The sequence below is a fragment of the Peribacillus sp. NPDC006672 genome (genome assembly GCF_050274955.1).
Lineage (GTDB): Bacteria > Bacillota > Bacilli > Bacillales > DSM-1321 > Peribacillus.
In genome coordinates this window covers 1-57671 of record NZ_JBNNOR010000015.1, presented here as the reverse complement: position 1 = coordinate 57671, position 57671 = coordinate 1, and the positions used below count along the sequence as shown (strand labels likewise).

Sequence of the window (57671 nt, the reverse complement as noted above, 5' to 3'; positions counted from 1 at the left end):
ACAGCGACCATATTAAAGGTCTGGGCGTGGTTGCCAGAAAACATAAACTCCCGATATATGCGAATGCAAAGACATGGAATGCCATGGAACGATCAATCGGAGAAATTGCAACCGAACAAAAATTCACATTTGAAATGGAACAGGTCAAAACGTTCGGCAGTCTTAATATAGAATCTTTTGGTGTTTCTCATGATGCGGCAGAGCCGATGTTTTACGTCTTTCATCATGAAGACAAGAAACTAGTGGTCATCACTGATACAGGGTACGTAAGTGATCGGATGAAAGGAATCATCTCGAATGCCGATGCATATGTATTCGAAAGTAACCATGATGTGTCCATGCTGAGGATGGGAAAATATCCATGGAGCATTAAGCGCCGGATTTTAAGTGATGTTGGTCATGTTTGTAATGAAGATGCCGCCCTTGCAATGAGTGAAGTGGCTGGTGATAAGACCAAGCGGATTTATTTGGCTCACTTAAGCCTTGATAACAATATGAAGGATCTAGCAAGAATGTCGGTAGAACAGACCTTAAAAACAAAGGGGATCATCGTTGGTGATCAATTCTCCTTATATGATACTGATCCGAAAAGACCAACGGAACTTGTTACGTTATAAATAAAAGGAATGGATGAGGGATACCTTGTTCATTCCTTTTTATTTTTAAAATTTCGATTCATAAGTTACTATGCGGGTTAAAAGGGGTATCGTTTGGTTAGAACTGTATAGGAAAAAGAAAATGGCTGAATTTTAAATTTCCCCTTAAATAAAAGCATACATTTTTTTAGAAAATTTTCGGTAAATGAGTATAATTGAGGGAGGATACCAAACAATAGAATTGCTATAATTCATTCCTAAAATGAGAGGATGGAACGGTCTTGGGTTATTATGATCAGAATGATGAGAACCAAAATAAACGGAAAAAGAGCAATACGAGCTATTTTCTAGCTGGCTTGGGAGGCGCCATCATTGGGGCTTTACTTATTTTATTAGTTTTTCCGGGAAGTGGACTGTTAAATAACGAAAGTACAACGGAAAAATCAACGGGAAGTGAGTCCACTAAGCAGTCCCAGCAAAACCTTACTGTAGATGTAACAAGTGCCGTCACCAATGCTGTAGATAAGGCCAGCGACGCAGTGGTCGGCATCACTAACATTCAGAAAACGAACTTCTGGGGTCAAGGAATCAATGTCGAGGACAGTTCAGCCGAAGCTGGCACTGGTTCTGGTGTCGTCTATAAAAAAGATGGGGGCAAGGCCTATATTGTCACGAATAACCACGTAATTGAAGGCGCTAATGAACTGGAAGTTACATTAAGCGATGGCACTAAATTGCCAGCTGAACTACAAGGTAGTGACCCATGGACCGATTTAGCGGTCATTGTCGTGAAAGGTGATAAAGTCAAAACCATTGCTGAATTCGGAAAATCAGGCAAATTGAAACCAGGTGAGCCCGTGATTGCCATTGGTAACCCATTAGGCCTCCAATTCTCTGGATCAATCACACAAGGGATCATCTCCGGTTTGGAGCGTACGATAGAGGTGGATATCAATGAGGACGGACAAGTCGATTGGAATGCAGAGGTCATCCAGACCGATGCGGCGATTAACCCAGGTAACAGCGGGGGAGCACTCGTTAATATGTCAGGGCAGGTCATCGGAATAAACTCCATGAAGATAGCAGAAAATGCGGTGGAAGGAATCGGTCTTTCCATTCCAATTGATTCGGTTATTCCAATTATTAATGATATTGAGGAATTTGGTGAAGTGAAACGTGCATTCTTGGGTGTGAACTTAGCATCCGTAGAGGAAATTTCCCAATATCATCAGCAAAATACATTAAAGTTGCCAAGGAAAGTTACTGCGGGCGTTGCAATAACAGGCGTTCAAAGCAACTCTCCTGCATCTAGAGCAGGATTGAAGGAATTTGACGTCATTGTGGGAATGGATAATGAAAAAATCCATGACGTCGTGGAATTAAGAAAATACCTTTACATTGATAAGAAAATCGGTGATAAAGTTAAAATCATTTATTACCGTGACGGAAAGAAAGAGACTACGGAAGTCACTCTTTCAAGCAGCGAAATCTAAAACGAAAAAGGACAGGGGGCAGTCATTGCTTCCTGTCCTTTATATTTCCTTGCGATTTTCGTATTTTTTGTTACGATTACCTGTGGATATATACTGAAATTAGAGATTTCACGTAACTTGTGGATAATTGTGAAGAAGTACTTGGAGTAATGAGTGAGAAAGGAGGAATGAAAGGTGAAATTATATTGTTGTCAGGAACACGTGGACATGGCGCTGGATGAAGTGGTATACGAATGTGAAACATATCCTGTATTAACACTGGTTTCTGAAGAAAAACAGTTATCAACAACCTGTGAATATTGTCGAAACGTGGCAATATATCTAGTAGGGAACTAATATTCCCATACAAGATGTGGATAGAATTTGTGGATATGTGGATAACTATTGTGGATAACATGTTTGTAACCTGTTCTTAACATTTTCCGAAGCTGAACTGGAGGGTGAATTATTGTGTAGATATAAGCATTTATTTTATACACAATAATGGTCATTTATGAAAGTTAATCCTTGGAGAACTAATCCTCTATTGAAGCTGAACATAGGACCAGCCAAATTTTCACGATGAACATTAAAGAGGAATAAAGGTTACCGTTGCCGCTTTCAGGGGCAGCGGTTTTTACTTTAAGGGCTATGGGATCCCTTCATTAAAAAATTGGAAAGGATATGCTTGTTTTGCTTATAGGGTACTCTAAGGTATGATATAAGATAGGCAAAATCCAACAACTGAAAGTAAAAACATAATGAAAGTTAGAGGATATATATGAAAATAACGATTATTACTGTTGGCAAGCTAAAGGAAAAATACTTAAAGCAAGGAATTGCTGAATATACAAAAAGGTTAAGTGCCTATGCTAATATAGAACTTGTTGAAGTACCGGATGAAAAAGCTCCGGAGAACCTGAGTGCTGCGGACATGGACATCGTAAAGCAAAAGGAAGGTGAACGTATCCTGGCCAAAGTCAGCCCGGACACCTACGTAATAACGCTTGAAATCACTGGAAAACAGCTTACTTCGGAGCAGCTGGCCACTCAAATCGATCAGCTCGCCACTTATGGAAAGAGTAAAATTGCCTTTATTATTGGCGGGTCTCTTGGGCTTAGCACTGAGGTGGTTTCAAGAAGTGATTTTGCCCTTTCCTTCTCTAAAATGACCTTTCCGCATCAATTAATGAAACTAGTTCTATTGGAGCAAATATATCGGGCTTTTCGGATAAATAGAAATGAACCATATCATAAATGAAAGAGCTAATTCCGAGGAATTAAAAAATTAAAACTTAATGTAATGAAAAGAGGGTAACGAATGAATAAAGAGTCCATTTATGGTTTAACATTCGAACAATTGACAGCATGGCTTTTGGATCATGGCCATAAAAAATTCAGGGCTTCACAAGTCTGGGAATGGCTTTATAGGACACGTGTGACGAGTTTCTCTGAAATGACGGATGTTAATAAAGAGTGCCTGCAATTACTCGAAGATCACTTTTTCATCCAGACTTTGACTGAGCACGTTAAGCAAGAGTCGGCTGATGGTACGATTAAGTTCTTGTTTAAATTACAGGATGGAAACCTTATCGAAACGGTTATGATGAGACATAAATACGGAATTTCGGTTTGTGTCACCACCCAAGTGGGCTGCAATATTGGCTGCAGTTTCTGTGCAAGTGGTTTATTGGCCAAAAGCCGTGATTTATCTAGCGGGGAGATAGTGGAACAAATCATGAACGTTCAACTGCATCTAGATAAATTGGAACAAGGAGATGCTGTAAGCCATGTTGTTGTAATGGGGATTGGCGAGCCGTTCGATAACTTTGAAAATATGATAGACTTTTTGAAGGTGATTATGGACCATAAGGGTCTTGCTATCGCTGCAAGGCGTATTACTGTTTCGACGAGCGGACTTGCCAATAAAATTTATGAGTTCACCGATACTAAATTACAGGTGAATCTGGCAATCTCATTACATGCACCGAATAATGAGCTCAGGACACGAATCATGAAAATAAACCGTGCTATTCCAATAGAAAAATTAATGAAATCACTCGATTATTATTTAGAGAAAACGAATAGGAGAATTACGATTGAATATATCCTATTGAAGGATGTCAATGATCATCAAGAAGAAGCCGAGCAACTTGCCAATCTTCTTGACGACAAAAAACATCGGCTATATGTCAACCTGATTCCATATAATCCTGTAGATGAGCATAGTCAATACCAAAGAAGTGAAAAAGAGTCCGTTCTCTCGTTCTATGATACGTTGAAAAAGAGAGGCGTAAATTGTAAAATCCGCCAAGAACATGGAACGGATATTGATGCAGCTTGCGGACAGCTAAGAAGCAAACAAATCAAGAAAGCTGAAGCCCAATAATTTACCAAGAGGGACCAAGCCATAAACCCCATTAAAAAGAGGCCGCATATTTCGCAGCCTCTTTTGGTGTGCTTTTATTATTTAGCTATTTCTTTTACCGAGGCGACTTCATACGTAGTTAGCTCGCTGCCTAGAATTGGAGATTCTTTTTTAGCTTCACCGGAACTTGGTTCAGGCCGTTTATGTGCAGCTTTGAATGCATCGCTATTTCTCCAAGCAGTAAAGTTATCAAGGTTTTCCCAGTACATGTTAACGCTTAGTTCATCGTGATCCGATAAGTTCTGCGTTAATAATACTTCAACTTTTACGAAGCCTTCCGTAGTATCAAGTGGACCTGGAGCAGTAAATCCTGGGGCCATGACTGCCCCCATACCTTTTTTGACTCTGATTTTATTCGTTACGATTATCATAAATCAGCACTCCTTTTGGATATCGGCTTTTAATCTACACCCTGTTTCCGGTTTAATATCATACATATTTTAGCATATAGAAAGAAGCAGGGTCCATTTTGATTAATCGAGATCAGTATATCCGGAATGACCAACCTTTTTAATGATGATGAAGTTTCATTATATTGAAATAAGTCAATTGAATTTGGTTATTACAAGGTTTATCGTTTCATATCGCGTATAATAGAAGCTTGTATAAGGAAATTACGATTATGGAAACAATAAGGTAAGATACTAAATAACAAAAGAGGCTGTTATATGAATGAATTAAATTTTACTGATTATACATTAAGTGATGAAATTGTAAGGGCATTAGAAAGTTTGGGTTACCAACGTCCAACCGAAGTACAGCGCGAAGTGATTCCAGTGGCATTGAAAAGGCAGGATCTTGTCGTAAAATCCCAAACAGGCAGTGGCAAGACCGCTGCATTCGGCATACCGATATGCGAAATGGTCGATTGGGAGGAGAATAAGCCTCAGGCACTTATTTTAACACCGACACGCGAGCTTGCTGTACAGGTAAAAGAGGATATTACGAATATAGGTAGATTTAAACGAATTAAAGCAACAGCGGTTTATGGGAAATCTCCATTTGCTCTACAAAAAGCGGAACTTAAACAAAAAAGTCATGTAGTTGTGGGAACGCCAGGACGTGTACTCGATCATATTGAAAAAGGTACGTTTGCTTTGGAGCGTTTAACACATTTGGTTATTGACGAAGCGGATGAAATGTTAAATATGGGGTTCATCGAACAAGTGGAAGCCATTATTAAAGAGCTTCCAAAAAACCGAGTGACCATGTTGTTTTCTGCTACTTTACCAGAGAGCATAAAGAAACTTTGTCAAAAATATATGAACAATCCTTTAGATATTGAGATTAAGGCAACGGGCATAACGACTGAGAAAATTGAACATGCCCTTATCGAAGTGAAGGAAGATGATAAGTTTTCCCTGCTTAAAGACGTTACAATCACTGAGAATCCTGATAGCTGCATCATTTTCTGTCGGACGAAAGACCGGGTGGACGAAGTATGTGAAAAGTTAATGGATTTAGATTATCCTTGCGATATGATTCATGGAGGTATGCTTCAAGAAGATCGTCTTGCTGTGATGAACGAGTACAGAAGAGGCGAATTCCGCTATTTAGTTGCTACAGATGTAGCAGCAAGGGGAATTGACATTGATAATATTACTCATGTTATTAATTATGATCTTCCTCTAGAAAAAGAAAGCTATGTACATCGAACAGGAAGAACGGGGCGCGCGGGTAAAAAAGGGAAAGCGATTACTTTCGTGACACCGTATGAAGACAAGTTCCTTACAGAGATTCAAAGCTATATCGGATTTGACATCCCTAAAATCTCCGCTCCATCAGAAGAAGATGTCTCGAATAAGATGAATGATTTTGAAGCGAAACTAGAGGCTCGTCCCAAAATAAAAAAAGATAAAAGTGAACAATTGAATAAACAAATCATGAAGCTATATTTTAATGGCGGTAAGAAAAAGAAAATCAGGGCCGTTGATTTCGTGGGTACAATTGCTAAGATTGATGGTGTTAAAGCCGAAGATATCGGAATTATCACCATTCAGGACAATGTTTCCTATGTGGAAATATTGAATGAAAAGGGACCGCTTGTCTTGAAAGTGATGAAAAATACGAAAGTCAAAGGCAAGCTTTTAAAGGTTTCAGAGGCCTTTAAGAACTAAGGGAAGCCATTTATACAAAGAAGCGGCAGAGACGTTCATTGTCTTTGCCGCTTCTTTGTAATGGTTATCAGTGGAAATTCTTATTTTAATATATAAAAATTTTTTCTTTTCATAAATAAGTATTTTAAGAAAGGATATTCATCCGTAATAGTACATTTGATTGGGTTTTTATATACTGTATAACTATATGACTATAAATGAATCCGCCAAAATAGGTATAATACAGGTGGTTTTTTAGGCTTAATTTGGATAAATTAGAGGTAATGATACATAAGTGGAAGAAGAATCCAATATATATTAGGTCTAAAATACCGCATTAAAATAGTGCGAATTTTTTTGGTATTCTTTTTCCCATAAAAAAAGGACTTAGCTGAGGAACATCATCAGGTAATCTTTTTACTTAGGGGGAGGAAATTTTATCGTGTCTAAATTGAAGGGTTTATCGTTATTATTTGTATGTATGCTGGTGTTATCCGCATGCAGTAGTTCTACTGGTACATCTGCAAAAAAAAGTAAAAGTAAGGATCTGGAAGTATCCATAAAGGATGCTACCTTTGTGTTGCTTGGGGAAGATGATGGAGTGGCTGAAGGAGCTGACGAAACAAATAATGGCGTATTGGCTGTGAATTTTAAGTTAATGAACAAATCTAAGGACACCATTCGACTTTCAGTAAGGAATGGGATGAAGTTATATGATGGCGATGAACAATCAAATGCCATTTCAGATGCCTATAATACCGATATAGGTTTAGAAGCATACAGCGATAGTGATTTAGGCGCAGGAAAAACGAAAACCGTCACAGGCTTTTTTGAAGTGGAAAAAGACAAAGAGTATGAAATAGGAATCAATGCAGAGTCAGATGACTATAAGAAGGAAATTGAAGAAGTGATTGTTAAGTTGGACACATCTGATTATGCCAAAAGTTTTGATACCCTTCAGGATCCTGCCAAGGCATTAACAGCATATATAGATACAATTTATTTGGATAAGGACAATACTGATTATGAAAAACTAGTGTCTGCAGACAAAGCTGCTTTGCAGGAAGAAGCAAAGAAAACCTTTAAAAACAAGATAAAGAGCTATTTTAGCGGGAAGTTGACTGATGGAGAAGTAGATAAATTATATGCTAGTTATAAATCAGTTCAGTCACAAAAAGCAGAGTTCACTGCGATTACTTCTGCAATGGCAAATGGGAAGGCCGCAGTGTTACTTGAGTTTTCAAATGTTTCGTTAGGAGATATCTACGAGGATATTTCAGATTATCAAAGTGAATATAGAGAAAAAACGAATAGTTATGATAAAGATGATACTAAAAAGTATCTCATTTCAAAGTTTGATAAAATCATAAATTCCCAGGAAGTTGAGGAAGGCGAAGAATTGAAAATCCTTTTGGTCGAAGAGGATGGGAAATGGAAAATTGATACATCAAAAGCTTATGGGGAAAGTTTAGTCAACGTATTTGCTGCAGGATCACAATATTAAGGGAGCAGTGAGACATGTCAAAAAAAATATGGATCATAAGTGGAATCTCTGCTTTTACAATCATTATCTTGATTGCCGCTGTGCTTCTCATTCAGCAAAATAATAAACCGAAAAAGGTGGTTGAATCCTTTACGGAGGCGGTTAAAAAGAAGGATTCAAGTCAACTTAAGGATCTAATCCAGCCAGATAAAAAAGGTGCGATTGTGAATAATGCATCTATTAAGGCGTTTGCCAGCTACTTGAATAGTAATAATTCTAGTTTTGAAGCAATCAAAGATGGATTAAAGGAACAGATCGAAGATAAAAGCTTTTCAGCGACCAATCAGCAGGTTAGTCTAGTGGAGTCTGGGAAGAAGTGGGGAATTTTTAAGGAGTACAGGTTGAAGGTAAAAACGGGATTCATTAAAGTAACAGGACATAATGATGATGATGATATATCCATTACTATAGACGAATTGAAGGAGTCAGTAAGGGAGAGCAAGAAGGATACGTATGGCCCATTATTGCCGGGAACTTATGAGATTGTGACCACGGTACAAAACAAGCTTGGAACGTTTATGAAAAAGGATAAATTGGATGTGTGGGGCGGATCTAAGGAAATTACTTTAGTGGTGGATCCTAATGTACTTGTTCGAGGTGATAAAGATGTACAAAAAGCGGTCATGTCCGCTGTCGACATTTTTAATTATGACTTAACTGTCTTTGAAACAAGCGGTTTTGATACCGATAAGTTCACGAATGTTACGGATGCCATTAAAAATGATACGTCTATTGCGAAAGATAACTTTGCGACGATTGAAGATTTTGTGGATGAAATTCATTCACAATATCTAGGAGCGGTCATTAATTTGGACGAATTGGATATCAGCTATTTTGATAATCAGTGGATAGCAGAGGCTGAAGCATTAGTTTCATATAAAAATAAGATGAGGATAAAAAATCAAAAGAAATTAGAAGATTTTTCGTATAAATCGATGCGCGTTTATTCTCTAATTTATAATGCTGACAAGAAAAAGTGGCTAATTGATGATATTAAGGAAACCGACGCAGATGGAGCGGAACAAGAAAATTGGGATAATAAGCAAGAAATGAAAATTAAAAATCCAAAACTGCTTACGTGGAATCGTAAAGACAGTGGTGAGAAGTTTTAATAATTGAGTTCTTGTTTACTAGAAAAAAGTTTTTTCAAAGAAGGGGGTGTCCGTCATTTCGGGGACCTCTCTTTTTCATGTAAATATATTGATACGCTGATTTATCTTCCTGATCTAGTAGAAACGTCAATTGAAGAATTTGATGTCCTGCTCCTTCCTTCCCAACTACATATGGGTCTTCTCATGAAGTCCATGGATAAAATATATGAATTCGCTAATAGGGGTGGGATTATTGTGTCCTTTGGTCCACAGCTGAATGAATGGATTCCGGGACATAATTGGGAGTTCAGGGAAACGAATTTTTGGTGGTGGCTTGAAAAGGATCCCAAAAGGGGTTTAGTCCTCCAAAAGCCTGACCATGATTTATTCAGCCGCTATCTAACACTTGCTGATTCGACATGGCATCAGCATGGCATATACTGGCCGCCTGAAGGTTCAGATATCCTTTTGTTTCCACTGAGGACGGTGAAGCCGTTCTTTATATTGATAAGGTCAGTACAAAAGGTACTTGGGTAGTTATGACTCTTGACCCTGATCACCATTATGGCTCTTATTTTATGCCAGCAACGGAAAGGTTTCTGGAAGGATTCTTTCCGTGGCTTGCTGAAGGCGATGTATAATGATTTAAAAATCTTACAAAAGGTAACGGAGATCAATATGTCCTCCGTTACCTTTTCTTATTTGGGAAAGTCCGATGGAATCCTATTCAGGAAAGAGCGTGTTTCTATAGTTTGATACCAAGAAGTAGGAAATCTACAAGAAATGTACTGAACTCCGATTGTGCAGCAAGTACTGCGCTTGCAACTATAAAGTTTCCCCGCATCATTTTGTTCCAATAATTCATAGTAATCATCCAGTATTTTTTGTTATTTAAAGAATGAAGAATCTATTTTTGTCTGGCCAGTTGAAAAATATAATCAAATTTTCTTTTTCGGGATCTGTTTAGCTGTCAAAATCAGGTGGTATATGAGGAATGATAGAACTTATTCGAAAAATAAAAGAAGTGAGAAACCTGGATACAGAAAACTCATACATCATGAATTTGACTGTATTGAATTTCTAAGACATGGAGGGGACTGAAAAGGATGAAAAAAGAAAATGAAAATGGAAGAATCAATGAACAAAGTAAGCAACGGCAGTTGGAACAATATCGAGTGGACGATAACGGCAAAAAGATGACGACTAACCAAGGTTTGCGCATTTCAGAGGATGAACATTCTTTGAAAGCGGGAACCCGTGGTCCAACTTTGATGGAGGACTTTCATTTCCGTGAAAAAATGACTCACTTTGACCATGAGCGTATTCCTGAACGGATTGTGCATGCGCGCGGTTCTGGAGCACATGGATATTTTCAGGTATATGAGCCGATGGGCGAATATACAAAGGCAAAGTTCCTTCAAGACCCTTCAGTCAAGACACCAGTATTTGTTCGTTACTCCACGGTAGCAGGTTCACGTGGATCGGCAGACTCGGTTCGCGATGTCAGGGGATTCTCTACAAAGTTTTATACCGAGGAAGGAAACTATGATCTGGTCGGGAATAATATTCCGGTATTTTTTATCCAGGATGCCATTAAGTTCCCGGATTTAATTCATGCGGTTAAACCGGAGCCTCATAATGAAATACCTCAGGCCGCTTCTGCCCATGATACCTTTTGGGACTTCGTCGCCAACAATGAAGAAACGGCACATATGATCATGTGGCATCTTTCTGATAGGGCCATACCAAGAAGTTTCCGGATGATGGAAGGGTTTGGTGTCCACACTTTCCGTTTTGTGAATGAAGAAGGTGTGGCCCATTTCGTTAAATTCCATTGGAAGCCTGTATTGGGAGTTAAATCCCTTGTCTGGGATGAGGCGCAGAAAATTGCAGGGAAAAATCCTGATTTTCACCGTCAAGATCTGTGGGAAGCAATAGATACTGGAAATTATCCTGAATTTGAATTTGGCGTGCAAATGATTAAGGAAGAAGATGAATTCAAATTCGACTTTGATATCCTTGATCCTACTAAACTATGGCCGGAAGAACAAATCCCGGTGAAAATAATCGGGAAAATGGTTTTGAATCAAAATACAGATAACTTTTTTGCAGAGACGGAACAGATAGCTTTCCATCCGGGGCATGTTGTACCGGGTATTGATTTTTCAAATGATCCGCTGCTTCAGGGACGTTTGTTCTCATACACAGATACCCAGCTATCCCGATTAGGAGGCCCAAACTTCCATGAGCTTCCGATTAATAGGACGGTTGCCCCCGTTCATAATAATCAACGCGATGGCATGCACCGAATGTCAATAAACCCCGGACCGGTCAGCTACCATAAAAATTCCCTTGCTGGTAACTCTCCAGAACCTGCTTCAGAAGAGGAAGGCGGCTATGCACATTATCAGGAAAAAGTCGATGGCAGGAAGGTCCGTCAACGCAGTGAAAGCTTCAAGGACCATTACAGCCAAGCTAAACTGTTCTGGAATAGCATGACGGAAGTGGAGAAGGAGCATATTATTCAGGCTTTCCACTTTGAAGTGGGAAAAGTTAAAAGTAAGGACGTTCAGCAGCAAATTGTCGAGATGTTCAGCAATGTTGATGTCGAACTGGCAAAAACGATCGCTATTGGAGTGGGCGTGAATCCTCCGGCTAACAAAAGTGAGGTCAAAATGGATTTGGCTTCTCCAGCTTTAAGCCAGGAGCAAATGAAAGTGAACACGGCCGTATCAAGAAAAGTGGCAATCTTGGCTGCAGATGGCTTCAACGGGTCAGAGGTTAATCAAGTTTTGGAATCATTTAAATCGGCAGGGATAACGGCTGAAATCATCAGTAATAATCGTGGAGTGATTACAAGTTCCGACGGACAGCAAGTTGAGGTGGATCAGACATTCCTGACAGCGGATTCGGTACTTTTCGATGCTGTATATGTAGCAGGAGGCCAGGAGAGTATTGATGCGCTAAAGCCATCCAAGGAACCAATTTACTTTGTTGAAGAAGCTTACAATCATTTCAAAGCGATTGGTGCAGGAAAAGAAGGAGCCGAGATCTTAACGAAGGCAGGCATAGGCTCCATTGAGCCAGCCGCAGGCATTGTAGCTGTTTCGGATAAAAATGGCGGTTCTGCCTTTATCGAGGCAATTGCCAAGCATCGTCACTGGACACGCGCTTAAATTTGGATGAAAACACCCCAGACTTGTAGTCTGGGGTGTTTTCAATAAAGGCAGTTGGTATCAAGCTACTTCGCTTTTTCTTCAAGGAGCGAGGCAATGCCAACAATCACCTTTGTGGCCAGTATCATATTGTCGACGGAAATAAATTCATACTTGCCATGAAAGTTCTCGCCGCCCGTAAAGATGTTAGGTGTCGGCAATCCCATATATGATAATTGAGATCCATCAGTCCCACCGCGTATAGGCGAGATGATTGGTTTTATACCGAGTTTCTCCATTGCTTCATGGGCAATATCCACGATTTCCTTCACGGGTTCAATTTTTTCCTTCATGTTGAAGTATTGGTCGTTTAATTCAAGCTGGATGCGGTTTTGCCCATATTTTTCTTTTAAATCTTCAATTACTTTTGTTATATATTCCTTGCGTTCATTAAATTTTTGGCGGTCGAAATCCCTGATGATATAGGAAAGCTTGGTCTCTTCCACATCGCCGTGAAATGAAATCAGATGATAAAATCCTTCATAACCCTCCGTATATTCCGGTGCTTCTGCCACTGGGAGGAAATCATGAAATTCCATGGCGATTTTAGCCGAGTTCACCATTTTTCCTTTAGCGGTACCAGGGTGAATATTCGTACCTTTGATCAGGATTTTGGCCGATGCTGCATTGAAGCTCTCATATTCAAGTTCCCCAAGCGGACCACCGTCCACGGTATAGGCAAATTGGGCATTAAACGCATTTACATCAAACTTATGGGGTCCCCTGCCGATTTCCTCATCGGGAGTAAAGGCAACACGGATTTTTCCATGCTTGATTTCCGGATGCTGGATCAAATAATCCATGGCAGTCATGATTTCGGCAATTCCAGCCTTATTATCTGCTCCCAACAGGGTTGTCCCATCCGTCGTTATCAAGGTATGCCCTATATAGTTCTTAAGCGAAGGAAAATCATCAGGTGAAAGAATGACATCCAATTTTTCATGTAAAGTAAGATCTTTGCCATCATAGTTGTCAATGACTTGCGGTTTTACATCTTTTCCAGTGAAATCTGTTGCTGTATCGACATGGGCCAAGAAACCGATTGTCGGGACATCCTTGTTTGAATTGGCTGGCAATGTTGCCATGACATATCCGTTCGGATCAATTGTCACTTCCTTCATCCCAATGGATTGAAGTTCCTTGACCAATTTATTTGCCAAGGTCAACTGTCCGGGTGTAGAGGGGCATGAGGGATTCGCTTCATTCGATTGGGTATCCACTTTAACATAAGAAGTGAATCTTTCAATGATTTCATTTTTCACGTTCCTTCAACTCCTTTTTCCCTTATATTACCATGATTTCTTCAAATGGAAAAATTATTTTTTCGTGGGTAACGATACAAATACATTGTGAAGGAATGATACTCCTGGATTTTCAAGGGCGATGTCATCAGTAAAGAACAGCATATCTGCAAACGACATGCTGTTCCTTGCTATCTCACTTTTAGAGTGGTGTCGTTTTAAGTGGTACATCATTCAATGCCCATACCGATACGCTTTTCCCATGAACGGGAAAGGTCGCGAAACCATCTGCTTCAATGGTAATTTGGTCATCCCTATGATAGGTTAAATCACTCCAGGTTTCACCAGCTCGATGTTCACCGACGAACATCCTTTTTTCACTGTTGTGATCTCCATTTGAGATAATGACGGCACATCCCGAGCCTTCTAGCTCTTCAACCCCGAGCCGGACCCAGCCTATCGTATTTTGATCGTCAAAATAGTCCGTCTGTTCTCCGTAAGCTTTTTCATACCTAGCATATAAGAGACGATCTAGAATATCCTTTTTTCCAGGTACCGGAGAGGGCCCGCTGATTCCATAATAGTCCCCGTAAAAGACACAGGGATAACCGCAAAGTCTAAGCAAGATAAGTGCATATGCCGATGGTTTAAACCAGTCCTTTACCCAAGACTCCAGTGATTCATGAGGTTGGGAGTCGTGGTTGTCGACAAAAGTGACGGCCTGTGCCGGATTGGTTTGGACGAGGGTATCATCAAAGATGGTTGAGAGGTCGAAGTCAGTCCCTGCTTTTGAAGCCTCGTGAAATTTATAATGAAGGGAAACATCGAACAAGTTGAGGTCATGATTGGTTTGATCTAAGTAAGTTTGACAAGCTTTAACATCCGCCTTCCAAAATTCGCCGACCATGAAGAAATGTTCCTTTGTATAAGGAATGAGTTCCTGTAGAAATCCGTTGATGAATTCATAATCAATATGTTTAACGGCGTCCAAACGAAAACCATCACACTTTAGCGTATCAACCATCCATTTTCCCCAGCTAATCATTTCCTGACGAACTTCTGGCAGACTGTAATCGATGTTGGCAAACATTAAATAATCATAGTTGCCGAATTCATCGATGACATGCTCATTCCAATGCTTATTTTCCCCTGTAATCCGATAAACACCCATCTTGTCGTTTTTGGCATCATAGTCCGTACCATTAAAATGAGTATGGTTCCACTTAAAATCAGAGTATTGATTTTTACGGCCTGGAAAATCGAATGTTGTCCAGCCTTCAATTTCAAATGGTTCTGAGATATCTTCCATGCGGTTGTCCGGATTGACTTCAATGACTTCAAATTTTTCGGTTCCATCAGCTCCTGCTTTGTGGTTCATGACTAAATCGATATAAACGCAAAGTCCGTAGTTATGACAGGTGGCTATCGCTTGAAGCAATTCATCTTTGGTCCCGTATTTGGTACGAACAGTTCCTTTTTGGTCAAATTCCCCCAAATCGTATCCGTCATATATTCCATATCCATTATCCCCAATGGATTGCCCTTTGGTGACTGGCGGAAGCCAAACGCAATCAATTCCTGTATCCTTCAACTTGGAGGCTGCATACTTCAATCTCTCCCAATGAGAACCATCCGCCTCAAGATGCCACTCGAAAAATTGCATCATCGTATGATTTCTTTTCATCCGTTCCCCCCCTGACACCGACACGTTTTGACAAAATTGAAGCTGAACGATCGGATAAAGTAATAGTGAAAATCTTTACCCTCTAATTTCAAATGATAAACAAGTAAACAATCCCTCTGAATAGAGGTTCATTTACCTCTCTATTTTACTATTTTATACCAATTAAGGGTATTTTATATTGATTAGCAGCTAAAAAATAATAAAAGGTCGAGGAATAATCCGGTTAAAGTATAAGGAAAGCGGAAAACGATATATTTAAGGTTTCGGTCTAAAGTCATCGGCGAAGGTAATGGAAGACTTTACGCCAATTCAATAAAAAGAATCCCAATATCATTTTAAAAGAACATAGCACTTTCGCATATTCCATTATAGGGCCCCTTAATTGAATAACATGACTAATATTAATAAATAACAATAATGCAAGGTGCTTTTTAAGTTGTGGTTACTGTCAAAAAGCATACCATTCCCGCCGCCCTTCAAATATTCTTTGATGACTCCTCATTTCAATGATTTTCATCTTCATTTAGCTTAGAAACACCATCTTTATAAAACCTTTTCTGTTCAATTTATAAATAGGGACCAAGCCCCAGTTTTAACCTTTTCTTAATTTTGTTGGAAATTACTAGAAGAAAAATGAGCGGATTTACTCATTGAGAATAATTATCATTATCAGTAGAATGAATTGCATGATAATGATAATTATTCTCAATTAATTCAATACATGGAGGCTCACTATGATAACGAACATGCTTACAAAAAATGATCAATTACTGGAACAACAAAACACAAGGGAATCAAATGCCCGATCTTATCCTAGAAGATTACCCATGGCCATCGATCAAGCGGAGGGAATTTATCTAACAGACATGGATGGAAAAAGATATATTGATTTTCTTGCCGGTGCTGGAACATTAGCACTTGGACACAATCATCCGGCTGTGCTTGAAGCAATGGAAAAAGTTCTTAAGGATAAACGGCCTTTACATACATTGGACTTTACGACGCCAATCAAAGAGCAGTTCGTTGATGAAATTTTTGAAAGTCTGCCTGAAGAATTCAGAAAAAATGCAAAAATTCAATTCTGTGGTCCTACTGGCGGAGATGCCATCGAGGCAGCACTTAAATTAGTTAAAACAGCCACAGGCAACAGAAGTATTTTATCCTTCCAAGGAGCTTACCATGGGGCAACCCATGCAACCATGTCAATCAGCGGTAATACAAAACCGAAGGAAAAAATACAAGGGTTAATGCCCAATGTACATTTTCTGCCGTATCCCTATCAATATCGCTGTCCCTTTGGAATTGGCGGAGAAGAGAGTCATAAAATCAGTAGTCAGTATATCGAAAATCTACTAAACGATCCTGAGTCCGGTTTATTGGCACCTGCAGGAATGATTTTAGAGGCAGTACAAGGAGAGGGTGGTTCCATTCCCGCTCCAATTCCATGGCTTAAGGAAATCAGAAGAATAACAAAAGAGAAGGGCATTCCGCTAATTATCGACGAAGTTCAATCCGGTATCGGCCGGACAGGGAAAATGTTTGCCTTTGAACATGCAGGGATCATTCCGGATGTTCTGGTCTTATCAAAAGCAATAGGCGGGAGTCTTCCATTATCGGTTGTGATTTATAACAAAGAGTTGGACCTATGGTCTCCAGGTGCACATATCGGTACGTTCCGTGGAAATCAATTGGCGATGGCAGCGGGAACAGCAACTTTAAAGTACATAAAAGAGACGAATCTTGTGGATCATGCCGCTAAAATGGGAGAAACCTTAAATAATATTCTTAAAGATTTGCAAAAGGATATTCAGCAAATCGGGGATGTTAGAGGTCGTGGATTAATGGTCGGTGTGGAAATGGTCAACCATGAAGAACCGCAAAACGCTAATGGAAGCTATCCAGCTGATTCTAAACTTGCCAGTGCCATTCAGCAGGAATGTTTTCAAAGAGGGTTGATTCTGGAAGTTGGCGGCAGACATGGAAGTGTAGTGAGGTTCTTGCCTCCATTGATCGTAACGGAATCCCAGCTTTCTGAAGCCACTGGAATTTTTGAACAGGCTGTTCGTGCAGCTGTTGCTAGAGGGTGAATGATCAATGATCGAAATGATAAATAAAACTGATTTTGCTTATTCTCCATTATTCTTGAACAACGAAGAAGGTTTCAATAACTATAGCCAGTCATTAAAAATCATAGAAAAAAAGCTGACGAATTTTTTAAAAGGGAACAATTCAGCTTACTCTGGGAAAAAACCGAATGAAATAGAAGCAAGATTAAACGAGGTGACCCTCGCTTCTCTAAAAGGGGAGACAATGGGGGCAGTAGCTGCTGAGCTTGCAGAGTTTGTTATCAATGACAGCATCAATGTACACAGCCCTACTTGTATCGGACATTTGCATTGCCCGACACTAATACCTGCAGTGGCTGCCGAAATGATTATCGGTACGTTGAATCAATCCATGGATTCATGGGATCAAAGTTCAACGGCAACCTTCGTTGAAGAGCGTTTAATAGATTGGCTGTGCAGTCAGGTAGGGTTACCTGAACAAGCGGATGGGATTTTCACAAGCGGTGGAACCCAATCTAATTATATGGGACTGCTATTGGCGAGGGACGCTTATTGTAAGCGTTACTGGGAGGTGGATGTTCAACAGCATGGCTTGCCAGTCGAGGCGAAAAAATTGCGGATTTTATGCTCCGAGGCTGCCCACTTTACAGTTCGTAAATCAGCGGCACAGCTGGGACTTGGAGAACAGGCAGTGATCACGGTTAAAACGGATTCAAATCATCGTATGTCTATGGATGAATTAAATCACCAGTTACTGCTTTTAGAGGAACAGGGTTTACTTCCATTCGCTATTGTTGCTACTTGTGGAACAACGGATTTCGGTTCAATCGATCCATTACATGAAGTATCCGTAGCAGCAAGGAAGAATGGGATATGGCTGCATGTGGACGCCGCATATGGCGGCGCGATGATATTAAGTAAGGATTACAAAGAGCTAATCAGCGGAATTGAACGGGCAGACTCGATTACGATTGATTTTCACAAATTATTCTATCAGCCCATCAGTTGTGGTGCCTTTCTTGTCTCGGACACCAACTCATTTCAATATATTCAGCATCACGCCGATTACTTGAATCCACAGGAAGATGAAGCCGAGGGCATGGTTCACTTAGTCAATAAATCGGTTCAAACGACGAGAAGGTTCGATGCACTGAAACTTTGGATGTCATTGAAGGTTGTCGGACTGGATACCTTTTCTGAAATGATTGACTATACTTGTCATCTTGCACGTGAAGTGGCTGTAAAGATCGATCAAGAGGAAGGATTCAGTGTATTAAATAAAGACCCTGAATTGAATGCGGTTGTATTCCGTTATAATCCCGAGGGAGAAAGTGATCAGTTAGTAAACCTATTAAATAAACAGATTCAGCAAGAATTACTAAAAAGCGGACGGGCATTTTTAGCAAAAACGCGTTTTGACGGACAGGTGTATTTAAAAATGACACTATTGAATCCAATGACAAAGCTTGAACACATAGAGGGAATTTTAGACGAAATCCGAGTATTAGGTGAAATGTTCAAGATGATGGAGGAATGAAGATGAATGGTAAGCAGATAGCTGAAAGGGCGACGATGCAAAGCTTTCTGAATTGTTATTTCCGGGAAACCGGAAATTGCAGTTTGGAAGAAACGAAGAACTGGCCTGATTTGGAGGGGTCTATTCCAGATTCATTATTAGTCAGTAATCTCTTATCCCAAGATATTGCATTGCTAGTTCCATTGAAATATTGGTCTGAAACGGGGCGTCATATTTTTACCTTCCCGATATACTACCAAAATGCATCCAAACAAGTGCATGAATTAGATTACGTGACAATGGTCTCGATTGTTTCCAAAGAATTATTGAATGAGCAGGGCCGAACGGATAGTGAAGATGAATTGATGCTGCGTGTCATCCTGAGCAGCCAAAATATTCAACGGTATGTGGAAGCAAGGACAGAAGATGCTGATGCGCTTAAAAGTCCTGATTTTACCTATATCGAAGCGGAGCAGTCGCTATTATTTGGGCACCTGTTCCATCCTACACCGAAAAGTAAGCAGGGCATTTCAGAAAAAGATGAATGGATCTATTCACCCGAATTAAAAGGTGAGTTTCAGCTGCACTACTTCCTGGCAGAGTCTTCGATCGTCATCCAAGATTCTAGTGAAGTCCGATCGGCAAGTGAAATCATTAAACAGGAATTAGCCGGTGACTTGGAGATTTCCAGTGAATTCCGTGACACGTATTGCCAAAAGGAAAGCCGGTATAGCATTATCCCAGCACATCCGCTCCAGGCAAAGTTGCTTATCGAAAAAGAGGAAGTTAAGAGGCTAATCGAGCAAGGAACACTAATTTATGTTGGACCGCTTGGAAAAAAATTCACGGCTACCTCTTCTTTTAGAACGGTATATAGTGCCACATCGAGATATATGTACAAATTTTCCGTTCCGGTCAAAATCACGAATTCGTTACGAGCAAATCTGCAAAAAGAACTTGATCGTGGTGTGGAAATTGCTAAATTAATAGATTCAAAAGTCGGAGACGTGCTAAAAGAACAGCATCCCTCCTTCCGTATTATTAAGGACCCTGCTTATCTAACGATCAAAACAACAGAACAAGAATCAGGATTCGATATTGATATTCGGGAAAACCCTTTTTATGAAAACAATAAACAAACAAGCCTGATTGCAGGCTTATGTCAGGATAATGCCTATGGTGGACCATCGAGGCTTGGAGCGATCATCCGCAAATTATCAGCTGATGAAAACCGCAGTACCGAAGAGGTAAGTAAGGATTGGTTCAAAACTTATCTTTCAATGACATTAAAACCGATGCTTTGGCTATATGAAGTATATGGAATCGTTTTAGAAGCCCATCAACAAAATTCCATTATTCAACTTCAAGATGGGTATCCATCCACTTTTTATTATCGCGATAATCAAGGGTATTACTATTGTGAGTCCAAAGTAGACAGGCTTTTGAATATCCTGCCTGAACTAAGTGAAAAAAGCTTCACGATTTGTTCTGATGAAGTCGCTGAAGAAAGACTGCAATACTATTTCTTTTTTAATCACCTATTAGGCTTGATCAATAATTTTGGTACGGAAGGATTAGCATCAGAGAAAACCCTGTTACAGCTCGTTCAGGAACAACTTGAAACAACCAGCAGGGAAAGTGAAGATGAAGGGTTGAATCGAGTTGTTTCAAGGTTGCTTCATGCCAGGGAGTTATCTTGTAAGGCTAATTTACTGACGCGATTTCATGATATGGATGAGCTTGTTGGTTCACTTGAGACGCAATCCGTTTATACAATCATTGAAAATCCGTTCGCGCAGGGGGTTTTAGCTGTCCATGAAAAATAGTTATGAAGAAAAGCTGACGGACTGTAATAACCAGCTTTCATTTGTCCAAGTTGAATTTGAGAGGGATTTAGATACACTGCATAAATGGATGCATGAAGATCATGTGATACCTTACTGGAATTTGAATGTCACAAAAGAAAAGTTTGCTGTTCATTTGCAAAAGGCATTGGCTGATGCACACCAAACACTCTATTTAGGCTGCCTGGACTCAATCCCAATGAGCTATTGGGAATCGTATTGGGTAAAAGGCGATATCATCGAAGATTATTATCAGTCTGAAGAGGGAGATCAAGGCATTCATTTACTCATAGGTGATCCGGATTACCTGGGAAAAGGACTGGCTTTGCCGTTTTTACGTGCAATGGTGAAATACCAACTACTTACTGCTAGAACAAAAAAGGTGATGGCAGAACCGGATATCCGGAACGCAAAGATGATTCATCTATTTGAAAAGTGCGGGTTTACCCCAATTAAAGAAATTGAGCTCCCTGACAAAACAGCATTACTCATGTCATGTACACGGGAGAATTTCGAAAGGAAGTGGAAGTATGGAGAAGCAACAATCTATCTATGACTTGGTAGGGATAGGGATAGGTCCCTTTAACCTTGGACTTGCAGCCCTTTTGGAGAAAACCCCGGAGTTGAATGCCGTTTTTTTTGAGAAAAAGCAGGAATTTAATTGGCATGAAGGGATGCTGTTGGAGGGGACAACTCTGCAGGTACCGTTCTTTGCTGATCTAGTCAGCATGGCAGATGTGACAAGTCGATATAGTTACCTGAATTATTTACAGCAGCATGATCGGCTCTATCATTTCTACTTCCTTGAAAAATTCTTGATTCCACGAAAAGAATATAACGACTATTGCCGCTGGACTGCCAATCAACTTGATAGCTGCTGTTTTGGGAAAGCGGTGGAGACGGTGGAGTATATAGGGGATCAAGATGAAACCTTCTATCAAATCAGTGTAAGGGATGAACAAACACAAAAGATCGAAGTCTATTATAGCCGCCATGTAGTCATGGGAATTGGAAGTGCCCCGACTGTGCCGGCTGCATTTAGTCCATATAAAGGAGAGAGCATCCTTCATTCGGCCGATTATTTACGGAACAAAGAAAATGTCCTGAAGAAAAAATCCATTACGGTTGTCGGATCTGGACAGAGTGCGGCCGAGGTCTTTGAAGATCTTCTGAATGAGCAGGATAAGCATGGTTACCAGCTAAACTGGTATACAAGGTCAAAAGGATTTTTCCCTATGGAATATTCAAAACTTGGGTTGGAATACTTCACACCGGATTACCTTGATTTCTTTTATCGGCTGCCTCAGGAAAAGAAGGATGACATTTTACCAAAACAAGACCTCTTGTATAAAGGAATCAGCGCGACAACAATTGCGGCGATTTTTGACAAGATGTATGAAAAATCGATTGGAAATGCAGAACTTTCCATTGAACTTAGGGCGATGACGGAAGTTGCATCCGTAGAGCCAACTGAAAATGGCTGGACATTGAAATGTTCACAATGGGTGGAAGAAAGTGAATTTGATGTGGATACAGAGGCTGTTGTTTTTGGAACGGGCTATAAATCGACCGTTCCGGCATTTCTTGACACGATGGAAGAGCTTATAATCCGCGATGATTTGGGCCGTCTTGCAATAACGAAAGACTATCGGGTTGGAACGACCATCTCAACAGCGAATCATCTTTTTATTCAAAATGGCGAGGTACATACGCATGGCGTGGGAGCACCGGATCTCGGCTTAGGGGCATTCCGAAATTCCATTATTATCAATCAATTGGCAGGTAAAGAAGTTTATCCATCCGAGCCTAAGGGAGCTTTTCAGTCATTCCGTGTAAAATCACCAGTCATGGCTTACTAAGAGAAGGGAAGGGGAGCATTATATGCAATTCATAAATGAAGTGGAACAGGCAGTTTCGGAAAAAAATTGGTCGATAGTAAACCAAAACCTGCTGGCCAAGATGATTTCTGAATATATGTATGAAGATATGGTCCATCCAGCTGTATTGAAAGAAAATGAAGCAGGGAACCTATATGAGTTAAAGATTAATGAGGGGAAGTCTTATCAATTTTTGGCTTCGCCCCGTCTTTTTGACAGCTATGAAGTACAGGCTGAGTCGATCCAGGTATGTGAAATGGAAGGCTTTACCCAGGCCAATGATGCTATTCAATTCATTTTAGACATTCAGCCGTTAATTGGGATGACTGCAGAAACAACAGGACATTTAATCAAGGAATTCCATCATACGCTGCTTGCGGACCTCCAATTGCTATCCAAACCTGGACAAGACGCGGATGATTTAGTCGAACTGGACTATGCGTTACTCGAAGGAGAAATGAGCGGTCACCCTTGGATTGCTTATAACAAGGGAAGAATCGGTTTCGATTTTGATGATTACTTGAAGTTTGCTCCAGAAAATCAAGAGAAAATTCAGCTATCGTGGATTGCTGTTCATAAAACAAGGGGTGCGTTCAATTCTATCCAAACGTTAGCTTATAAGCAATTGATGGAAAATGAACTAGATGATGAAACCCGAAAAGTATTTGCAAACAGATTGGCAGAGAAAGGGTTAAAGGTAGAAGACTATTTTTACCTGCCTATCCATGAATGGCAGTGGAAGAATGTAATCATCCAGAATTTTACCGATGACTTGGCTAAAGGGCTGATTGTAGCTTTGGGAAATGGTCCTGATGAGTATCTGCCGCAACAATCTATTCGGACATTCGTTAATGTATCGAATAAGAATAAACACCACGTCAAGCTGCCGATGAGCATTTTAAATACCCTAGTCTACCGTGGATTACCAGCGGAACGCACAGTCATTGCTCCAAAAATCACAGAGTATATCAAGAACATTTATGAAAATGATTCATTTTTGAAAGAGGAATGCAAAGTAGTGCTTCCTGGTGAAGTGGCCAGTTTAAACGTTGACCACCCGTATTTTTCCAAGCTAGAGAATGTACCCTATCAATATTTAGAGATGCTCGGCGGTATTTGGAGAGAAAGCATTTACAGTTATATGGAAGAAGGCGAAAAGCCGATTACGCTTGCGTCCCTTTTACATGTGGACAGCAAAGGGAAACCTTATGTGGAAAGCCTTATTGAAAAATCCGGATTGACTGCAGAAGTCTGGACAGCACAATTATTCGACGTCATTCTTTCACCATTGTTACATTTTATCTATCAATATGGATTGGTCTTCTCACCGCATGGCCAAAATACCATTTTAGTTTTGAAGGATTACAAGCCTCACCGATTGGCCATCAAGGATTTTGTAGATGATGTAAACGTCAGTGATCAGCCGCTTCCTGAATTGAGCAGCCTTCCTGATGATTTAAGAAAAGTACTGAGAAGTGAAACTCCTGAAGGACTGGTCCAATTCATTTTCACGGGACTATTCATCTGTCATTTCCGATATTTGTCCACACTTCTTATGAGAAGGAACCTATTGAATGAGAATGTCTTTTGGGAAGGTGTCGCTCGGGCAATCCTTACACATCAGCAAAAATTCCCTATGTTACAGGATCGTTTTGATACATTCAATTTCTTTGCGCCCAAATTAACAAAGCTCTGCCTCAATAGAAATCGGATGCTTCAATATGGATATAGCGACGGTGAAGACCGTCCGCATGCATCTGAATTTGGGCATGTTAATAATGCCCTTTATGAAAAGTTACCGGCAAAAACGCTTTAAAGTTAAACTTGCTCAGACTATTGAGACAGTTTCAGACAGTAGCCAAACTCGCTGAAAATCGAGTTTGGCTACTGTTTTTTATGGGTTTTACAATTAGACCGTTGATTTCCGCTCAAGAAACTCGCTTTCCGCGGGCGGTCATGGAGCCTCCGCGGGTCTCCTTTAGACATGCTTTTCCCGCAGGAGTCTCGTACACCTGTTCAAATTAACTTTGTTAAGCAGTTTATAGAGCGGTAATGGTTAACAAATATACGCATAAAAAAAGATTGTGTTATGCTTTTTGGTCCAAATTACCTAATAAATATCAACTGAATAGGACTTGCCGTCCATATGAATTGGTGATAAGCTAAATGTGTAAACGGTTACACAAAATTATTGAGGGTGATATATTGGCAACTATTCGGGATGTTGCAAAGGAAGCGGGGGTTTCCGTAGCAACTGTTTCAAGAGTGATAAATGACAGCGGATATGCACATGAAGACACAAAAAAGGTGGTCAGGGCTGCTGTTGAAAAGTTAAATTATAAACCGAATGAAGTGGCAAGATCCCTCTATAAACGTAAATCTAAATTGATTGGCTTGATTTTACCTGACATTACTAATCCCTTCTTTCCAGAAATGGCAAGGGGCGTTGAGGACTATCTGCAGAAATTTGGATATCGATTAATATTTGGGAATAGCGATGAAAAGCGAGATAAGGAAATAGAATATATTGAAACCTTTCTACAGAATAATGTAGTGGGCATGATTGCATCAACAAGTGAAGAAGCAAATGAAAATTTTGATAATCTGGAAATTCCCGTTGTCCTTCTTGATCGTACAGCAGAGGAGTTACCAGCCGTCTATTCGGACCAAAAAACAGGCGGTAAATTGGCTGCTCGTGTATTGCTCGATCGAGGTAGCAAAAACATCGTCCTTATCAGGGGACCAGTTGAAATAAAACCCGTATATGAACGGTACATTGCAGCATTGGAAGAATTGGAGCAAGCGGAAGTGAATGTTCGAGTCATGGATTCTTCCCTTACCCTTCAAGGTGGACAAATTTGTGCGAGACAGTTGTTTGAACAGTATCCGGAGACAGATGGAATCATTGCCTGTAATGATATTGTTGCAGCAGCCGCCCTACAAGAAATCTTGAAAAGGGGAATAAGAATTCCTGACGATATTCAATTGATCGGCTATGATGATATCGCATTTACAGCGTTATTACATCCTCCGCTATCGACAATTCGCCAGCCCGCCTATGAAATGGGGGCACAAGCAGCAAAATTGTTAATTAAAAAGATCAATCATGAAAAGATAGAAGAAACGCACAAAAAGCTCCCAGTTTCTTTTGTGGAAAGACAAACAACGAGAAGGAAGGCGGAGAAGCCATGATAAAAATTGCAGTAGTAGGAAGTTCTTCAATGGACTTAGTGGTAACATCAGCAAAGCGTCCTATAGCAGGGGAAACTGTTCTAGGAGATTCTTTTATAACAGTTCCTGGAGGAAAAGGAGCCAATCAGGCTGTGGCCGCAGCGCGCCTTGGTGCGGAAGTAACAATGATTGGATGTGTAGGAGATGATATTTATGGGGAAATCATCTTAGAAAACCTGAAAAAAAATCGTGTATCCACGAAGTATGTGGAACCGGTTACAGGGTCTGCCTCGGGAACCGCCCACATTATCCTTTCAGAAGGGGATAACAGTATTATTGTCGTAAAAGGAGCTAATGATTTCATCACTCCTGGATATGTACAAAAGGCGAAAAAAGTTATTGAGGAAGCGGATATCATCATGGTTCAGCAGGAAATACCAGAGGAAACTGTTTTATACCTTGCTGAATTATGTGAAAAACTCCAAAAGAGATTACTTTTAAACCCAGCACCTGCACGTAAGATAAGCGAGGCTGTTATTAAACATTCATCATTCATTACACCAAATGAACATGAATTCGAAATATTATTCGATGGAAGAGACCGGACAGAAGTTTTAACTGAGTATCCAAATAAATTATTCATTACCGAAGGCAAAAATGGCGTCCGTTATTTTGACGGGCACGAAGAGAAGGTTGTCCCAAGCTTTGTGGTTGAAGCTGTAGATACAACAGGCGCAGGAGATACATTCAATGCGGCACTCGCGGTTGCTGTTGCAGAAGGAAAAAGTTTTGACGACTGTCTGTTATTCGCAAACCGGGCTGCCTCTATTTCTGTAACGAAGTTAGGAGCTCAAGGTGGCATGCCGACAAGGGAAGAAGTCGAAAGGAGCTTTGAAGCATGAAACGTCATGGAATCATCAATAGTTCAATAGCCAAAGTTCTTGTTGACCTTGGGCATACGGATTATATTGTCATAGGTGATTGCGGCCTCCCGGTCCCTTCAGGAGTGCTTAAAATAGATTTAGCCTTAACGCCTGGAACGCCTTCATTTCAAGAAGTTGTTCGTGCTGTTCATGAAGATATGGTAGTCGAGAAAGCGATTGCTGCCACTGAGGTGAAAGAGAACAATTCAAAGCAGCATCAATATATGGAACAGCAATTCGGAAATGCGATTGAATATGTTTCCCATGAGGATTTTAAAAGGATGACAAGTAAAGCAAAAGCAGTAATCCGTACAGGAGAAACGACACCGTATTCAAACTGTATTTTGCAGTCTGGAGTATTTTTTTAAAGAAAAGAGGTGAAGAGCATGCAAATTGAAATGAACAATATTTATAAAGCATTTGGTCAAAACAAGGTATTGGAAGGCGTTCAGTTTTCTTTAGAGGCTGGAGAAGTCCACGCACTTATGGGGGAAAATGGAGCCGGGAAATCTACCTTGATGAACATTTTGACGGGGCTGCATAAGCATGATCAAGGGACTATTGAGATTAATGGTAAAGAAACCTCATTTAAGGATTCAAAGGAAGCGGAAGAAGCGGGAATGGCCTTTATCCGTCAGGAATTGAACATTTGGCCGGAAATGACGGTGCTAGAGAATTTATTTATCGGCAAGGAAATGGTGAATGCCTTCGGTGTCCTGAAGACGAAACAAATGAAAGCGCGTGCAAACGAGATTTTTAAAACACTAAATATTTCCCTTCCTTTTGATAAGGAAGCCGGATTTTGTTCTGTCGGAGAACAGCAAATGATTGAAATTTCCAAGGCGTTGATGACGGATGCGGAAGTCATCATCATGGACGAGCCCACAGCAGCTTTAACCGATAGAGAAATCGAGAAGCTCTTTGAAGTAATGAAGGGCCTTACCAAAAAAGGTGTGTCTCTTGTTTACATCTCTCACCGAATGGAAGAAATCTTTGCCATTTGTGACAGAATCACAGTGATGCGTGATGGAAAAACTGTCGATACGAAAAGAATTGTAGATACAAATTTCGATGAAGTTGTTCAAAAGATGGTTGGCCGAGAGCTAGAGGATCGTTTCCCTCATCGTGAAGCCCATCTCGGCGAAGTGGTCATTGATGTAAAAGGTTTAACTAAAAAGGGGCTTTTTGAAGATATCCACTTCGCTGTACGAAAAGGTGAGATTGTCGGTGTGGCCGGATTAATGGGAGCGGGCAGAACAGAAATAATGCGTGCCCTTTTCGGGGTCGATCAAATAGACAGCGGTGAGATTGCTGTTGAAGGTAAGAAAGTTTCTATACGAAAACCAACGGATGCAGTTCGCTATGGTTTAGCTTTCATCACGGAAAACCGTAAAGAAGAGGGCTTGATCCTGGACTTTTCAGTACGGGAAAATATCGGCCTGCCGAATTTAAAAAGCTTTGCCCCTAGTGGACTCGTAAAAACGGAAGATGAGAAAAAATTTGCAGAGATGATGATCAAGCGTCTTCATGTGAAAACATCCTCTACAGAAACGATCATCGGTAATTTATCCGGAGGAAATCAACAAAAGGTGGTAATAGCCAAATGGATCGGCACCTCCCCTAAAGTTTTAATTATGGATGAACCGACCCGAGGTATAGATGTTGGTGCAAAACGTGAAATTTACGAGTTGATGAATGAATTGACGGAGCGAGGCATCGCCATCATCATGGTTTCGTCAGAACTTCCGGAAATCATTGGAATGAGTGATCGAATCCTTGTGGTCCACGAAGGTAAGATTGCTGGGGAATTGTTAAAGCAGGAAGCGACGCAAGAAAAAATTATGGCATTGGCGACAGGAGGGAACTAGGATGAAACTTGAGGCAACAGGGAAAAGCGGGATTTGGCAGAAATTTGGACCTTTACTCGCCTTGGTACTATTATTTGTCGTAATAACCGTTTTAAATCCATCATTCATGGAACCGAATAATATTTTGAATTTATTGCGTCAAACCTCCATCAATGCGCTTATTGCATTTGGGATGACCTTTATCATTTTAACAGGCGGAATTGATTTGTCCGTCGGTTCCATTTTAGCTCTATCCAGCGCACTTATGGCTGGTATGATGGTCTCGGGATTAGATCCGATTTTAGCAATATTAGTAGGCATTCTACTAGGTGCAATAATGGGTGTAATCAATGGGATTCTCGTTTCAAAAGGAAAAATGGCCCCTTTCATCGTAACACTGGCCACCATGACGATTTTCCGTGGATTAACGCTTGTGTATACGGATGGAAAGCCAATTACTGGAATTGGCGATTCTGAAATGTTCCAAATGCTTGGGAGAGGTTACTTCCTCGGCCTGCCTGTACCGGCCGTTGTGATGGTTATCGCTTTCATCATCCTATGGTTCCTGCTTCATAAAACATCATTTGGCCGTAAAACATATGCTATTGGCGGAAATGAAAGGGCTTCCCGTATTTCGGGGATTAAAGTGGACCGAGTCAAGGTGGCCATATACGGTCTGGCCGGTACGATGGCAGCAATTGCCGGTGCCATTCTAACATCCCGTCTGAATTCGGCACAGCCAACCGCAGGCCAATCCTATGAAATGGATGCTATCGCAGCCGTGGTGCTAGGCGGAACGAGCCTTTCAGGCGGTAAAGGACGGTTGTTCGGTACGCTGGTGGGTGTCCTGATCATCGGTACCTTGAATAACGGCATGAATTTACTTGGTGTATCCTCTTTCTACCAACAAGTGGTAAAAGGTGCAGTTATATTAATCGCGGTCTTACTTGACCGTAAAAAATCATAAGCAGAGGTGTAATCAATGAAAAAAATAGTATCGATCATCATGGTCCTTTCTTTAATGGTCTTAGCTGCCTGTTCAATGGATTCTGGTCAAAAAGATGATAAAAAAGAAAAGAAAGATTCCATGAAAGACGTGAAAGTCGGAGTCAGCATCTCTACTTTAAACAACCCATTCTTCGTTTCCTTAAAAGATGGTATTGAAAAAGAAGCAAAAGAAAAAGGCATGAAAGTCTCGGTTGTTGACGCCCAAGATGATACGGCAAAACAAATTAGCGGGATTGAAGATTTAATTCTTCAAAAGGTGGATGTCCTTCTTGTGAATCCAACTGACTCTGCGGCAATATCTTCTGCTGTTCAATCAGCAAATGAAGCGGGCATTCCCGTAATTACGATTGACCGCTCTTCCGACGAGGGCGATATCGAAACATTCATCGCGTCCGACAATGTGGCTGGCGGGGAAATGGCTGCAGAATACCTAGTTAAAGAGCTTGGCGAAAAAGCAAAAGTAGTAGAGCTAGAAGGTGTTTCAGGTGCATCAGCAACTCGGGAACGTGGGAAAGGGTTCCACAATATTGCTGACAAGCAATTAGAAGTCCTGACAAGTCAGACGGCAGAATTTGACCGCACAAAAGGTCTTAACGTTATGGAAAATATCCTACAAGGTAAAAAGGACATCCAAGCGGTGTTCGCTCATAATGACGAAATGGCGCTAGGAGCCATTGAAGCAATCAAGGCAGCAGGAAAAGACATCATTGTTGTTGGTTTTGACGGAAATGATGATGCATTGAAAGCAGTTGAAAACGGTGAACTAAAAGCCACCATCGCCCAACAACCGGCACTTATCGGTGAAGAAGCGGTTAATGCGGCTGAAAAAATCTTAAAAGGCGACAAAGTGGATGACACAATATCGGTTCCATTGAAATTGGTCACCAAAGAATGATTGTTACCCAAACAAAAAGAGTGCCGGAACTTTTCCAGCACTCTTTTTTGTAGTAAGAAAGAAATATTTTGAATCCCATTGATGTTATCTGATTGTGGTTATTCAGCTCAGATTGATATGAATAATTACCTAAAAGATGTGATCACTCTTTTACCAAAAATAAGGCGGCCCATGTTGGGACCGCCTCCTGATATTTAACTTATTATTAGAGTATGCCTTGAGTCAGCATAGCATCTGCTACTTTAAGGAATCCCGCAATGTTGGCTCCGACAACTAAGTTACCAGGTTCACCATATGCTTCTGCTGCCTCTACGCTGTTTTTATAAATATTTTTCATGATACCGTGCAGTTTCGTATCGACTTCTTCAAATGTCCAAGGCATTCTAGCACTGTTTTGGGCCATTTCAAGTGCAGAAACGGCAACACCACCTGCGTTGGCGGCTTTGGCTGGTCCGAATAGGATACCGTTATTAAGGAATACGTCAATAGCCTCAAGAGTTGATGGCATGTTAGCACCTTCGCCGATTGCTTTCACGTTGTTTTTAACAAGCAATTTTGCTGCTTCTTCATCAATTTCATTTTGTGTTGCACAAGGAAGGGCGATATCGCATGGTACAGACCAAATTCCATAGCATCCTTCATTGTATTCAGCTTCGGGATGAGCATCGACATATTCGCTCAAACGTTTTCTTTCTACTTCTTTTAAACGTTTAACTGTATCTAGATTCAGACCATTTTTGTCATATATATAGCCATTAGAGTCGCTGCATGCAACAACTTTAGCACCCAGCTGTGCAGCTTTTTCAATGGCATAAATGGATACATTACCTGATCCGGAAATAACAACTGTGCTGCCATTGAATTGTAATCCTTTGTCTTTTAGCATTTCTTCGACAAAGTAAACGGTTCCGTATCCAGTCGCTTCTGTACGGGCTAAGCTTCCGCCGTAACTTATGCCCTTACCAGTTAAAATACCTGCATGGTAGCTGCCTTGAATCTTTTTATACTGACCGAATAGATAACCGATTTCTCGAGCGCCTACTCCGATATCCCCTGCCGGTACGTCTGTATCCGGACCGATATAGCGAGCCAGTTCTGACATGAAGCTTTGGCAAAAACGCATGATTTCAGCGTCTGATTTTCCTTTTGGATCGAAGTCAGATCCGCCTTTTCCTCCGCCAATTGGCTGTCCTGTAAGCGAATTTTTAAAGATTTGCTCGAAACCAAGGAACTTGATAATACTGGAGTTTACTGTCGGATGGAAACGTAGACCGCCTTTAAATGGCCCAATGGAACTGTTGAATTGCACGCGGAAACCACGGTTGACTTGTACATTTCCAAGATCATCAACCCAAGAGACACGGAAGGTAATCATTCTTTCTGGCTCAACGAGTCTTTCTAAAACCCCACTTTTCATATAAATAGGGTGTTTTGAAAATACGGGTACTAATGAAAGCAATATTTCTTTTACGGCTTGATGGAATTCACTTTCGTGAGGATTACGCTCCTTTACCTGTGCGTATACTTGACTTACAAACTCTTTGGCAACTTGTAATTCCTCTTGCTCAACTTCATGTGACGTTGTCATTAATTTTTCTCCCCTTTTATGGTAATAAAGTCATGAAAATATATTTGAATTTATATATACGTTTTTATGTGATACTTTAAATATATAATTCAATTTTGAAAGAAACAATCTGAATATTAGATAAATAACATGCTGTTTTGATATGAAAGAAGGAGCTTACATTGGAGTTAAGACAAATCGAATATTTCATTGAAGTCGCAAAGCGTGAACATATGACGGAAGCAGCAGTGGCTTTGCATGTTGCCCAGTCTGCAGTTAGTCGTCAAATTTATAATTTAGAAGAAGAATTAGGTGTGCCTTTATTTATCCGCGAAGGCCGGAAGATTAAGCTGACACATATAGGGCATACATTTTTAACGAATATGGAACAAGCTATGGATATAATTGATCGTTCAAAGCGTGAGCTGGCTGAGAGCTTAAATCCGGAAAAAGGGACAATTCGTATTGGCTTTCCAAGTAGTTTAGCTTCCTATATATTGCCAAAGGTTATTTCTGATTTCAGAGAGAGTTACCCGCAAGCGAAGTTCACCTTGAAACAAGGCTCATATCGCTACCTGATCGATTCTGTTATAAAAGGAAATATTAACATGGCCTTAATTGGACCTCTGCCGGCGAACGAAAAGAAAATTCACGGAGAAACTCTATTTATTGAGAACTTAGTTGCTCTTTTGTCAGAAAGTCATCCTTTGGCCTTGAAGAAGTCATTAAACTTAAATGAGCTTAAAGGAAATCCGTTCATCGTATATCCTAAGGGGTATGTTTTACGTGATATTGTAATGAAGGCATGTAAACTGCACGGTTTCGAGCCAGAAGTTGCATTTGAAGGAAAAGATACTGATGCTATTAAAGGTCTAGTGGCAGCAGGACTTGGTGTAACCTTAATACCAGAAATCTCTCTGATTGACAGCTTGCCTCGTTTTACAGTTAGACTGCCGTTAGATGAACCATCCGTAACTAGGGCTGTAGGTGTTATTATTCCAACTGAAAGGGACTTAATGCCAACGGAGAAACTATTTTATCAATTCCTGAGAGACACTTTTGCAACTTTGGAAGGTTTTCAATAGAAGAATAGTAAAAAAGGCTGGGTGTAAGGGAATTCTTTATGAAAGATAACATTTATATCATAGTATAGAAGAGAATCCAATTTAAAAGGGTTCTTTTTTTTATAAAAGGAGGACTAATCCATAGTGTAAATATTTCAAACCTATATTGAAATAATGTATTACTATTCCGGGCTTAAAACCAGATACTTTAGAGTATTTTGGTAATAAAAGGACTAATTTATATTTAAATAATACAATATTGGATTTAATTATATATAAATGTGATATATACCCCTTTTTTGTAAGCGTTTTTATTTTATTAGAATAAAAATACTTCTTACATTATCAGAAAATTCATGTTATTATACGAAAAGACATTATAGGGAGCGGAGAAATAGGTAAGTATTTAATAATATGAATTACTTCATATTATTATTCTCTTATTATGTTAGTGGGATTGTTTGAGCCCTGCTTGTGAACTTAATAACAAGACGCTTAAGTAAACATAACTGGTGTACCTTTCTGAATAACAGGGATTTTTTAAGTCTATAAAATTGAATATTCTGATAAACGATAAGGGGTGGAGATAAAGTGAGCAAGAAAGAATACATCAGTGATCGAATGTACAAGGCATCAACAGGGATAGCCAACGCAGTTTTGGTAACATTAGGAATCGGGTTATTGTTTGAATCAATAGGGGGATATTTAGATTGGGAGGTCCTCCTGGCAATAGGAGGGGCCGCAAAGGTCTTGTTAGCCCCAGCTTTAGGAGCAGGTATCGCCTATCAGCTGGGAGGAAATTCATTAATTATCTTTAGCGCGATGGCCTCAAGTGCAGTTGGCGGTGCTGCCATTAACAGAACAGCTGAGGGTGCCTTCACGATTGTTACGGGTCAGCCACTAAGTGCCGTTCTGGCAGCGTTAATTGCAACTTATGTAGGTAAGCGCCTAATTGGCAAAACAAAGTTGGATATCATGGCCATCCCATTGGCGGCAGTTCTTGTCGGTGGGGTTTCTGGATATGGCCTAGCACTTGTTACGACACCATTCCTGACATGGTTAAGCAGTCAAATTACAGCGCAGGTTGAAGGTTCTCCATTAATTGGCTCCATGGTCATTGCATTGGTATGGAGCATTTTATTAATGACACCGGCTTCTTCAGCTGCTCTAGCGATAGCCCTACAGTTAGATCCTGTTTCTAGTGCGGCAGCTTTAATCGGATGTACCGTTCAATTTGTTGGATTCACTGTCATGTCTTATAAAGATAATGATATGGGTGGGTTCCTTGCACAGATGGTTGTTACGCCGAAAGTTCAATTTCCTAACTTAATCAAAAAACCATTATATGTCGTCCCGCCATTTGTAGCGGCAATCATTTGTGCTCCTATCGCTACGTTGGCATTCGATTTCCAAGTACCGTATGAGCTTGGAGGAATGGGCTTAAGTTCATTGATTGCCCCGATTGCTATCATTACGGGTCAAGGGTTGTACACATTCCTGGTTTATGTGGCGGTGGGTATGGTCTTGCCAGCTGTGATCACCCTTGCCTTACATCGAGTATTGAAGATGATGGGAAAAGTAAAGCCGGGAGATCTTCATTTAGAAGTATCATAATCAAAGATTTTGGAGAAACCAGTTTGGTGAAGGAACCAGGCTGGTTTTTATTTATAAAGGGATTAGGGTAAAATGGGGAGGAAAGCAATTGCATAGATAGGATGATATATATGGGAAAAGAAATAGATATAAAAGTGAAAGCTAAGTTTGTAAATAAAATCGCCAAAGGCTTTCCCCTGATTGCCAAAGAGTCAATAAGCAATCTCAATGACCTTCAAGATGAGGGATCTTTAGTGCGTTTGGTTGACGAGAACAATCGTTTTTTAGCGAAGGGGTATTATGGGAAACAGAATAAAGGTTATGGCTGGGTATTGACTCAAAAGGAGAATGATAAAATTGATCAATCATTTTTCGATGAAAAAATCAGTAATGCGTATGATTACCGAAAGCCATTTTTTGAAGATACTGAGACTACTGCTTTCCGCTTTTTCAATGGAGAAGGAGATGGGATTGGCGGATTAATTATTGATCATTACGATGGCCACTATGTTATCAGCTGGTACAGCAAAGGGATTTATTCATTTAAAGACTATATCATTAAGGCACTGCAGAATACGGTCGAGGTCAAGTCGATTTATCAGAAGAAACGATTTGATACGAAGGGGCAATATGTAGAAGAAGACGATTTTGTTATAGGGGAACAGCCGGAATTTCCGCTTCTTGTCAAGGAGAATGGGGTCCATTTCGCTGTCTATTTGAATGATGGGGCCATGGTAGGTGTCTTCCTTGATCAGCGTGAAGTAAGAAGGACTATTCGAGATAAATATGCAAAAGGGAAGTCCGTGCTGAATATGTTCTCTTACACTGGAGCATTTTCTGTATTTGCCGCTTTAGGCGGTTCCGTTAAAACGACTAGTGTGGACTTGGCGAATCGCAGTTTACCAAAGACGATCGAGCAGTTCAGTGTGAATGGAATTGATCCTGAAGCTCACAATATCGTGGTGATGGACGTATTTAAGTATTTTAAATATGCAGTGAAGAAGGCTTTGAAATTTGAAATGGTCATCCTCGATCCTCCCAGCTTTGCTAAATCGAAGAAGTTTACCTTCAGCGCCGGAAAAGACTATACGAATTTATTGAAGGATACCATTTCCATTACGGAAGACAATGGCATCATTATCGCATCAACTAATTGCAGTACGTTTGACATGAAAAAATTCAAGAACTTCATTGATGTTGCCTTCAGGGAGATGAATGGGAAATATGAGCTCATGGAAGAATTCTCATTGCCGGCTGATTTTAAAACAAGCTCGGAATATAAGGAAGGAAATTATTTAAAAGTAGTCTTCATTAAAAAAATTAAAGGATAAAGAAAGGCGTCCACAGTTCAAGCAGAGCTGTGAATGCCTTTTTTCATGAGAATGTTTCATGTGGAACGAGCGGATATTCGGATTCACTGGATAGGCCGTTCACTTTCCAATCCTTTCGATAAATGGAAAGAAGGCTTCGTGCGAATGCTGTAAGCCATGAAAAACTGAGCTGTATAGTAGGTGAGCATGATCAACGGCCCAGAAAAGGTAACATCATCGATAAATTTGTTCCAAGATAAAATGGAGTCCGAGATCACGAACAAGACCCCGCTGATGATTGCCGCGGTATTTCCGGTCATAAATGCCGCCCAGCCCATGAGGGAGATGACCGTTACATAACAGATTACAGGGATGATGAGGCTATTTTCACCTTTTTCAATTAAAGAAAGTACAATTTCACGACCGATCCAAGTGGAGTAAACACCAATTGGGAAAATCGTCGCGAATCGAAGCCATGAAAAGGTCCATAGTTTAAAGAAAGCGGAAATATAGAAAAGGTGGCCGATCAAGAAGGCGGAAAGCCCGATGACGAACCAGATCAACAATCCATCTCCAAGCATGCAAAAGAATAAACCAAGAAGTATTAAGGATTGATATCTATCCTGCCTTCGCCCTGTTGCGCCGGCATAGAGTAAAATCAATAACATGGGAACGATCTTGAACATGATCTTTATGGATAAAGGCTCTTCCGGTATCAAAAAAATATATAATAGTCCCGTGAAAAGGATGGCAGCAGGTAAGCATTTCAGTAACATTTAATTCCCTCCTTCAATCTTTAATTCTATGTGAGGGTAAGGAACCCCTTGTCAATTAAAAAAAGGTTTGAAAGAAATTAGTGAAAATGAAAAAAACTGACTCCTGATTAACCAGGAGTCAGTTCTTATATCTTAGATTATACCGCCGATTTTTCTTTAATGAATGCTTGTTTTAACCAGTTTTTTCCTTCAACAAGCCGCGTGACAAGCATAGCACAAACCGTGTTTCCTGTTGAGTTAAGCAATGTAGCAGGAGCATCGATAATCGTGGATATAACCGCAATGATCGGCAGAACTTCAACAGGAAAGCCGAATACACTAAGAATCAGCATTTCCCCAATCATGCCGCCCCCAGGAATGGCACCCATAACGGCTCCAACCAAAAAGGCAACAGCAAGTATACTTAAAATGCTTGAAATGCTTGTCATATCCTTTCCAAATAAGCTGAATAGGAAAACGATTTTCAATACCCCTCCGAATACAGAACCATCTTTATGAGTGTTGGCTCCGAGTGGGATGACAGTCTCCGCTATATCCTTTGGCACGCCCATTTTCTTGACCGATTCCAGATTTGCTGGAATTGATGCGGCACTGGAACAAGTTGCAATTGCTGTAATGGAAGGTGCCAGGGCATTTTTCCAAAATAGGTTAACTCCTTCTTTTCCACCTGCGATAAAGGCATACAAAGTGAAGAAGCCAAAATAATAAATCAAAGCTAAGACTAGATAAAGAATGAAAGTTCGAGCATAGCCTTCTAAAATCTGCGGCCCAAGCTGCCCGATAACCGTAGCAAAATAAGCACCAAGACCAATTGGAGCATAGTACATGACGATTTTAACGACTTTCATCATGACAGCTGTACCCGCTGTCAAAAACTCAGTAATCGGCCTTGCCTTCTCACCGACCAATGCAGTGGAAAGCCCGATTAATACTGAGAAAACGATAAGTTGAAGCATATTGCTTCTGGATAACAGTTCTGGGAAATCAGATACGGTTACTGTGTTGACCAGTTGACTGAAGAAAGAAACTTCCTCAATGGGCTCTTCAGAGGAACTGTTTTCCATCAGTTCTTTAATGGCTGTTGTATCTGTGCCTTCCAAGGGATTGATGATGGTTGTCCCAATAAACCCAATGACGGCAGCTAAAGCGGCAGTTGTCAGGAAGACGACAACGATACTGCCCATGATTTTCCCGAGACGCTTCATTCCGCTCATATTGGCAATCGCTGAAGCAATGCTGAAAAATACCAATGGCACAATGATCGTGAACATAAGATTTAGAAATAAGTCCCCTAGCGGCTGTATGACCGAGGTTTTCTCACCGAAAACGACGCCCGCTATCCCGCCGATAATAATGGCAGTGAGAAGTATTAAGGAGGATCGATAGTTTTTGAAAAAGCCCTTCATAAAAGTTCCGTCCTTTCAGGTGAAGATATCAATAAAAATATACTTCATTATCAACTCTAAAATGAGGTTTGACAATATATTTTTATAGGAAGGAATGTTAAAAGATGAAACACAATAAATAATAGGGAATGGATTTGAAAATATCGTGAAGGAGGGATGGAATGGCATTTATTGAGGTGGAAGAAGGCGTTCGGCTGTTTTATGAAGAAAAGGGCCAGGGAAGACCAATTATTTTTATCCATGGTGTGTGGATGAGCAGCCGGTTCTTTGGAAGGCAAGTTCGGTACTTTTCAGAAAAATATAGAGTGATCTTACTTGATTTAAGAAGCCATGGCCAGTCAAATCATGTTCATTACGGGAATACGGTCTCCGCTTATGCAAAAGATCTTCATGCGTTCATTGGTAAACTGGAATTAAAGGATGTCATACTCGTAGGCTGGTCCATGGGGGCTTTTGTCGTCTGGGATTATCTCAAGCAATTCGGTGAGGGAAATATTCATTCAACTGTGATTGTCGATGAATTGGCGTCTGACTTTAAGTGGCCCGACTTTAATATTGGTGCATTTGATATTGACACGTTGATTGCCCTCATGACTGAAATTCAAACGAACCGTTCCCCATTTTTACAAAGCTTCCTTGCCTCCATGTTTAAAAATGAATTATCTGTAGCGGATGCAAGCTGGATGCTCGGGGAAGTGACCAAAATGCCAGAATCCATTGCCAGTGCGATTCTATTTGATCAATCGATTGTCGACTATCGTGAATTCTTGCCAAAAATCAATGTTCCCACACTTCTCTGTTTTGGAAGGCTTGAAAAAGTCATCCCGGTAGCTGCAGGAGAACATTTGCTTAAGAACATTCCGAATTCCGAACTAGTAATCTTTGAAGATAGTTGCCATTGTCCATTCATTGAAGAAAGCGCCTTGTTTAATGAAACCGTGGATGGTTTTATACAAAAAGGAGTGTAGAGGTACAGGATATACTGGATGATGACAGTATATTATAAAGGAATGCAGGCCTCGTGTCTGCATTCATTTTTCATTATAAATACTTCACTTACTATTGAATTTTTCTATTAACTAAGCGGTTTCAGCAGGAAATAAAGGGAATAATGGTACTAAGGTTGTATGTACTGCGATTAGATGGTGTTGATAAATTAATATAGGTAATATTTTTATATCCTTTTTACAGGAATTGGGCTATTATGAGGTGGATTTAAACTGGTAAGATCGTTATCTGTTAATGGGAGAAATCCACGCAGAAAGTGATGGAGAGGATAAAATGGAAGATCAGTTAAAATACAATGAAATTATAGATGTATGTTTACTAGCGGGAAAAATCATGCTTCAGAACGGAGCGGAAACATCAAGGGTGGAAGATACGATGGTTAGAATTGCTGCAGCGTTTGGATGCAGTGATTCCCACAGTTTTTCAACCCCCACAGGAATTATTTTTTCGCTGGATGGAATGCACCCAGCCTCCAAATTAATTCGAGTTTCCCAACGATCTACAGATTTACATAAGGTAACGCTTGTTAACAGTATATCCCGAAGCATTTCCAGCAAGGAAATGTCACCAGAGGAAGCTTATTTACGGTTAAAGGAAATCGAAAAGGCCGGGATGGGGTATCCCATGTGGGGCCAGGTCTTTGCTGCATTTATAGCGAGCGGCTGTTTTTTAATCATGTTCCAAGGACAGTGGAATGATTTCATCTGGTCCTGTATAGCTGGAGGAATGGGATTCTCTTGCCTGCTTTATTTGCACTGGTTACTGGAAGTTCGTTTTTTTGCTGAATTTATAGCTTCTTTAGTTGTAGGTTTAGTGGCTATGTTCTTTGTCCATATTGGGGTTGGAAGTCATTTGGACACGATAATCATTGGAGCGGTGATGCCGCTTGTGCCAGGGCTGTTAATTACTAATGCAGCCAGGGATTTAATTGCAGGGCATTTAGTTTCGGGTCTATCCAAGGGTGCGGATGCAGGTTTGACTGCTTTAGCCATTGGGGCAGGAATATCGGCTGCGTTTGTTTTCTTATGATGTTAGAGGAGGAAGAATGATGTTTGCACAGCTTATTACAAGTTTCATTGCCTCAGCCGCCTTTGGAGTGATCTTCAATGTACCGAAAAAGTCATTGTTTCAATGTGGTTTAGTAGGGATGCTAGGGTGGGTCTTATACTTCTTTTTGGTTAAAAATGAGGTAAACAGCATCATGGCAACATTAGCGGCTGCATTTATCGTTGCGGTAATCAGCCAATATTTTGCTAAAAGGTATAAAACGCCGATCACGATTTTCAATGTATCGGGAATCATCCCCCTCGTGCCAGGAGGTTTGTCATATGATGCGATGAAGCATTTTGTCGTAAATGATTTTAATGTCGCCGTTCAATTGGCCGCCAAGGCTTTCATGCTGGCTGGTGCGATAGCAATGGGGCTGATCTTTGCAGAAGTCATGAACCAGTTAGTAACGAAATACAATAGAAGGAAGTTAAGATTGAGAAGTTAGATGAATTGTAAGCATTTTTATTTTCCTAACTGATTTTGAAGATTTTCAACTTTCCTGATAAATAAAAGAGAAAGGAGAACAGGTGAATACCTTGATCTCCTTTCTCTTTTTTAGTAATGAAGCCAGCTTATAAAGGGTCTTTCATTCCAGTGTTAGCTGTAACCAATATTTCGTCGAACTTTTTGGCATCAGCTTTCTTGCTGGACAGTAATGTTCCGACGATGGCTGCGATAAAACCAATTGGGATGGAGACGATGCCTGGATTGGCAAGTGGGAATAATGGCTCCCCAACGAATATTGCCGCTCCCTCTACCGGCGACCAGACGTTGGGACTTAGGAAAACAAGTAATAAAGAACTGACCAGCCCCACTATCATGCCCGAGACAGCTCCGGCTGTGTTAAAGCGCTTCCAAAATACCGTGAAGATAATAATTGGCAGATTAGCGCTGGCAGCGACGGCAAAGGCAAGTGACACAAGGAAGGCTACATTCATGTTTTGAGCAAATAAAGCAAGGATGATGGAGAGAATGGATACTCCAATCGATGCCCAACGAGCAGCAACCACTTGTTCTTTATCAGTGGCTTTACCTTTACGAATAATATGGCCATAAAAGTCATGGGCAAAAGCAGAGGCTGCAGATAGAACGAGACCTGCTACAACTGCTAAAATGGTAGCGAAAGCAACGGCTGACACAAAGGCGAACAGGAAGTCACCTCCAATGGCTTCGGCAAGCAGCGGGGCAGCCATATTGCCTGCGGCATTCGCGGCTATGATTTTGTCGTATCCAACGAAAGCTGCTGCTCCAAAGCCAAGGAAAATGGTCATAATATAAAAGATCCCAATGATCCAAGTTGCATATACAACAGACTTCCGGGCTGTGATGGCGTCTTTTACAGTAAAGAAACGAATGAGGATATGAGGTAATCCAGCTGTCCCGAGTACAAGCGCCAAATTAAGGGATAAAGTATCCAATGGATCCTTGAATTTGTTACCCGGGTTGAGGAAATCCCCGCCTAAAGGTGTGGCTGTTTTCATCTGCTTGAACATCTCGATCACGCTAAAATCGAATTTCGCCAACACGATAATAGAGATGATGAATGTACCTGCCATCAATAAAATGGCTTTTACGATTTGGACCCAACTGGTGGCCGTCATACCTCCAAATACGACGTAGACGGTCATTAAAATACCTACAATGATGACGGAGTATAGATAATCAATTCCAAGTAAGAGTTTTATAAGGGCACCTGCACCGACTAGTTGGGCGATCATATAAAATGTTGAAATGGAAATGGTGTTAAGGGCAGCGACACCACGCACCTTCTTTTCATTAAAACGTGCAGCAATCATGTCAGCCAGTGTGTACTTACCAAGGTTACGAAGCGGCTCAGCCACAATATAAAGAACGACCAGGTAAGCGACCAGGAAACCGATGCTGTAGAAAAAACCATCAAATCCAGCGAGTGCAACCATTCCGGCTATTCCCAAAAATGAAGCGGCGGACATATAATCACCCGCAATAGCCCAGCCATTTTGCCAGCCAGTAAGGCTGCTGTCTGCCGTATAAAAGTCTGCGGTCGTTTTGGTGCGCCGTGAAGCAAAATAGGTAATGACTAATGTTAAACCAACAATGATTAAAAATAAAATAAAAGCAAGTGTATTCATTGTATATTCACCTTTACCCTTTCGCTTCTTTCACGATTTTTTCAACTAATTGGTCAAAAGCCGCAGCTTTTTTGGAATAGAGGATGCATAAAGTCCAGGTCATGATAAATTGAGCGAAGGCAAAAACCCAGGCCCAACTGATTGCCCCGAAGGCATAAGAGTTAAGAACTTTAGAATAGGAAGTTAGTATGGGTAAGGTGAAATAAAAGACCATGAAAAAGATGGATAGCGGGACGATGAAATTGCGTTTTTTCCTTAGGAGCTCTTGAAAAGATTGTGATTGGACGATCTTAGTGTAGTCCGTGGAAGCGCTTACTTCGGTTTTCTTAGCTATTGAATCGTTTGATGCCAAGTTGGTTCCCCCTTCATTGAATATTATTTTGGTTTTCATTACCAATTTCTCTGATAACAGTATCAGTATATATTTTTCAGAATATATTGTAAATTCAAAATTCTGAAATAAACCTTTTTTCGTTCGACATAGTGTTAATTATTAAGGAGAGTAAAGGCTGACATAAATGTACGACCATGAAATCAAACCCAACCATTAAGGAAAAGTTAAGTTTCTTTCACGATACTGGTTTCAACGAAGGAAATCTGAAAGGAGAAAAGTGATGAAAAAGATGATAATGATATGTACGTTTTTAGTGCTGGCGATTGGGGGATGCGCTTGGTTTTTCATGAAGGACAATGCTGAGCCTGTCATTGCAAAGTCGGTGACCGCTACAGTTGAAAAGGGAAATCTTGAAGTTCAAATAAGCGGTTCCGGATCGGTCGCTGCTATCAATAGTGAGGACATCACTTCCTCTGTAACGGGTGAAGTGGATGAAGTCCTTGTAGAGAAGAATGAATTGGTTGAGAAAGGTGATGAACTTATTACCTTCACGGATGGAAGTGACCCGATAACGGCCCCATTCGATGGTACCGTTACAACGATGGATGTAGCAGAAGGGGATCGCGTATCAAGCAGTGAAGTGTTGGCACATGTTACGGATTATAAAAAATTGAAAACTACAGTCAGTGTTGATGAATTGGATGTTCCAAGTGTTAAAAAAGGACAAACAGTTGAAATAAAAGCCAGTGCTTTCGAAGATGAAACGTTCACTGGGGAAGTGACCAGTGTAGCAAAGGAAGGTACATATGAGAATGGAGTTTCTTCATTTGATGTCACTATCAAAATAGATAAACCTGGCGACCTGAAAATTGGGATGTCGACTGAAGTGAGCATTGTGACGAATAGTGTAAAAGATGTTTTATATGTTCCGATTGAAGCAGTCCAAATGGACGGTGAAGACAAATATGTGAATATACAACAATCCGCTGCCGCTGAAGGGACTACAAGTACAAAGGCAACGGTTGAAACAGGGATCAGTAACGATAGGTATATCGAAATAATTTCGGGTCTTGAAGATGGCCAGTATATCTCCTTGCCCATAACCATCTCAAATGAAAATTCGACAGGCAGCGGTTTCGGTGGAATGAAGGGAGGCCAAGGTGGTGAAATACGAATGCAAGGTGGCAACAGAATGCCGAGCGGCGGGATGCCAAACGGTGGCGGAGTGCCAAGCGGCAAGGGAGGTCAGTAAAATGGCGAAACCCATCATAAAAATTAAGAACATGTCTAAATCATATGAATTGGGCGGCGAAACGGTTAAGGCACTTCAAGATGTCTGTCTTGCAATCGATAAAGGTGATTTCATTTCGATCATCGGTCCTTCTGGGTCAGGGAAATCGACGTTCATGAATATGATTGGCTGCCTTGACAAGCCTGACATAGGTGAATACCTTCTTGATGGAAAAGAAGTGGAAAAGATGAAGGATAATGAGTTAGCTGCCATTCGTAATATTAAAATAGGATTTATCTTTCAAAATTTTAACCTGTTGGCAAAACTGTCAGCGTTGGAGAATGTCGAACTTCCCCTGGTTTATAGAGGGGCAAGCGTGAAGGAAAGAAGAGAAGTGGCCAATGCATGCCTTGATATGGTAGGCCTGAGTGACCGGAAGAATCATCTGCCGACCCAACTGTCGGGCGGACAGCAGCAAAGAGTTGCGATTGCAAGGGCACTTGCCGGTAATCCTCCCGTTTTATTGGCGGATGAGCCGACGGGGGCCCTGGATAGTAAAACGAGTAAAGAAGTGCTACAGATGCTGAAAGAATTGAACGAAAAGGGACAAACAATCATTCTTATAACCCATGACTTGGAAGTGGCAAAAGAAGCGACTCGTGTCGTCCGGATACAGGATGGTCAGCTATTTGAAAACGGAGGTGATTGGATTGAATCTGAGCGAATCAATGAAGATGGCTATACGCAGTATCAAAACCAATAAAGTCAGAGCATTTTTAACCATGCTTGGAATCATAATTGGAGTTGCCTCCGTAATCGTTTTGGTTTCGATCGGGCAAGGTTCCTCACAGTCCGTTCAGGATGAGATCAATAGCCTGGGAACGAACTTGATAACGGTAAGTGTCACGGATACCGACTCCGTGAAGCTGACGGATGATACAATTGAACAGTTTAAAGATCTGAACGGGATATCGGAAGTGGCGCCTGTGGTCACCGGACGCGTTTATGCAAAAAACGGGGAAGCTACGGCACAGGTTTCAATGACCGGTACAACTTCATCCTACTTATCAGTTAGGGATCTGGAGCTCAGTCAAGGCCGGTTTTTGACGGATATGGAAACGGAATTACGCTCCAAGGTCGTTGTCCTGGGGTCGGATACAGCCAACACGCTTTTTGAAAATCAAAAAGCTGTGGACCAGAACGTGCTCATCGGCGGTGTTTCCTATCGCGTGATCGGTGTCCTGAAATCAGTAGGCACCTCAATGGGATCGAGCGGGGATGATGTAATCATTGCCCCGATCACTACTGCCGAAAGGGCTACAGGCAGCACGACAATCGGAACCGTATATTTAAAAGCGGAGAACGAGAATATCATAGATAGGGCGATGTATCAGGTACAAGGTGCGATGACCACATCATTCCCAGAACAGAGTGATAACTATTCGGTGTCCAATCAAGAAGATCTGATGGATACAATGAGCTCTGTGTCGGATACGTTCACACTCATGCTTGGCGGTATTGCCAGTATTTCGTTACTGGTGGGCGGAATTGGAATCATGAATATCATGTTGGTTTCCGTCTCAGAGAGGACGAAGGAAATCGGGATTAGAAAAGCGATTGGGGCAAATCGGAAGTCGATTCTTCTTCAGTTTTTAATTGAAGCGATGGTCCTGAGCTGCTTAGGGGGACTATTGGGAGTCGGAATTGGATTGGGAATTGCAAAATTGATTTCAGTTTTTTCAAGTTTAACGATCAGTTATTCATGGTCGGTAACACTGTTTGCCTTTTTATTCTCCATTTTAATCGGGATAATGTTTGGCGTATTTCCTGCCAATAAGGCATCCAAACTGAATCCAATCCAGGCACTGCGTCACGAATGAACATTCAATTTGAAGAAAGCAGGCGATTAAAAGCCCGCTTTCTTTTGCATATGAAAAAGGATAAAATCAACATATATATCACAATTGAGGCGGTTGGGAGGTACCCTGGATGAAGGTTTTGGTGGTAGAAGATAATGTTTCATTATTAGAATCGATCCGACAAATTTTGACGGATGAATATGAAGTGGATACAGCGGATAATGGGGAAGATGGGTTATTCATGGCTCAGCAAAGTATATACGATATCATCATTTTGGATGTAATGCTTCCGGGAATCGATGGATTTGAAATCGTACGGAACATCAGGGAAGCAAAAATAGATACAAGTGTCTTGTTCTTGACGGCAAAAGATGCACTTGAGGATCGTGTCAGAGGATTGGAAATGGGTGGCGATGATTATTTAGTCAAGCCGTTTCAGGCACCGGAACTTAAGGCCAGGATTCGTGCCCTGCTTCGAAGGAGTGGCATTATATCGCTTGAGCAGCATGTGAAATACCGTGGAATTGAACTGTTGGAAAGAGAAAAGGATATTTTGGTTGATGGAAAGGTCATTAAAATGACCTTGAAACAGTTTGAATTACTGGAATACCTAATTCGAAATAATGGGAAAATACTGACCCGTGAGCAGATTTTCGACCGCATTTGGGGATTTGATTCAGATACGACGATTGCCATTGTTGAAGTGTTCATCCATCACCTTAGAAAAAAACTGGAACCTTTCAATTACCATAAAGATATTCAAACCGTTCGGGGTATCGGTTATATGCTAAAACAACCATAAGGGGATCGTTATGTTCCAAAAAACACGACTTCAACTAACATTATTGAATTCTATCGTCTTTATTGTTTTAATAGCCATTTTAAGCAGAACGATCTATTTCTATACGGAAAATCAAATCTATAAGGATGTCAATGATTCACTTAAACAGGATTACAGGGATTTCAATAATGGAGGCATGCGAGGCGGACGTCCGCAAGGTGAGTTTCTTTTAGGACCTGGGCCAAGCGTCATCGTTTGGGGACCGGATGAGACGATCATTGAGCCAAGACTGAGTGTAGATAATTTTATTAAGGTTAATGAATCGGATTTTTACCCTAAAAGATTTGATGAGATTGAAGAAATATCGGTAATTGGGCAGACGTATCGCGCACTTTCCACCAAGGTCGATACAGAGTATGGAGAGATGACGGTACAATTCATCAGGAATGTGGATACAGAAAAAGAAATGCTCGATCGATTGCTGCTCATATTGTTTGTTGGTGGAGGAATTGGAAGTCTAGTGGCGGTAGGCGCTGGATACCTTCTGGCAGGACGGGCCCTGATTCCGGTCAAGAAATCCTGGGATCAGCAGCAGCAGTTTGTCTCGGATGCTTCGCATGAAATTCGAACGCCGCTTGCTGTCATTCAATCGCGGGCTGATTTGCTATTTCAATCACCGAACGCGACAATCGAAGAAAAGGCCGTTGATATATCCATCATATCGAAAGAAGTCCGGCGATTGAATAAGCTTGTTAACGGACTTTTAACCTTGACCAGAACGGATTCGAATCAAATGGAAGTTAAGAAATCGAACTTTTTCCTTGATGACTTACTTTTGGATATCGTGGAACAGTATACGGATATAGCTTCTTTTCAAGAGAAATCAATCATTAGCCATGCTCCCGAACAGGTGGTGTTTCATGGGGATAAAGAGAGAATTCATCAGCTATTGGTGATCTTGGTGGATAATGCTATGAAATTCACCGAGGAAGGCGGGGAGATTTCGCTATCCTGCATCAAGAATGCTTCATCCATCATTCTTACTGTAGAGGATAATGGAAAAGGCATTCCACAGGAAGATCTCCCCTTGATTTTTAACCGTTTTTATCAAGTCGAGCAATCCCGTTCAGCAAATGAAGGCTCCGGCTTAGGTTTATCCATAGCCAAATGGATTGTAAACACACATCAAGGGAACATCAAGGTTACGAGTGAACAGAATGTACGCACCCGTTTTGAAATCACTTTTCCGAGAAATCAAAAGAAAAATTAATCCACCTTAAGATGCCATCCAATACGAAAAAGACCCTTACTTTTTTCCTTGTTGCTTAAGGAAAAATTAAGGGTCTTTTTAGATAATCATCTTATAAATATTAATTTTCGGAGGAGAAGACCATTGATGAAAAGACTTGGTAAAATACACTTTTTGGTTGGAATATTGGCTTCAGCCATTTTAATGGCCCAAGCAGTCATCGGGATCATGATGTATGTGGATGGCAGCGGCAATGAACCCGTGAATCGACAAGCGATGATGGGTCAGCCTACCGACCGCAGCCCAACAGAATCGGATGATACGGAAAAATCGGCTAATAGCAGTGTGGCCGCCGATGATTCAACTGCGGAAACGGCATCTATTAATACGCAGGGCAATATGGGGACAACTCCTCAAGGCGGGCCTAATGGTTCTGGAACGCAAGGAGAGATGCCAAGCGGTGGCGGTTTCCAAGGCAGAGACTCTTTTGCAGGGAAATTTATCGACTTTTATCAAGGGTCAGGCGGCCTGGCTGCATCCACCATCATCTTTGTCGTTGGAGGCTTTGGATTAGTCACATCGGTGATATCCAGAAAAAAAGCAGCCTAAAAAGTCAATAATACTTGAAGAAAGAGAAGGTTCCTTTCGAAGGGGAGCCTTCTTTTTGAACTATTATTGTCACTAATTGTTAACTTATAAATGGAAATAATAATTGCACTTGAAAAAATATTAGTTTAATATAAACTTCTAGAGAGGTACGTACAAGTATTTTGGATAAAAGAGAAAACGTTTGCATAAATTTTTTGAGGGTACCCTACTATTAATGCACGATCATTAAATTCACCTTAGTGGAGGCAGAATATGAAATTTCTGATAGCAATTTTAGGACTGCTTATTGTTTTTGGACTAGCTATTTTAGTGAGTAGTGACCGCAGGAAAGTTAAGATTAAACCGATCATACTGATGGTGATCATTCAGTTTATTTTAACTTATCTATTATTAAATACGAAGTTCGGTTTAGTGATCATCAATTCGATAGCCGATGGTTTCGGAAAACTTTTGGAATGGGCAAATGAAGGGATCACTTTTGTATTTGGCGGGATTGTAAACGAAGGAGCATCGCCCTTCTTTTTAAATGTCCTTCTACCTATCGTATTCATCTCAGCATTAATCGGGATTTTACAGCACTTCAAGATTCTTCCCTTCATCATGAAGTGGATTGGATTCGTGCTAAGTAAGGTAAATGGGATGGGTAAATTGGAATCTTACAATGCTGTCGCATCAGCAATAGTCGGCCAATCCGAGGTTTTCATCACCTTGAAAAAACAACTCGGTGCCATTCCGCCATCACGCATGTATACGCTTTGTGCGTCAGCCATGTCAACCGTATCGATGTCGATAGTCGGTGCTTATATGACAATGATTGAACCAAAGTATGTTGTGACGGCTATTGTTATTAACATGTTTGGTGGATTTATCATTGCATCCATTATTAACCCTTATACGGTAACGGATGAAGACGATATTCTCCCAGTTGAAGAAGGCGCAGAGAAGCAGTCTTTCTTCGAAATGCTTGGGGAATATATCATGGATGGATTTAAGGTTGCTATCACTGTTGCAGCGATGTTAATTGGTTTCGTTGCATTAATTGCAGGAATCAACAGCTTATTCGATATGATCCTCGGCATCAGCTTCCAAGACATCCTGGGGTATATCTTTGCACCGTTTGCCTTTATCATGGGTATACCGATTTCAGAAACAGTGACTGCAGGCGGAATCATGGCGACGAAGCTAGTGACGAATGAATTCGTTGCCATGCTGAGCTTAGGGGAAGCATCATCGGCATTGAGCGATAGGACGATAGGGATCGTTTCGGTTTTCTTGGTTTCATTCGCTAATTTTTCATCTATTGGAATCATTGCTGGTGCGGTCAAAGGCCTGCATGAAAAACAGGGGAATGTTGTGGCTCGTTTCGGCTTGAAGCTGCTATACGGCGCGACTCTTGTCAGTATCCTATCAGCGATCATCGTAAGTGTAATACTTTAAGAAACCGTAATATGCAAATGGATTTAACATAAAAGGTACTTGGGATTACTCCTAAGTGCCTCTTTTTTATTTGTTCAGCAAAGATAAAGAAAGCTATTGTTTTGAATTTGAAGATATTTGGCTTGCTGGTATATAATACATAAAATGACTAGCCATGAAAGGGGAGTTGAGGATGACGATGAATGATAAAGAAACAGCAATCTTTGCAGGAGGCTGTTTTTGGTGCATGGTTGCTCCCTTTGATGAAATGGATGGAATCCTTAGCGTAACATCGGGTTATACGGGCGGTAGTTTTGCCGCGCCTAGTTACAAACAAGTGATTACCGGTTCGACTGATCATGTTGAAGCGGTTCAAGTGGAATTCGATCCATCAATCATTTCCTATAAAGCGTTATTAGAGATATTTTGGCACCAAATCGATCCAACGGATGACGGTGGCCAGTTCTCGGATAGGGGAAAGCAATACAAGGCAGCCGTTTTCTATCTTAATGAACGACAGAAACAGGAAGCAGAGGAATCGAAGGAAGCTTTAATGTTGAGCGGACGGTTTAAGAAACCTATCGTTACGGGCATTTTACCATCGGGTAAATTTTACGCGGCAGAGGAATACCATCAAGAATTCCATCGGAAAAATCAATTTTGCTATGCATTGTATCGTAAAGGTTCAGGCCGTGATGCTTTCATTAAGGAAAATTGGCCTAAGGATAATGCACATCTTAGAAAGACCTTAACCGAGAGTCAATTCCATGTCACCCAGGAAAATGGCACGGAGCCGCCATTCGATAATGCTTATTGGGATCACTTTGAAGAAGGCATTTATGTGGATGTCGTTTCAGGGGAGCCCCTTTTCAGTTCACGGAATAAGTATGATAGCGGATGTGGGTGGCCAAGCTTTACGAAGCCAATTATGTCGGCAAGCGTCAATGAAAAAATGGATCTTAGCCACCGAATGGCCCGGACCGAGGTGCGCAGCAGGGACGCCGATTCCCACCTTGGACATGTTTTTCCTGATGGCCCGAGTCCTAAAGGCACGAGATATTGCATTAACTCTTCGGCCCTTCGATTTATTCCTAGAAGTGAAATGGAGAGAGAGGGATATGGTGACTTAATATTACTTTTTAAAATGAAATAACTAGTGAGATAGGGGAACACATATGGATAAAATAGATGAAAATTTATATCAATATATCCTTGATAACTCATCCAAAATTACGGAAAACTGGCTGTCTTTAAGGGAAAAGCAGTCTGGATCCATCTATTCAATGGATTCAAATAAGGAAATCGAAAAGCTTCTTAGAGAACAGAATACATTGACCATCAAGACAGTGACAAGTGCTTTACTTGAAGATAAAACTGCTTTTATTGAAACACTGGAACAGTGGGCCACACTTGTCGCTAAAAGCAGGGTTGAATCGGACACACCCATTTACGAAGTGTTGGAAGCACTTAATAAGGTGCGGGATGCATATTGGGGATTTATCACTGATTATATGCTAAAGGATGATACGGGGATTACGAAGGATACAATCATCCGTTGGAGCCGGCTTATTAATCGTGCATTCGATCAATTGAACCGTGAGTTCACGGAGCAGTATTATCTTTTGACAAAAGAACGATTACTGGCTCAACAAGATTTGATTAATGAACTGGGCGCACCTGTCATTCCTATTGTTGATGCCATTGCGGTTTTGCCGTTAATCGGTGAAATCGATTCCTGCCGGGCAAAGGAAATCTTAAATGAAACTCCAAGTAAATGCATTAGCAAAAATGTTTCTCACTTATTCATCGATTTATCGGGAGTTTCCCTTTTAGACACGATGGTTGCCCATCAAATTTTTCAATTGATAAGTACCCTGAGCCTGTTGGGCATTCAATCGACCATTTCCGGTATTCGTCCTGAAGTAGCCCAGACATCGATTCAGTTAGGACTTGATTTTAGTCAAGTTGCGACACACAGTACTCTTAAACAGGCCCTTTCCAAGCAGGGTATCAAACTTTACGAGAGAAAATGATATAAGGGTGCAGAGAGTGAAAAGAACCAGATCCCGCTAGGAATCTGGTTCTTTTCAGTGACTCTATAACTTGAAGGAACTTTTCAGACCAACAATTTGGTTGAAGACCAATTGACCGGGCGAAGTGAGTTTTGAATCAACATTGTAATAGCCATGCCTGAAGAATTGGAATTTATCCTGAGGCTTAACATCTTTCATGTTAGGCTCGACAAAGCCTTGTAAAATTTCTACAGAATCAGGGTTTACCCGCTCCAAGAATGATTTTTCTTCTTCATCTGCATTTTCCTTATCCAAAATTAAAGGCTGATAGTTACGGAATTCTGCTGAAACGGCTTGTGTAGCTTCGATCCAGTGCAATGTACCTTTTACTTTACGGCCAGTGAAACCCGATCCGCTTTTCGTTTCAATGTCGTATGTGCAGCGAAGTTCAATGACGTTACCGTCTGCGTCTTTTATCACTTCTTCACATTTAATGAAATAAGCATGTTTTAAACGGACTTCATTGCCCGGGAAAAGACGGAAATACTTTTTCGGCGGGTTTTCCATGAAATCGTCCTGTTCGATATATATTTCACGTGAAAATGGGATTTGCCGTGTGCCCATTTCCGGAACTTCCGGATTGACCTCAGCATCAAGCCATTCAATCTCACCTTCCGGGTAGTTGGTGATGACCACTTTAAGCGGGTTTAGAATAGCCATGGTCCGCGGAGCCTTCAGCTTTAAGTCTTCCCTCACGAAATGATCGAGCATTTGAGAGTCTACAACACCGGTTGTTTTTCCGACACCTATCTCTTGGCAAAATGCACGAATCGCTTCGGGTGTATACCCGCGTCTTCGTAATCCCGAAACGGTAGGCATCCGTGGGTCGTCCCAGCCGTCCACGAAGCCCTCATCCACGAGCTGCTTCAGTTTTCGCTTGCTCATTACTGTATTAGTCAGGTTAAGCCGGCCAAATTCATATTGTTTTGGTTTGCTGTCCATATCACAATTTTCAACGATCCAGTCATAAAGGGGGCGTTGATCTTCGAACTCAAGCGTACAAATGGAGTGAGTGACTCCCTCGATAGCATCTTCAATAGGGTGGGCAAAGGCATACATCGGATAGATGCACCATTTGTTGCCGGTATTATGATGTTCTGTATGGGAGATACGGTATATAACGGGATCGCGCAAGTTTATGTTAGGTGAGCTCATATCGATTTTTGCACGCAATACTTTTGCGCCGTTCCCGAATTCGCCGCTGCGCATCTTTTCAAATAGTTCAAGGTTTTCCTCTACGGTTCTATTGCGGTAGGGGCTATCTTTCCCTGGCTCGGTCAGCGTTCCGCGATATTCACGGATTTGATCGGCATTAAGGTCGTCCACATATGCCAATCCTTTATTGATGAGCAGTACAGCTCTCTTATACATTTCATCAAAATAGTCGGAAGCGAAGAAAAGGTTATCCCAGTCGTAACCGAGCCATTTTACATCTTCCTTAATGGAATTGACATACTCGATATCTTCTTTCAATGGATTCGTATCATCGAAACGAAGGTTTGTTTTCCCATTGAAATCATCAGCCACCCCAAAATTCAAAATAATTGATTTGGCGTGCCCGATATGTAAATATCCATTAGGCTCAGGAGGGAAGCGGGTGATGACATGATCATGTTTTCCGGACTCTAGATCATCTTTTATAATATTTTTAATAAAATTCGAAGAGTTATTTTCCAACTGAATTCGACCTCTTTCATTTATATACTTCTTTTAATTTTACCTGTATATATACCATAAATACAGATATTTTTCCATATTCGAGCCGGAATCAGGGTTTTGGGTCATGTTCTGAAATAATTCATCAAGTATATATTTTGTACAGTCAGATTGAAAATATCCCTGAAATTTCGATCATATTAATGAAGAACTATCTAACTGGCAATTAAAGAAAACATGAACGGGTTATATATGCAAAATAAGCAATACAGGAATTCACGCCTGTATTGCTTATAATGATGTCCGGGCTCAGGCCGGATTATCCGTAGTGAAGGACGAATTCTTCCCGCCAAATTAAAAGACTGTCGTTTGCAGGAATTCTTTTGTACGGTCTTCTTTTGGGTTGGTGAAGAATTCTTTTGGCGGGCCGCTTTCGACAACCCGTCCATTATGCATGAAGACAATCCAATCCCCAACTTCACGTGCAAAGCTCATTTCATGTGTAACGACTACCATTGTCATCCCTTCCAAGGCAAGTTCCTTCATCGTAGCAAGAACCTCCCCGACAAGTTCGGGATCCAGTGCGGAGGTAGGCTCATCAAAGAGTAGGATATCAGGTTTCATGGCAAGGGCGCGGGCAATGGCAACACGTTGTTTCTGACCACCTGAGAGCTTGCTTGGATAGACATCCGCTTTATCTGATAAACCGACTTTGGCAAGCAATGCTTTTGCTTCTTCAATAGCCTGGGACTTAGGGACCTTTTTGACGTGAGTCGGTGCTTCGATGACATTTTCAAGTACGGTCATATGCGGGAAGAGATAGAAATGCTGAAAAACCATTCCGACTTTTTCACGGATTTTATTAATATCATGGGCACCAGGTTTGATTTCCGTTCCTTCAATAAGGATTTGCCCGCTGTCCTTCTTCTCCAAATAATTCAAACAGCGGAGAAGTGTACTTTTTCCGGAACCGCTTGATCCGATCAGACAGACAACATCGCTATCCAATACCTTCATATCAATATCTTTGAGTACATGTAGGTTTCCATACGATTTATTTAAATTCCTAATGCGAATCATTTCTTTTTGTTCCATTTCAATTCCTCCTATCGATCACTAATGGACAGTTTCTTTTCGAATAAATTGACGATAATGGTCAGGAATGCCACTAGAATCAAGTAGTAGACCGCTACAATCAATAAATAAGTCATTTCATCGAAATTATTGGAACCTAACGTAGTGGCTACGTTAAACAGCTCATTCATGGATATGAAGGCTGCCAGTGATGAATCCTTCAGACCGATGATGAATTGGTTGCCTAGCGGCGGCAATGCACGACGGAAGGCTTGAGGTAAGATGATTCTTCTTAATGTGAGCGAATTGCTCATGCCAAGGGATCGTCCGGCCTCCATTTGGCCTTTGTCGATGGATTGGATTGTACCACGTAAAATTTCAGAGATATAAGCTCCATTATGGAATGCCAGGGCAAGTGACGCCGCCCAGAAGTCTGGTAGTAAGAAGAGATTGCTGATACCGAAATAGAGTATGAAAATCTGTACGATAAGCGGTGTACCCCGTACCAGGAATACATATGTATCTGAAATCCATGCAAGAATTTTTATATTTGATATTTTTAAAAGTGCAAATAACAACCCAATGATGATTCCCACCAATATGGAGACTACCGTCAGTTCCAATGTGAGGAGCATGGCTCGGATGAATACGTCCGAGGAGCTAAATAATGTATCAAAAAAATGTGAAAAACTTGGCAATGTAATGACTCCCTTTCTATCAATCTTTATTCAGGCTTAGTTGTGATATCCTCACCAAAGTACTTTTTACTGATTTCCGCAAGTGTTCCATCTTTCCGGAGGTTTTCGAGTGCTTCATTGATGCGTGCAAGCAGCTGTGGGTTGTCGTTAGGCAGTACGATGGCCTGCTCGCTTCGTTCTATCAATTGTCGTCCTTTGATGTCGAAACCTTCCTTGGTCGCTTCCTTGCCGGTTACAAAGTCGGTGATGACGGCATCATGACGCCCTCCGTCCAATGCTTTCAGGGCGGTGATATCACTATCATAGGTTTTTACATTGGTTGTATACTTTTCTGCTGTGGTTGCGTAAGTGGAGCCTTTAGAAGCCGCAACTTCCTTTCCTTTTAAATCTTCGACCGTTTTAATATCACTATCTGAGCGGACGAAAATTTGAGGACCTGAGTAGTAATAAGGGGTGGAGAAGGCAACATGTTTACTTCGTTCTTCATTAATTGTATGACTGGCAACTGCGGCATCTGCCCGACCGGTTTTGACACCTTCTACTATACCTTTGAATTTTATCCGTTTAGGTACTGGCTCTAGGCCGAGTTCTTTGGCTATTGCATCGCCAACTTCAATATCGAATCCTGTTACGGTCATGTCATCATTGACATAACTGAATGGCTTGAATTCGCCTGAGGCAGCGAATACAAACTGTTCCTTATTGATCAGCTTACTCCCATCCTCTAGCTGGTCTTTTTTAGCACAGCCGGACAGAAGTCCAAGAATAACCAGAATGGATAGAATGAATGTAACTGATGATTTCATGATAATTTCATTTCCCCCTTTGAAAAAACTAATAGAATGGTCTATACCCTTATGAGGTAGTGAATAACCTCATTCACTAAGGAAAATAAAACCGAAGTAAAAAAGATGGCCCGGATTATGCCGACTTTTCATTCATGAATCCCTTTACTATGCACTTCTTAAAGGTTCTCGTCCTTTACCTTCATTTCCTTCTAAATTAACGGAAATTTCTCAAAATTATGGATAGTGGAGATTTAAGGGGTAAGAAATTTCAGGTGGACTCATCTTTAGGTGAATTGAATTTGGAACAATTTAGGATGATGATTTAAACTCTATCGAAAGAGAAAGGAAATGAGATAAAACTGTGAAGGATAACAGAAAAGCTTCGTAATTGTCTGCCAATAAAATCCTGAATTGATTGACTGACTTTAATTTTGCCTATGAAGTGAAGTATAATATAGCAAAATAGAAGAAGGGCAGTTGGGAAAATGGTAAGCAACTTTGTGCAAGAACAATTACAGGAATTTCGCGAAAAAAATCAAGATAGAGGCCGTTTAATTATAAAATGTCCGGACCAGCCAGGAATTGTTTCAACAGTTACAGCCTTTCTTAAAGAATATGATGCAAATATTGTTGAATTGAGCCAGTATTCGATGAACCCTGAGGGCGGAACCTTTTTCACCAGGATCGAATTCGATTGTCCAGGATTAAAGGATAAGGCAACGGATATGAAACTGGCATTTCAGGAAGTTTCGACAAGATTTTCAATGCAATGGACATTTAACCATGTAAGTGATTTGAAGAGGACGGCAATCTTCGTTTCCAAGGAACCGCATTGCCTTCTGGAATTGCTATGGGAGTGGCAAAGCGGGGATTTATTAGCTGATATTGCGCTAGTCATCAGTAATCATGAAGATACGAGGCAAATTGTCGAATCGATGGGTATCCCTTTTTATTATATTCCTGCAAATAAGGATATACGTAAGGAAGTTGAGACAAAACAGCTTGGACTTTTGGAAGAGTTCAATGTGGACCTAATTGTACTAGCTAGGTATATGCAGATATTGACGCCGGATTTCGTAGCTGCCCATCCAAACAAAATCATCAATATACATCATTCATTTTTACCTGCATTCATTGGTGCCCGGCCTTATGAAAGAGCTTATGACAGAGGTGTTAAGCTGATTGGGGCGACTTCCCATTATGTGACGAATGATTTGGATGAAGGTCCAATCATCGAGCAGGATATTGAACGTGTGGACCATCGCGATTCAGCAGGGGATATGAAGAAAATCGGTCGTTCAGCTGAACGCAGAGTGCTGGCACGTGCAGTTAAATGGCATTTGGAGGACCGTGTCCTAGTTCATGAAAATAAAACGGTAGTCTTTTAAAGTTAAAAACCCCCTTGGTTTGCCGAGGGCACTGAAAAAGTCCCTTCGGGCCAATAGAGGTAGATTTTCTCAGTTTATTCTGAGGAAATCTACCTTTTTTTGTTTTATAATCAAGGTA

General features: G+C 40.9%; 50 protein-coding genes (1 of these 50 running past the window's edge). 38 read left to right on the top strand and 12 right to left on the bottom strand.

Annotated features, from left to right (window positions below; translation table 11 throughout):
* The 5 genes from ACQKKK_RS20885 to rlmN all read left to right on the top strand — a co-directional run.
* Positions 1–617: the 3' portion of an MBL fold metallo-hydrolase gene (locus ACQKKK_RS20885; protein WP_061465900.1), read on the top strand. Its footprint begins 178 nt before the window's first position; 617 of the gene's 795 nt are visible here — the last part of the coding sequence; its start codon lies beyond the left edge, outside the window; its stop codon occupies positions 615–617.
* Positions 618–877: 260 nt separating this feature from the next.
* Positions 878–2089, top strand: a complete 1212-nt coding sequence (locus tag ACQKKK_RS20880) for a S1C family serine protease (RefSeq protein WP_427618776.1) — start codon at positions 878–880, stop codon at positions 2087–2089.
* 174 nt (positions 2090–2263) lie between these two features.
* Positions 2264–2425, top strand: a complete 162-nt coding sequence (locus ACQKKK_RS20875; protein ID WP_089363709.1) for a CxxH/CxxC protein — start codon at positions 2264–2266, stop codon at positions 2423–2425.
* Between the two features lie 424 nt (positions 2426–2849).
* Positions 2850–3329: a 23S rRNA (pseudouridine(1915)-N(3))-methyltransferase RlmH gene (gene rlmH, locus ACQKKK_RS20870; RefSeq protein ID WP_427618774.1), complete on the top strand. Its 480-nt coding sequence runs from the start codon at positions 2850–2852 to the stop codon at positions 3327–3329.
* 60 nt (positions 3330–3389) lie between these two features.
* Entirely contained in the window at positions 3390–4457 is a 1068-nt protein-coding gene (rlmN, locus tag ACQKKK_RS20865; RefSeq protein WP_427618772.1) for a 23S rRNA (adenine(2503)-C(2))-methyltransferase RlmN, read from the top strand.
* Positions 4458–4534: 77 nt separating this feature from the next.
* Here the strand turns inward: rlmN and ACQKKK_RS20860 are convergent, their stop codons facing one another.
* Positions 4535–4867 (bottom strand): heme oxygenase, encoded by a 333-nt coding sequence (locus ACQKKK_RS20860; protein ID WP_427618770.1) that lies wholly within the window; start codon positions 4865–4867, stop codon positions 4535–4537.
* Between the two features lie 297 nt (positions 4868–5164).
* Here ACQKKK_RS20860 and ACQKKK_RS20855 point away from each other — a divergent pair, with 297 nt between their 5' ends.
* The 5 genes from ACQKKK_RS20855 (at position 5165) to ACQKKK_RS20835 (ending at position 12402) form a co-directional block, all read left to right on the top strand.
* A complete protein-coding gene (locus ACQKKK_RS20855) occupies positions 5165–6613 on the top strand; it encodes a DEAD/DEAH box helicase (RefSeq protein ID WP_427618769.1) in 1449 nt (482 codons plus the stop codon).
* 421 nt (positions 6614–7034) lie between these two features.
* Complete coding sequence (locus ACQKKK_RS20850; RefSeq protein WP_427618768.1) at positions 7035–8096, top strand: DUF5105 domain-containing protein; 1062 nt, start codon at positions 7035–7037, stop codon at positions 8094–8096.
* Positions 8097–8110: 14 nt separating this feature from the next.
* Positions 8111–9247: a TcaA second domain-containing protein gene (locus tag ACQKKK_RS20845; protein ID WP_427618767.1), complete on the top strand. Its 1137-nt coding sequence runs from the start codon at positions 8111–8113 to the stop codon at positions 9245–9247.
* Between the two features lie 3 nt (positions 9248–9250).
* Positions 9251–9763 carry a hypothetical protein gene (locus tag ACQKKK_RS20840; protein ID WP_427618765.1) on the top strand — a complete coding sequence of 171 codons (513 nt, stop codon included), beginning with the start codon at positions 9251–9253 and terminating at the stop codon, positions 9761–9763.
* Positions 9764–10332: 569 nt separating this feature from the next.
* On the top strand, positions 10333–12402 hold the full coding sequence (locus tag ACQKKK_RS20835) for a catalase (RefSeq protein WP_427618763.1): 2070 nt from the start codon (positions 10333–10335) through the stop codon (positions 12400–12402).
* Positions 12403–12467: 65 nt separating this feature from the next.
* Here the strand turns inward: ACQKKK_RS20835 and pepT are convergent, their stop codons facing one another.
* On the bottom strand, positions 12468–13703 hold the full coding sequence (gene pepT / locus ACQKKK_RS20830) for a peptidase T (protein ID WP_427618761.1): 1236 nt from the start codon (positions 13701–13703) through the stop codon (positions 12468–12470).
* A 181-nt stretch (positions 13704–13884) separates the two neighbouring features.
* Positions 13885–15366 (bottom strand): alpha-amylase, encoded by a 1482-nt coding sequence (locus tag ACQKKK_RS20825; RefSeq protein ID WP_427618759.1) that lies wholly within the window; start codon positions 15364–15366, stop codon positions 13885–13887.
* A gap of 734 nt (positions 15367–16100) precedes the next feature.
* On the opposite strand from ACQKKK_RS20825, the gene ACQKKK_RS20820 reads away from it, so the two are divergent.
* The 12 genes from ACQKKK_RS20820 (at position 16101) to rbsB (ending at position 30513) form a co-directional block, all read left to right on the top strand.
* Entirely contained in the window at positions 16101–17453 is a 1353-nt protein-coding gene (locus ACQKKK_RS20820; protein ID WP_427618757.1) for an aspartate aminotransferase family protein, read from the top strand.
* Positions 17454–17460: 7 nt separating this feature from the next.
* A complete protein-coding gene (locus ACQKKK_RS20815; RefSeq protein ID WP_427618755.1) occupies positions 17461–18969 on the top strand; it encodes a pyridoxal phosphate-dependent decarboxylase family protein in 1509 nt (502 codons plus the stop codon).
* Positions 18970–18971: 2 nt separating this feature from the next.
* Positions 18972–20774: an IucA/IucC family protein gene (locus ACQKKK_RS20810; protein ID WP_427618753.1), complete on the top strand. Its 1803-nt coding sequence runs from the start codon at positions 18972–18974 to the stop codon at positions 20772–20774.
* On the top strand, positions 20764–21348 hold the full coding sequence (locus ACQKKK_RS20805; protein WP_427618751.1) for a GNAT family N-acetyltransferase: 585 nt from the start codon (positions 20764–20766) through the stop codon (positions 21346–21348). The genes ACQKKK_RS20810 and ACQKKK_RS20805 overlap by 11 nt, the downstream gene beginning before the upstream one ends.
* Positions 21323–22651, top strand: coding sequence for a lysine N(6)-hydroxylase/L-ornithine N(5)-oxygenase family protein (locus ACQKKK_RS20800; protein ID WP_427618750.1), 1329 nt, complete (start codon positions 21323–21325; stop codon positions 22649–22651). The genes ACQKKK_RS20805 and ACQKKK_RS20800 overlap by 26 nt, the downstream gene beginning before the upstream one ends.
* Positions 22652–22673: 22 nt before the next feature.
* Positions 22674–24485: an IucA/IucC family protein gene (locus tag ACQKKK_RS20795; RefSeq protein WP_427618748.1), complete on the top strand. Its 1812-nt coding sequence runs from the start codon at positions 22674–22676 to the stop codon at positions 24483–24485.
* A gap of 350 nt (positions 24486–24835) precedes the next feature.
* On the top strand, positions 24836–25861 hold the full coding sequence (locus tag ACQKKK_RS20790) for a LacI family DNA-binding transcriptional regulator (protein WP_427618746.1): 1026 nt from the start codon (positions 24836–24838) through the stop codon (positions 25859–25861).
* Positions 25858–26742 carry a ribokinase gene (rbsK, locus tag ACQKKK_RS20785; RefSeq protein WP_427618744.1) on the top strand — a complete coding sequence of 295 codons (885 nt, stop codon included), beginning with the start codon at positions 25858–25860 and terminating at the stop codon, positions 26740–26742. The genes ACQKKK_RS20790 and rbsK overlap by 4 nt, the downstream gene beginning before the upstream one ends.
* Positions 26739–27131, top strand: coding sequence for a D-ribose pyranase (rbsD, locus tag ACQKKK_RS20780; protein ID WP_427618743.1), 393 nt, complete (start codon positions 26739–26741; stop codon positions 27129–27131). Before rbsK ends, rbsD begins: the two co-directional genes overlap by 4 nt.
* Positions 27132–27149: 18 nt before the next feature.
* A complete protein-coding gene (locus tag ACQKKK_RS20775; protein ID WP_427618741.1) occupies positions 27150–28631 on the top strand; it encodes a sugar ABC transporter ATP-binding protein in 1482 nt (493 codons plus the stop codon).
* A 1-nt stretch (position 28632) separates the two neighbouring features.
* On the top strand, positions 28633–29577 hold the full coding sequence (locus tag ACQKKK_RS20770) for an ABC transporter permease (protein ID WP_427618739.1): 945 nt from the start codon (positions 28633–28635) through the stop codon (positions 29575–29577).
* A gap of 15 nt (positions 29578–29592) precedes the next feature.
* Positions 29593–30513, top strand: a complete 921-nt coding sequence (gene rbsB, locus ACQKKK_RS20765; RefSeq protein WP_427618737.1) for a ribose ABC transporter substrate-binding protein RbsB — start codon at positions 29593–29595, stop codon at positions 30511–30513.
* A 205-nt stretch (positions 30514–30718) separates the two neighbouring features.
* Here rbsB and gdhA read toward each other — a convergent pair whose 3' ends face one another.
* On the bottom strand, positions 30719–32101 hold the full coding sequence (gene gdhA, locus ACQKKK_RS20760) for an NADP-specific glutamate dehydrogenase (RefSeq protein WP_427618735.1): 1383 nt from the start codon (positions 32099–32101) through the stop codon (positions 30719–30721).
* A gap of 161 nt (positions 32102–32262) precedes the next feature.
* On the opposite strand from gdhA, the gene ACQKKK_RS20755 reads away from it, so the two are divergent.
* The 3 genes from ACQKKK_RS20755 to ACQKKK_RS20745 all read left to right on the top strand — a co-directional run bounded on the left by ACQKKK_RS20755 (position 32263) and on the right by ACQKKK_RS20745 (position 36068).
* A complete protein-coding gene (locus ACQKKK_RS20755) occupies positions 32263–33165 on the top strand; it encodes a LysR family transcriptional regulator (RefSeq protein ID WP_427618733.1) in 903 nt (300 codons plus the stop codon).
* A gap of 600 nt (positions 33166–33765) precedes the next feature.
* Positions 33766–34758 (top strand): PTS transporter subunit IIC, encoded by a 993-nt coding sequence (locus tag ACQKKK_RS20750; RefSeq protein ID WP_089363738.1) that lies wholly within the window; start codon positions 33766–33768, stop codon positions 34756–34758.
* A 110-nt stretch (positions 34759–34868) separates the two neighbouring features.
* A complete protein-coding gene (locus ACQKKK_RS20745; protein ID WP_427618731.1) occupies positions 34869–36068 on the top strand; it encodes a class I SAM-dependent rRNA methyltransferase in 1200 nt (399 codons plus the stop codon).
* Between the two features lie 83 nt (positions 36069–36151).
* On the opposite strand, the gene ACQKKK_RS20740 is transcribed toward ACQKKK_RS20745, so the two are convergent.
* Together ACQKKK_RS20740 and ACQKKK_RS20735 are read right to left on the bottom strand one after the other, a co-directional pair.
* A complete protein-coding gene (locus ACQKKK_RS20740; protein ID WP_427618729.1) occupies positions 36152–36823 on the bottom strand; it encodes a lysoplasmalogenase in 672 nt (223 codons plus the stop codon).
* Between the two features lie 137 nt (positions 36824–36960).
* On the bottom strand, positions 36961–38229 hold the full coding sequence (locus tag ACQKKK_RS20735) for a dicarboxylate/amino acid:cation symporter (protein ID WP_427618727.1): 1269 nt from the start codon (positions 38227–38229) through the stop codon (positions 36961–36963).
* A 161-nt stretch (positions 38230–38390) separates the two neighbouring features.
* Between ACQKKK_RS20735 and ACQKKK_RS20730 the strand changes: the two genes are divergently transcribed.
* The 3 genes from ACQKKK_RS20730 (at position 38391) to ACQKKK_RS20720 (ending at position 40732) form a co-directional block, all read left to right on the top strand.
* Positions 38391–39197, top strand: a complete 807-nt coding sequence (locus ACQKKK_RS20730; RefSeq protein WP_427618726.1) for an alpha/beta fold hydrolase — start codon at positions 38391–38393, stop codon at positions 39195–39197.
* Positions 39198–39510: 313 nt separating this feature from the next.
* Positions 39511–40266, top strand: coding sequence for a threonine/serine exporter family protein (locus ACQKKK_RS20725; RefSeq protein ID WP_427618724.1), 756 nt, complete (start codon positions 39511–39513; stop codon positions 40264–40266).
* A gap of 16 nt (positions 40267–40282) precedes the next feature.
* Positions 40283–40732, top strand: a complete 450-nt coding sequence (locus ACQKKK_RS20720) for a threonine/serine exporter family protein (protein ID WP_427618722.1) — start codon at positions 40283–40285, stop codon at positions 40730–40732.
* A gap of 127 nt (positions 40733–40859) precedes the next feature.
* Here ACQKKK_RS20720 and ACQKKK_RS20715 read toward each other — a convergent pair whose 3' ends face one another.
* Positions 40860–42398 (bottom strand): solute symporter family protein, encoded by a 1539-nt coding sequence (locus ACQKKK_RS20715; RefSeq protein ID WP_427618720.1) that lies wholly within the window; start codon positions 42396–42398, stop codon positions 40860–40862.
* A 13-nt stretch (positions 42399–42411) separates the two neighbouring features.
* Positions 42412–42750, bottom strand: a complete 339-nt coding sequence (locus ACQKKK_RS20710; RefSeq protein WP_284469133.1) for a DUF485 domain-containing protein — start codon at positions 42748–42750, stop codon at positions 42412–42414.
* Between the two features lie 262 nt (positions 42751–43012).
* On the opposite strand from ACQKKK_RS20710, the gene ACQKKK_RS20705 reads away from it, so the two are divergent.
* From ACQKKK_RS20705 to ACQKKK_RS20665, 9 genes are all read left to right on the top strand, one after another.
* Positions 43013–43984 (top strand): efflux RND transporter periplasmic adaptor subunit, encoded by a 972-nt coding sequence (locus ACQKKK_RS20705; protein ID WP_427618719.1) that lies wholly within the window; start codon positions 43013–43015, stop codon positions 43982–43984.
* Between the two features lies 1 nt (position 43985).
* On the top strand, positions 43986–44726 hold the full coding sequence (locus tag ACQKKK_RS20700; protein WP_427618718.1) for an ABC transporter ATP-binding protein: 741 nt from the start codon (positions 43986–43988) through the stop codon (positions 44724–44726).
* Positions 44674–45843 (top strand): ABC transporter permease, encoded by a 1170-nt coding sequence (locus tag ACQKKK_RS20695; protein ID WP_427618716.1) that lies wholly within the window; start codon positions 44674–44676, stop codon positions 45841–45843. The genes ACQKKK_RS20700 and ACQKKK_RS20695 overlap by 53 nt, the downstream gene beginning before the upstream one ends.
* A 109-nt stretch (positions 45844–45952) precedes the next feature.
* The gene (locus ACQKKK_RS20690) at positions 45953–46624 is read left to right on the top strand and encodes a response regulator transcription factor (protein ID WP_427618714.1); all 672 of its coding nucleotides are present in this window, start codon (positions 45953–45955) and stop codon (positions 46622–46624) included.
* A 10-nt stretch (positions 46625–46634) separates the two neighbouring features.
* On the top strand, positions 46635–47873 hold the full coding sequence (locus ACQKKK_RS20685; RefSeq protein WP_427618713.1) for a sensor histidine kinase: 1239 nt from the start codon (positions 46635–46637) through the stop codon (positions 47871–47873).
* Between the two features lie 126 nt (positions 47874–47999).
* Positions 48000–48461: a hypothetical protein gene (locus ACQKKK_RS20680; protein WP_427618712.1), complete on the top strand. Its 462-nt coding sequence runs from the start codon at positions 48000–48002 to the stop codon at positions 48459–48461.
* A gap of 252 nt (positions 48462–48713) precedes the next feature.
* Positions 48714–49898, top strand: a complete 1185-nt coding sequence (locus tag ACQKKK_RS20675) for a NupC/NupG family nucleoside CNT transporter (RefSeq protein ID WP_427618711.1) — start codon at positions 48714–48716, stop codon at positions 49896–49898.
* A gap of 172 nt (positions 49899–50070) precedes the next feature.
* A complete protein-coding gene (gene msrB / locus ACQKKK_RS20670; RefSeq protein WP_427618709.1) occupies positions 50071–51030 on the top strand; it encodes a peptide-methionine (R)-S-oxide reductase MsrB in 960 nt (319 codons plus the stop codon).
* Between the two features lie 22 nt (positions 51031–51052).
* Positions 51053–51910 (top strand): STAS domain-containing protein, encoded by an 858-nt coding sequence (locus ACQKKK_RS20665; RefSeq protein ID WP_427618707.1) that lies wholly within the window; start codon positions 51053–51055, stop codon positions 51908–51910.
* Between the two features lie 63 nt (positions 51911–51973).
* Here the strand turns inward: ACQKKK_RS20665 and ACQKKK_RS20660 are convergent, their stop codons facing one another.
* From ACQKKK_RS20660 to ACQKKK_RS20645, 4 genes are all read right to left on the bottom strand, one after another.
* Positions 51974–53626, bottom strand: coding sequence for a glutamine--tRNA ligase/YqeY domain fusion protein (locus tag ACQKKK_RS20660; RefSeq protein WP_427618706.1), 1653 nt, complete (start codon positions 53624–53626; stop codon positions 51974–51976).
* A 333-nt stretch (positions 53627–53959) separates the two neighbouring features.
* A complete protein-coding gene (locus ACQKKK_RS20655) occupies positions 53960–54700 on the bottom strand; it encodes an amino acid ABC transporter ATP-binding protein (RefSeq protein WP_427618704.1) in 741 nt (246 codons plus the stop codon).
* A gap of 11 nt (positions 54701–54711) precedes the next feature.
* Entirely contained in the window at positions 54712–55377 is a 666-nt protein-coding gene (locus ACQKKK_RS20650) for an amino acid ABC transporter permease (RefSeq protein ID WP_061465866.1), read from the bottom strand.
* A gap of 26 nt (positions 55378–55403) precedes the next feature.
* Positions 55404–56183 (bottom strand): transporter substrate-binding domain-containing protein, encoded by a 780-nt coding sequence (locus tag ACQKKK_RS20645; RefSeq protein WP_427618702.1) that lies wholly within the window; start codon positions 56181–56183, stop codon positions 55404–55406.
* 467 nt (positions 56184–56650) lie between these two features.
* Here ACQKKK_RS20645 and purU point away from each other — a divergent pair, with 467 nt between their 5' ends.
* Positions 56651–57553, top strand: coding sequence for a formyltetrahydrofolate deformylase (gene purU, locus ACQKKK_RS20640; RefSeq protein WP_427618700.1), 903 nt, complete (start codon positions 56651–56653; stop codon positions 57551–57553).
* Positions 57554–57671 lie beyond the last annotated feature (118 nt).

Bases quoted from the DNA above. Each gene is read 5' to 3' on its own strand.
- rlmH (WP_427618774.1), top strand. From the start codon at position 2,850: ATGAAAATAACGATTATTACTGTTGGCAAGCTAAAGGAAAAATACTTA.
- rlmN (WP_427618772.1), top strand. From the start codon at position 3,390: ATGAATAAAGAGTCCATTTATGGTTTAACATTCGAACAATTGACAGCA.
- ACQKKK_RS20860 (WP_427618770.1), bottom strand. From the start codon at position 4,867: ATGATAATCGTAACGAATAAAATCAGAGTCAAAAAAGGTATGGGGGCA.
- ACQKKK_RS20855 (WP_427618769.1), top strand. From the start codon at position 5,165: ATGAATGAATTAAATTTTACTGATTATACATTAAGTGATGAAATTGTA.
- ACQKKK_RS20845 (WP_427618767.1), top strand. From the start codon at position 8,111: ATGTCAAAAAAAATATGGATCATAAGTGGAATCTCTGCTTTTACAATC.
- ACQKKK_RS20835 (WP_427618763.1), top strand. From the start codon at position 10,333: ATGAAAAAAGAAAATGAAAATGGAAGAATCAATGAACAAAGTAAGCAA.
- ACQKKK_RS20825 (WP_427618759.1), bottom strand. From the start codon at position 15,366: ATGAAAAGAAATCATACGATGATGCAATTTTTCGAGTGGCATCTTGAG.
- ACQKKK_RS20820 (WP_427618757.1), top strand. From the start codon at position 16,101: ATGATAACGAACATGCTTACAAAAAATGATCAATTACTGGAACAACAA.
- ACQKKK_RS20815 (WP_427618755.1), top strand. From the start codon at position 17,461: ATGATCGAAATGATAAATAAAACTGATTTTGCTTATTCTCCATTATTC.
- ACQKKK_RS20810 (WP_427618753.1), top strand. From the start codon at position 18,972: ATGAATGGTAAGCAGATAGCTGAAAGGGCGACGATGCAAAGCTTTCTG.
- ACQKKK_RS20805 (WP_427618751.1), top strand. From the start codon at position 20,764: ATGAAAAATAGTTATGAAGAAAAGCTGACGGACTGTAATAACCAGCTT.
- ACQKKK_RS20800 (WP_427618750.1), top strand. From the start codon at position 21,323: ATGGAGAAGCAACAATCTATCTATGACTTGGTAGGGATAGGGATAGGT.
- ACQKKK_RS20795 (WP_427618748.1), top strand. From the start codon at position 22,674: ATGCAATTCATAAATGAAGTGGAACAGGCAGTTTCGGAAAAAAATTGG.
- ACQKKK_RS20790 (WP_427618746.1), top strand. From the start codon at position 24,836: ATGTGTAAACGGTTACACAAAATTATTGAGGGTGATATATTGGCAACT.
- rbsK (WP_427618744.1), top strand. From the start codon at position 25,858: ATGATAAAAATTGCAGTAGTAGGAAGTTCTTCAATGGACTTAGTGGTA.
- rbsD (WP_427618743.1), top strand. From the start codon at position 26,739: ATGAAACGTCATGGAATCATCAATAGTTCAATAGCCAAAGTTCTTGTT.
- ACQKKK_RS20775 (WP_427618741.1), top strand. From the start codon at position 27,150: ATGCAAATTGAAATGAACAATATTTATAAAGCATTTGGTCAAAACAAG.
- ACQKKK_RS20770 (WP_427618739.1), top strand. From the start codon at position 28,633: ATGAAACTTGAGGCAACAGGGAAAAGCGGGATTTGGCAGAAATTTGGA.
- rbsB (WP_427618737.1), top strand. From the start codon at position 29,593: ATGAAAAAAATAGTATCGATCATCATGGTCCTTTCTTTAATGGTCTTA.
- gdhA (WP_427618735.1), bottom strand. From the start codon at position 32,101: ATGACAACGTCACATGAAGTTGAGCAAGAGGAATTACAAGTTGCCAAA.
- ACQKKK_RS20750 (WP_089363738.1), top strand. From the start codon at position 33,766: ATGTACAAGGCATCAACAGGGATAGCCAACGCAGTTTTGGTAACATTA.
- ACQKKK_RS20745 (WP_427618731.1), top strand. From the start codon at position 34,869: ATGGGAAAAGAAATAGATATAAAAGTGAAAGCTAAGTTTGTAAATAAA.
- ACQKKK_RS20740 (WP_427618729.1), bottom strand. From the start codon at position 36,823: ATGTTACTGAAATGCTTACCTGCTGCCATCCTTTTCACGGGACTATTA.
- ACQKKK_RS20735 (WP_427618727.1), bottom strand. From the start codon at position 38,229: ATGAAGGGCTTTTTCAAAAACTATCGATCCTCCTTAATACTTCTCACT.
- ACQKKK_RS20730 (WP_427618726.1), top strand. From the start codon at position 38,391: ATGGCATTTATTGAGGTGGAAGAAGGCGTTCGGCTGTTTTATGAAGAA.
- ACQKKK_RS20725 (WP_427618724.1), top strand. From the start codon at position 39,511: ATGGAAGATCAGTTAAAATACAATGAAATTATAGATGTATGTTTACTA.
- ACQKKK_RS20720 (WP_427618722.1), top strand. From the start codon at position 40,283: ATGATGTTTGCACAGCTTATTACAAGTTTCATTGCCTCAGCCGCCTTT.
- ACQKKK_RS20715 (WP_427618720.1), bottom strand. From the start codon at position 42,398: ATGAATACACTTGCTTTTATTTTATTTTTAATCATTGTTGGTTTAACA.
- ACQKKK_RS20705 (WP_427618719.1), top strand. From the start codon at position 43,013: ATGAAAAAGATGATAATGATATGTACGTTTTTAGTGCTGGCGATTGGG.
- ACQKKK_RS20700 (WP_427618718.1), top strand. From the start codon at position 43,986: ATGGCGAAACCCATCATAAAAATTAAGAACATGTCTAAATCATATGAA.
- ACQKKK_RS20690 (WP_427618714.1), top strand. From the start codon at position 45,953: ATGAAGGTTTTGGTGGTAGAAGATAATGTTTCATTATTAGAATCGATC.
- ACQKKK_RS20685 (WP_427618713.1), top strand. From the start codon at position 46,635: ATGTTCCAAAAAACACGACTTCAACTAACATTATTGAATTCTATCGTC.
- ACQKKK_RS20680 (WP_427618712.1), top strand. From the start codon at position 48,000: ATGAAAAGACTTGGTAAAATACACTTTTTGGTTGGAATATTGGCTTCA.
- ACQKKK_RS20675 (WP_427618711.1), top strand. From the start codon at position 48,714: ATGAAATTTCTGATAGCAATTTTAGGACTGCTTATTGTTTTTGGACTA.
- msrB (WP_427618709.1), top strand. From the start codon at position 50,071: ATGACGATGAATGATAAAGAAACAGCAATCTTTGCAGGAGGCTGTTTT.
- ACQKKK_RS20665 (WP_427618707.1), top strand. From the start codon at position 51,053: ATGGATAAAATAGATGAAAATTTATATCAATATATCCTTGATAACTCA.
- ACQKKK_RS20655 (WP_427618704.1), bottom strand. From the start codon at position 54,700: ATGGAACAAAAAGAAATGATTCGCATTAGGAATTTAAATAAATCGTAT.
- ACQKKK_RS20645 (WP_427618702.1), bottom strand. From the start codon at position 56,183: ATGAAATCATCAGTTACATTCATTCTATCCATTCTGGTTATTCTTGGA.
- purU (WP_427618700.1), top strand. From the start codon at position 56,651: ATGGTAAGCAACTTTGTGCAAGAACAATTACAGGAATTTCGCGAAAAA.